This is a genomic window from Saccharopolyspora phatthalungensis (genome assembly GCF_014203395.1).
In the GTDB taxonomy this organism is placed as follows: Bacteria; Actinomycetota; Actinomycetes; order Mycobacteriales; family Pseudonocardiaceae; genus Saccharopolyspora; species Saccharopolyspora phatthalungensis.
In genome coordinates this window covers 1-57201 of sequence record NZ_JACHIW010000002.1, presented here as the reverse complement: position 1 = coordinate 57201, position 57201 = coordinate 1, and the positions used below count along the sequence as shown (strand labels likewise).

55 protein-coding genes (1 of these 55 only partly in view) are annotated in these 57201 nt (G+C 68.0%); 18 read left to right on the top strand and 37 right to left on the bottom strand.

Going from position 1 to position 57201, the window contains the following annotated elements; all coding sequences use genetic code 11:
- Together BJ970_RS27145 and BJ970_RS27140 are read right to left on the bottom strand one after the other, a co-directional pair.
- On the bottom strand, positions 1-314 hold the 5' portion of the coding sequence (locus BJ970_RS27145) for an FAD-binding oxidoreductase (protein WP_184729534.1). 1372 nt of this gene lie to the left of the window's left edge; 314 of the gene's 1686 nt are visible here — the first part of the coding sequence; it begins with the start codon at positions 312-314; the stop codon falls past the left edge of the window.
- 621 nt (positions 315-935) lie between these two features.
- On the bottom strand, positions 936-2309 hold the full coding sequence (locus BJ970_RS27140; RefSeq protein ID WP_221468278.1) for an IS4 family transposase: 1374 nt from the start codon (positions 2307-2309) through the stop codon (positions 936-938).
- Between the two features lie 637 nt (positions 2310-2946).
- Between BJ970_RS27140 and BJ970_RS27135 the strand changes: the two genes are divergently transcribed.
- Positions 2947-5961 carry a CHAT domain-containing protein gene (locus BJ970_RS27135; RefSeq protein ID WP_184729532.1) on the top strand — a complete coding sequence of 1005 codons (3015 nt, stop codon included), beginning with the start codon at positions 2947-2949 and terminating at the stop codon, positions 5959-5961.
- A gap of 29 nt (positions 5962-5990) precedes the next feature.
- Here the strand turns inward: BJ970_RS27135 and BJ970_RS27130 are convergent, their stop codons facing one another.
- The 10 genes from BJ970_RS27130 to BJ970_RS27085 all read right to left on the bottom strand — a co-directional run bounded on the left by BJ970_RS27130 (position 5991) and on the right by BJ970_RS27085 (position 17187).
- Positions 5991-7511, bottom strand: a complete 1521-nt coding sequence (locus BJ970_RS27130) for an ABC transporter ATP-binding protein (protein WP_312864618.1) — start codon at positions 7509-7511, stop codon at positions 5991-5993.
- 25 nt (positions 7512-7536) lie between these two features.
- Positions 7537-8364, bottom strand: a complete 828-nt coding sequence (locus tag BJ970_RS27125; RefSeq protein ID WP_312864484.1) for an ABC transporter permease — start codon at positions 8362-8364, stop codon at positions 7537-7539.
- Positions 8361-9302 (bottom strand): ABC transporter permease, encoded by a 942-nt coding sequence (locus BJ970_RS27120; RefSeq protein WP_312864483.1) that lies wholly within the window; start codon positions 9300-9302, stop codon positions 8361-8363. The genes BJ970_RS27125 and BJ970_RS27120 overlap by 4 nt, the downstream gene beginning before the upstream one ends.
- Entirely contained in the window at positions 9299-10861 is a 1563-nt protein-coding gene (locus BJ970_RS27115; RefSeq protein WP_184729528.1) for an ABC transporter substrate-binding protein, read from the bottom strand. The genes BJ970_RS27120 and BJ970_RS27115 overlap by 4 nt, the downstream gene beginning before the upstream one ends.
- 97 nt (positions 10862-10958) lie before the next feature.
- Positions 10959-11786: a class I SAM-dependent DNA methyltransferase gene (locus tag BJ970_RS27110; protein WP_184729526.1), complete on the bottom strand. Its 828-nt coding sequence runs from the start codon at positions 11784-11786 to the stop codon at positions 10959-10961.
- Positions 11753-13042, bottom strand: coding sequence for an MFS transporter (locus BJ970_RS27105; protein ID WP_184729524.1), 1290 nt, complete (start codon positions 13040-13042; stop codon positions 11753-11755). Before BJ970_RS27105 ends, BJ970_RS27110 begins: the two co-directional genes overlap by 34 nt.
- A complete protein-coding gene (locus BJ970_RS27100; RefSeq protein WP_246471861.1) occupies positions 13039-14058 on the bottom strand; it encodes a dipeptide epimerase in 1020 nt (339 codons plus the stop codon). The genes BJ970_RS27105 and BJ970_RS27100 overlap by 4 nt, the downstream gene beginning before the upstream one ends.
- On the bottom strand, positions 14055-15110 hold the full coding sequence (locus BJ970_RS27095) for a PLP-dependent cysteine synthase family protein (protein WP_184729522.1): 1056 nt from the start codon (positions 15108-15110) through the stop codon (positions 14055-14057). Before BJ970_RS27095 ends, BJ970_RS27100 begins: the two co-directional genes overlap by 4 nt.
- Positions 15110-15925, bottom strand: a complete 816-nt coding sequence (locus BJ970_RS27090; protein WP_184729520.1) for a Rossmann-like domain-containing protein — start codon at positions 15923-15925, stop codon at positions 15110-15112. Before BJ970_RS27090 ends, BJ970_RS27095 begins: the two co-directional genes overlap by 1 nt.
- Positions 15922-17187 carry an ATP-grasp domain-containing protein gene (locus BJ970_RS27085; protein WP_184729518.1) on the bottom strand — a complete coding sequence of 422 codons (1266 nt, stop codon included), beginning with the start codon at positions 17185-17187 and terminating at the stop codon, positions 15922-15924. Before BJ970_RS27085 ends, BJ970_RS27090 begins: the two co-directional genes overlap by 4 nt.
- Positions 17188-17288: 101 nt before the next feature.
- Here BJ970_RS27085 and BJ970_RS27080 point away from each other — a divergent pair, with 101 nt between their 5' ends.
- Complete coding sequence (locus BJ970_RS27080; protein ID WP_312864482.1) at positions 17289-18731, top strand: alpha/beta hydrolase; 1443 nt, start codon at positions 17289-17291, stop codon at positions 18729-18731.
- Between the two features lie 105 nt (positions 18732-18836).
- Here the strand turns inward: BJ970_RS27080 and BJ970_RS27075 are convergent, their stop codons facing one another.
- The 3 genes from BJ970_RS27075 to BJ970_RS27065 form a co-directional block, all read right to left on the bottom strand.
- Complete coding sequence (locus BJ970_RS27075) at positions 18837-21137, bottom strand: heavy metal translocating P-type ATPase (RefSeq protein ID WP_184729516.1); 2301 nt, start codon at positions 21135-21137, stop codon at positions 18837-18839.
- 145 nt (positions 21138-21282) lie between these two features.
- Complete coding sequence (locus BJ970_RS27070; protein WP_184729514.1) at positions 21283-21489, bottom strand: heavy-metal-associated domain-containing protein; 207 nt, start codon at positions 21487-21489, stop codon at positions 21283-21285.
- 349 nt (positions 21490-21838) lie between these two features.
- Positions 21839-22291 (bottom strand): Rieske (2Fe-2S) protein, encoded by a 453-nt coding sequence (locus BJ970_RS27065; RefSeq protein WP_184729512.1) that lies wholly within the window; start codon positions 22289-22291, stop codon positions 21839-21841.
- Positions 22292-22409: 118 nt separating this feature from the next.
- On the opposite strand from BJ970_RS27065, the gene BJ970_RS27060 reads away from it, so the two are divergent.
- From BJ970_RS27060 to BJ970_RS27050, 3 genes are read left to right on the top strand one after another with little or no spacing between them, the layout of a single operon-like run.
- Positions 22410-22784, top strand: coding sequence for a hypothetical protein (locus BJ970_RS27060; RefSeq protein WP_184729510.1), 375 nt, complete (start codon positions 22410-22412; stop codon positions 22782-22784).
- Between the two features lie 23 nt (positions 22785-22807).
- Positions 22808-23293: a sigma-70 family RNA polymerase sigma factor gene (locus BJ970_RS27055; protein ID WP_221468404.1), complete on the top strand. Its 486-nt coding sequence runs from the start codon at positions 22808-22810 to the stop codon at positions 23291-23293.
- Positions 23290-23940, top strand: coding sequence for an anti-sigma factor family protein (locus tag BJ970_RS27050; RefSeq protein ID WP_184729506.1), 651 nt, complete (start codon positions 23290-23292; stop codon positions 23938-23940). The genes BJ970_RS27055 and BJ970_RS27050 overlap by 4 nt, the downstream gene beginning before the upstream one ends.
- 88 nt (positions 23941-24028) lie before the next feature.
- On the opposite strand, the gene BJ970_RS27045 is transcribed toward BJ970_RS27050, so the two are convergent.
- Positions 24029-24799, bottom strand: coding sequence for a lipoate--protein ligase family protein (locus BJ970_RS27045; protein ID WP_184729504.1), 771 nt, complete (start codon positions 24797-24799; stop codon positions 24029-24031).
- Between the two features lie 276 nt (positions 24800-25075).
- Here BJ970_RS27045 and BJ970_RS27040 point away from each other — a divergent pair, with 276 nt between their 5' ends.
- Complete coding sequence (locus tag BJ970_RS27040) at positions 25076-26440, top strand: ammonium transporter (RefSeq protein WP_184729502.1); 1365 nt, start codon at positions 25076-25078, stop codon at positions 26438-26440.
- Between the two features lie 44 nt (positions 26441-26484).
- On the opposite strand, the gene BJ970_RS27035 is transcribed toward BJ970_RS27040, so the two are convergent.
- A complete protein-coding gene (locus BJ970_RS27035) occupies positions 26485-27597 on the bottom strand; it encodes an NAD(P)/FAD-dependent oxidoreductase (protein WP_184729500.1) in 1113 nt (370 codons plus the stop codon).
- Positions 27598-27743: 146 nt separating this feature from the next.
- Here BJ970_RS27035 and ligD point away from each other — a divergent pair, with 146 nt between their 5' ends.
- Positions 27744-29333: a non-homologous end-joining DNA ligase gene (ligD, locus tag BJ970_RS27030; protein ID WP_184729498.1), complete on the top strand. Its 1590-nt coding sequence runs from the start codon at positions 27744-27746 to the stop codon at positions 29331-29333.
- 187 nt (positions 29334-29520) lie between these two features.
- On the opposite strand, the gene BJ970_RS27025 is transcribed toward ligD, so the two are convergent.
- From BJ970_RS27025 to BJ970_RS27015, 3 genes are read right to left on the bottom strand one after another with little or no spacing between them, the layout of a single operon-like run.
- Positions 29521-30249 (bottom strand): iron-sulfur cluster assembly protein, encoded by a 729-nt coding sequence (locus tag BJ970_RS27025; protein ID WP_312864481.1) that lies wholly within the window; start codon positions 30247-30249, stop codon positions 29521-29523.
- Positions 30246-31250, bottom strand: a complete 1005-nt coding sequence (locus BJ970_RS27020) for an amidohydrolase family protein (protein WP_184729495.1) — start codon at positions 31248-31250, stop codon at positions 30246-30248. Before BJ970_RS27020 ends, BJ970_RS27025 begins: the two co-directional genes overlap by 4 nt.
- Positions 31251-31271: 21 nt before the next feature.
- Positions 31272-32300 carry an NAD(P)-dependent alcohol dehydrogenase gene (locus BJ970_RS27015; RefSeq protein ID WP_184729494.1) on the bottom strand — a complete coding sequence of 343 codons (1029 nt, stop codon included), beginning with the start codon at positions 32298-32300 and terminating at the stop codon, positions 31272-31274.
- Between the two features lie 259 nt (positions 32301-32559).
- On the opposite strand from BJ970_RS27015, the gene BJ970_RS27010 reads away from it, so the two are divergent.
- Positions 32560-33033, top strand: a complete 474-nt coding sequence (locus BJ970_RS27010; RefSeq protein ID WP_184729491.1) for a GbsR/MarR family transcriptional regulator — start codon at positions 32560-32562, stop codon at positions 33031-33033.
- Positions 33030-33848, top strand: coding sequence for a class I SAM-dependent methyltransferase (locus BJ970_RS27005; RefSeq protein ID WP_184729489.1), 819 nt, complete (start codon positions 33030-33032; stop codon positions 33846-33848). Before BJ970_RS27010 ends, BJ970_RS27005 begins: the two co-directional genes overlap by 4 nt.
- 33 nt (positions 33849-33881) lie before the next feature.
- Here the strand turns inward: BJ970_RS27005 and BJ970_RS39075 are convergent, their stop codons facing one another.
- Complete coding sequence (locus BJ970_RS39075; RefSeq protein WP_281399632.1) at positions 33882-34004, bottom strand: hypothetical protein; 123 nt, start codon at positions 34002-34004, stop codon at positions 33882-33884.
- A gap of 69 nt (positions 34005-34073) precedes the next feature.
- Here BJ970_RS39075 and BJ970_RS27000 point away from each other — a divergent pair, with 69 nt between their 5' ends.
- Positions 34074-34925: a metallophosphoesterase family protein gene (locus BJ970_RS27000; RefSeq protein WP_184732272.1), complete on the top strand. Its 852-nt coding sequence runs from the start codon at positions 34074-34076 to the stop codon at positions 34923-34925.
- The gene (locus BJ970_RS26995; RefSeq protein ID WP_184729487.1) at positions 34922-35578 is read left to right on the top strand and encodes a 4'-phosphopantetheinyl transferase family protein; all 657 of its coding nucleotides are present in this window, start codon (positions 34922-34924) and stop codon (positions 35576-35578) included. The genes BJ970_RS27000 and BJ970_RS26995 overlap by 4 nt, the downstream gene beginning before the upstream one ends.
- On the opposite strand, the gene BJ970_RS26990 is transcribed toward BJ970_RS26995, so the two are convergent.
- The 5 genes from BJ970_RS26990 to BJ970_RS26970 all read right to left on the bottom strand — a co-directional run bounded on the left by BJ970_RS26990 (position 35579) and on the right by BJ970_RS26970 (position 41818).
- Complete coding sequence (locus tag BJ970_RS26990) at positions 35579-35875, bottom strand: Rv0250c family protein (protein WP_184729485.1); 297 nt, start codon at positions 35873-35875, stop codon at positions 35579-35581.
- A gap of 224 nt (positions 35876-36099) precedes the next feature.
- Positions 36100-37020, bottom strand: coding sequence for an AEC family transporter (locus BJ970_RS26985; protein WP_184729483.1), 921 nt, complete (start codon positions 37018-37020; stop codon positions 36100-36102).
- A gap of 367 nt (positions 37021-37387) precedes the next feature.
- Positions 37388-40564 carry an arabinosyltransferase domain-containing protein gene (locus BJ970_RS26980; RefSeq protein ID WP_184729481.1) on the bottom strand — a complete coding sequence of 1059 codons (3177 nt, stop codon included), beginning with the start codon at positions 40562-40564 and terminating at the stop codon, positions 37388-37390.
- A 247-nt stretch (positions 40565-40811) separates the two neighbouring features.
- Positions 40812-41012 carry a DUF397 domain-containing protein gene (locus BJ970_RS26975; RefSeq protein ID WP_184729479.1) on the bottom strand — a complete coding sequence of 67 codons (201 nt, stop codon included), beginning with the start codon at positions 41010-41012 and terminating at the stop codon, positions 40812-40814.
- Positions 41009-41818 (bottom strand): helix-turn-helix domain-containing protein, encoded by an 810-nt coding sequence (locus BJ970_RS26970; RefSeq protein WP_184729477.1) that lies wholly within the window; start codon positions 41816-41818, stop codon positions 41009-41011. Before BJ970_RS26970 ends, BJ970_RS26975 begins: the two co-directional genes overlap by 4 nt.
- Before the next feature lie 266 nt (positions 41819-42084).
- On the opposite strand from BJ970_RS26970, the gene BJ970_RS26965 reads away from it, so the two are divergent.
- Positions 42085-42369 (top strand): hypothetical protein, encoded by a 285-nt coding sequence (locus BJ970_RS26965; RefSeq protein WP_184729475.1) that lies wholly within the window; start codon positions 42085-42087, stop codon positions 42367-42369.
- A gap of 222 nt (positions 42370-42591) precedes the next feature.
- Here BJ970_RS26965 and BJ970_RS26960 read toward each other — a convergent pair whose 3' ends face one another.
- Positions 42592-43005, bottom strand: a complete 414-nt coding sequence (locus BJ970_RS26960) for an LOG family protein (protein ID WP_221468275.1) — start codon at positions 43003-43005, stop codon at positions 42592-42594.
- Positions 43006-43210: 205 nt separating this feature from the next.
- Here BJ970_RS26960 and BJ970_RS26955 point away from each other — a divergent pair, with 205 nt between their 5' ends.
- Together BJ970_RS26955 and BJ970_RS26950 are read left to right on the top strand one after the other, a co-directional pair.
- Complete coding sequence (locus BJ970_RS26955; RefSeq protein ID WP_184729471.1) at positions 43211-43609, top strand: hypothetical protein; 399 nt, start codon at positions 43211-43213, stop codon at positions 43607-43609.
- A gap of 1 nt (position 43610) precedes the next feature.
- Positions 43611-43868: a hypothetical protein gene (locus tag BJ970_RS26950; RefSeq protein ID WP_184729469.1), complete on the top strand. Its 258-nt coding sequence runs from the start codon at positions 43611-43613 to the stop codon at positions 43866-43868.
- Here BJ970_RS26950 and BJ970_RS26945 read toward each other — a convergent pair.
- Positions 43855-44343: a GtrA family protein gene (locus BJ970_RS26945; RefSeq protein ID WP_184729467.1), complete on the bottom strand. Its 489-nt coding sequence runs from the start codon at positions 44341-44343 to the stop codon at positions 43855-43857. The two genes, BJ970_RS26950 and BJ970_RS26945, sit on opposite strands and share 14 nt — an antisense overlap.
- A gap of 234 nt (positions 44344-44577) precedes the next feature.
- Between BJ970_RS26945 and BJ970_RS26940 the strand changes: the two genes are divergently transcribed.
- From BJ970_RS26940 to BJ970_RS26930, 3 genes are read left to right on the top strand one after another with little or no spacing between them, the layout of a single operon-like run.
- Positions 44578-45792, top strand: coding sequence for an FAD-binding protein (locus BJ970_RS26940; protein ID WP_184729465.1), 1215 nt, complete (start codon positions 44578-44580; stop codon positions 45790-45792).
- A 39-nt stretch (positions 45793-45831) separates the two neighbouring features.
- On the top strand, positions 45832-47313 hold the full coding sequence (locus BJ970_RS26935; RefSeq protein WP_312864480.1) for an RtcB family protein: 1482 nt from the start codon (positions 45832-45834) through the stop codon (positions 47311-47313).
- Entirely contained in the window at positions 47310-47720 is a 411-nt protein-coding gene (locus BJ970_RS26930) for an archease (protein WP_221468274.1), read from the top strand. Before BJ970_RS26935 ends, BJ970_RS26930 begins: the two co-directional genes overlap by 4 nt.
- Positions 47721-47725: 5 nt before the next feature.
- Here BJ970_RS26930 and BJ970_RS26925 read toward each other — a convergent pair whose 3' ends face one another.
- From BJ970_RS26925 to BJ970_RS39070, 4 genes are all read right to left on the bottom strand, one after another.
- The gene (locus tag BJ970_RS26925; RefSeq protein ID WP_184729460.1) at positions 47726-48043 is read right to left on the bottom strand and encodes a hypothetical protein; all 318 of its coding nucleotides are present in this window, start codon (positions 48041-48043) and stop codon (positions 47726-47728) included.
- Positions 48044-48300: 257 nt separating this feature from the next.
- Positions 48301-49110 (bottom strand): MBL fold metallo-hydrolase, encoded by an 810-nt coding sequence (locus BJ970_RS26920; protein WP_184729458.1) that lies wholly within the window; start codon positions 49108-49110, stop codon positions 48301-48303.
- An 81-nt stretch (positions 49111-49191) separates the two neighbouring features.
- Positions 49192-49596, bottom strand: coding sequence for a MaoC/PaaZ C-terminal domain-containing protein (locus BJ970_RS26915; protein ID WP_184729456.1), 405 nt, complete (start codon positions 49594-49596; stop codon positions 49192-49194).
- Between the two features lie 128 nt (positions 49597-49724).
- The gene (locus BJ970_RS39070; RefSeq protein ID WP_281399631.1) at positions 49725-49859 is read right to left on the bottom strand and encodes a hypothetical protein; all 135 of its coding nucleotides are present in this window, start codon (positions 49857-49859) and stop codon (positions 49725-49727) included.
- Between the two features lie 464 nt (positions 49860-50323).
- Between BJ970_RS39070 and BJ970_RS26910 the strand changes: the two genes are divergently transcribed.
- The gene (locus BJ970_RS26910; RefSeq protein WP_184729454.1) at positions 50324-52330 is read left to right on the top strand and encodes a DUF6541 family protein; all 2007 of its coding nucleotides are present in this window, start codon (positions 50324-50326) and stop codon (positions 52328-52330) included.
- On the opposite strand, the gene BJ970_RS26905 is transcribed toward BJ970_RS26910, so the two are convergent.
- The 5 genes from BJ970_RS26905 to ppgS form a co-directional block, all read right to left on the bottom strand.
- Entirely contained in the window at positions 52331-53287 is a 957-nt protein-coding gene (locus BJ970_RS26905) for an NAD-dependent epimerase/dehydratase family protein (RefSeq protein WP_184729452.1), read from the bottom strand.
- A 181-nt stretch (positions 53288-53468) separates the two neighbouring features.
- Positions 53469-54413, bottom strand: a complete 945-nt coding sequence (locus BJ970_RS26900) for a glycosyltransferase family 2 protein (protein WP_184729450.1) — start codon at positions 54411-54413, stop codon at positions 53469-53471.
- A complete protein-coding gene (locus tag BJ970_RS26895) occupies positions 54410-55789 on the bottom strand; it encodes a polysaccharide biosynthesis protein (protein WP_184729448.1) in 1380 nt (459 codons plus the stop codon). Before BJ970_RS26895 ends, BJ970_RS26900 begins: the two co-directional genes overlap by 4 nt.
- Positions 55790-55972: 183 nt before the next feature.
- Positions 55973-56350, bottom strand: a complete 378-nt coding sequence (locus BJ970_RS26890) for a DUF2304 domain-containing protein (RefSeq protein WP_246471860.1) — start codon at positions 56348-56350, stop codon at positions 55973-55975.
- 2 nt (positions 56351-56352) lie between these two features.
- Entirely contained in the window at positions 56353-57039 is a 687-nt protein-coding gene (gene ppgS, locus BJ970_RS26885) for a polyprenyl-phospho-N-acetylgalactosaminyl synthase PpgS (RefSeq protein WP_184729444.1), read from the bottom strand.
- Positions 57040-57201: the final 162 nt, after the last annotated feature.

Here is a 57201-nt window from a genome sequence, read left to right as displayed (position 1 = left end):
CCGCTGCGCACGCTGAGGCGCTTGCCGGCGTGGACCGCGTCCTGCACGGCGCGCACGACCTGCTCGGTCGAGTCGACCAGGCGCACTTCCTCCGGGTGCCCGATGTAGCGCTGGTTCAGCCCCCTGACCAGGTCGGGGTACTGCTGTTGGGCCGGCGTGACCGTGACCGGGCCGAACGCGGGGTTACCGACCCCGGCGAACGTACCGGCGGCCTCGATCCAGCCCGTCAAGGATTCCGCGTCATCCGCGTTGCCGCCATTGGCAGCCCTCGCGTAAGGAATCTGCGGCCCCGACCCTGGTTCGATTTGCGTCATTCGAGAAATCCTCCGGATCAATGTGGAAAACGACAATTTTCGAGCGCCGGTGACCAACCGCGGCCAGCACTCGATGACCTCTCGGTAGCACGGAGCACACCGGAGTTCGTCAACTGGCTTATTCCAATTTGTCGGCGCGTCGGACCACGCGTGTCAGCAGAAGCGAGCCATCCCCCCGGATACCTCGGCGACTTCTTCGTCGCCGCATAAATCGGACAACAATGCCGCGGTCAAAATCCAAGTTACCACAAACGGAGGACACGCCAGGGCGACTCAGCATTACCCGCCGGTCCATTTTCCAGACCATTCCACGGCTGAATCTTCCGCCAATCCGGCACCACGGCGACGCCACACATGGGAGAATGCCGCCCGCCCGTCGGGCGAGTTCGCGCGGGGACTTCGGAGCCGTCCACGGGTGGTCGCCGACAATCCTCGTCAAAGCGGGCCGGAGCAGCACGCCGATGACGTCCGGCATCCGATCCGGACAAATCCCGCCGGTTCGGCCGGGAGCCGCCACCCGAGGGCCGCACGCCCGGGCGGCCATGCAAGACCATGTCCACAGTGGATTCTTAACGCCGCTGAACCCCGGTCGACTTCGGCATAAAGACCAAGGCCGTGAAGTTAGGGGCTGGGTGATGTTGTCAAGTCCTCGGTGAGGAGGTTTATGTCGAGGGTGGCTTTGTAGCTGGTTCTGTCGATGCGCAGGCTTTGGTGTGCGTAGCGGGAGAGTGGGCGTTTGACCGCGCGGGGGCTGACTCGCAGGCGGCGTGGGGGCAGCAGGTTGTCCAGGACGTGGCCTCCGATGGTGCCCACGAGATCGATCACGGTGCCGGTGATGACATTGGCGGCCTGGACGAGTTGGTCGCGGGCGGTGTGCAGAGCGGTGGTGAAGCTGGCCCGGTCGGGATCGACCCCGGCCGCCTCGGCGGCGTCGGTGATCGCGATCCGCAGGACCTGGTAAACGGTGAGCAGGGCATAGATCTCCTGGGCGATGCCGTCGGGAGTCTGGCTGCGCAGCACGCGGCTGCCCAGGATGGTGGATTTCAGTTCCAGGTAGGCGGTTTCGATCTCCCACCGCTGGTGGTAGAGGATGATGATCTCGCCGGCGGGGTAACGGCGGTGATCGCAGAGGGTGGTGGCCAGCCGGTAGATCTCGCTGCGGCGCCCGGCGGTGGTGGCGATGGTGATCTCGCAGGTGATGACGCGGACCTTCAGGCCGCCGAGTACCGAGAGGAACGACCCGTCCGGGTAGCGCTGCAGGACCGGGGTTTTCCGGTTGCGTTTGAGCCGCACCAGCACGTGCGCGCCGGTACCGGTGATCGCCGCCAGCAGCCTCTGGCAGCCGAACATCCGGTCGCCCAGTACCAGCATCCCGGTGCCCATGCTGGGCACCAGTTGCCGGGCCAGGGTGGTCTCGCCCTGGCTGCGGGGCCCGAAGACCGCATCGAGGATCGTGCGTGTCCCGCAGGCCACCAGCGCGGCCACCCGCACGTGCGGATAGCCCGCCTTACGGTGCGTGCCGCCGTGTTTGCCCAGCCAACCGGTGTTGGCGGGGGTGTCGGGCACGTCCATTGTGGTGCCATCGATCGCGGTCACCAGCAGGTTGCGCCACCGGGTGCCGGCGGTGCGGGGCCCTGCCGCGGGGCCCCGCAGCAGGTCGAACAACGCCTTCAACGGCGCCACACCAAGGCGTTGACGGGCAAGCCTGATCGCGGTCGCGCTCGGACGCGGCACCCTCAGCCCGTCGAGCCCGGCGACCAGTCTGGCCCACACACCCCGAAATCCCAGACCTTCGAACAATCCCGCCGCCAGCAGCAGGTACACCACGACCCGCGACGGGAGTTTGCGCACCCGCGCCTGGACCCGCCCGCAGCCGGCCAGCACGTCATCGACCATCTCAAACGGCACGATCCGGGTCAGCTCGCCCAGATGGCCGGGCGCGAACACACCCCCGGCGACCCGGACCTCGCGGGTCATGACAGACTCAGAAACCAACGGAGCTCCCGTTATCAGGTGATCTTGGTCGACACCGTTCTAACAGGAGCTCCGTTCCTCATATCCAGGCCACCCCACACAACATCCCGCGCCCCCTTGACACCAGGCCAAACCCCTTAACTTCACGGCCTTGGCATAAAGACCGCCTCGGCGTCCATATCGGACGGAATGGCGACGTTTCCCGGGCACCCGGGGCGCCGGGCCGATTGGAGCAAAACTTAAGCGAAGTACGCGGTGTTACATCAAAATTTCCGGATTCGCATGCGATAATAAGTGAAAGTGTGCAGCGGGACCGGAAATCGGCGATCTATGACCGAGAGTCGGCCTCCGGCGGGCAGCTCAGCGTGAGCAGCCCGCGCCAGCAGGCGCACCGGCGCATTCGGACCTCTCTCGTCACCGGACGTAAGGTATTACACCCGAATGCGCTGCACGTCGCTGGGCCGGTCAAGATAATTAATACAGGTGGCGGTACAAACCGGACGCCGAGCGCATCCGCTCACCAGTCGATCCGACCATCGGAGGAGTTCGGCCGACCGCTACCCGGTGTCCAGGCACCACCGTTCGGCGGATGCCAAAGCAGTCGAACCGGCCGCACGCTGTCAACTGTCACCGATGCACGCGAGCGAAGCGGAGCTTGATGACCAGTTCTCCAGGACGGCCGCACCCATCGAGTCATGAGGCAGCCATCGCCGCCCTCCAGCACATGGTGCGAAGTCGTGATTTCGCCGCGCTTCCGGAGACCACCGAGGCGCTGTCGCGCATCGTGGAGACGATTCCTCCCAACGACCCGCAACGCTCCGCCGCGGTGAACAACCTGGGCAACGCGATGCACCTGTGGTTCGAAGCCCACGGCAGTGCGGCGGATCTCGACGATGCGATCAAGTACTACCGTGAAGCGCTCGACTCGGCGCGGCGCAACGATCGGCAGCGTCCGCTTTACTGGTCGAATCTCGCCCTCGCGCTGTTCAAGCAGGGGCGGCGCAGCCGACGGGCGGAGCTGGTCGAGGAAGCCATCGTGGCCTTCCGGCAAGCGCTCCAGCTCAGTTCGCGAGGATCTCACCAGCGCGTCGCGACACTCGTCCAGCTCGCCGATGCGCTGTGGTTGCACGCCGAGCTCGGCGGCACCGAAACGGACGAAGCCGTCGGCGTGCTGCACGAAGCAGCTGCCGACGCCCCGGTTGACCTGCCCGACCGGCCGATGCTGCTCTTGCGAGCCGGCACGACGTTGCTCAACTGCTTCAGCCGGGATGACGACCTGGAGAAACTCAACACCGCCGTGCAGCTGCTCTACAGCGCTGCCGAGGCGCTGCCCGCCGGAGCAGACTCGCGGCTGGCGATCTGCCGACTAGGAATTGCGCTGCGGCTGCGGTTCGACGAGAACGGCGATCCCGACGATCTCCGCGACGCCGTCGACGTGCTGTGCCACGCGGCGGGCGAGAGTCCGCACGGCGAGGGCATCCTCGCAACGTTGCTGTTCAACCTGGCTGGCGCGGCCGTTGAGCACTTCGACTGCACGACGGACCGAACTGCGCTGGATCAAGCCATCCAGGTGATCGACCGGTCGGTGGACCGACTGCGCGCCGGTGATCACCGATTCGCGTCCGTGCTGTTGGCCGTCAGCGAACTACAGCGCCGCCGGTTCGCGCTGACCCGGGACGGCCGCACGCTTGATGTCGCGGTGGATTTCGCGGCCAAAGCGGCTTCCTGCACCGACGCACCGAACGAGGTTCGCTGTTGCGCGCTGCGGGTCTTCGTATCTTGCCTGCTCTGCCGCTTCGAGCACGCCGGTTCGGACGACGACCTCGCCCGCGCCGATGCGGCGCTGGCCGAACTCGAACGCCTAGCGCCTGCCGATGGTCCGATGCGGTTGGGCTGCTGGATGCAGCGCGGCCAGCTCGCCATGCGCGAGCACGAACACTTGCACGCCAAGACCGCGCTGAACACCGCGATCACCATGTACCAAAGGGTCTTGGCGGCGATGCCCGCGGAAGATCCGGAACGCGCGGCGGTGTCGCTCGAACTCGGCAACGCCCTGCGACGGCAATCCAAGCAGAACCGGCGGCGCACTTACCGACTCGCGTACACCACGTTGCGGGCTGCCGCGCAGCTGCGGACGGCACCGGCCGCTGCGCGGATGCGAGCAGCGGCGCTGGCCGGGCGCCTCGCCGCCGAGACCGGCCGCTGGGAAGAAGCGGCGACCATGTTCAAGTTGGCGATGGGCCTGTTCCCTATGGTCACGCGGTTCGGACCCGCACCGGACGCCGCGCAGCAGCACGAGCTGTCGGCCCTGCTCGCGGACACGGTTGCTTGCGCGGTGCACGACGGGACCCCCAAACGGGCCGTCGAGTTGCTGGAGCACGGCAGGAACCTGTTGCTCGCTCGCGTTGGCGGTGCAGCCGACGAGCACGCCGCGCTCGCCCAGGAACATCCCAACATCGCGGCGGACCTGCAACGCGTCCGACGACAACTCGACTACCTACCGGACAACCTGCTCGCAGCGGCGGTGCGCCGCAAGGCCGTGCATCGCCAGCGCCGGCTAGCCGACGAATGGGAGCAGCTGGTCGACGAGGTCCGCCGCCGCCCGGGCTTCGGCCAGTACCTGGAGCCGACGGCGTTCGAACAGCTCAGCGGCGCAGCCGCCGAGGGTCCCGTGGTGCTGCTGAACGTCAGCGCGTACGGGTCGCATGCCCTGCTCGTGACCGCCGGTGAGGCGGTCGGTCTGACCCTGCCGAACCTCGACATCCGCAGCACCGCGAAGCACACCCGACTGCTTCTGGAGGCCAATAGTGCCGCCGATGTATGGGCGGTGTTGGACTGGCTCTGGCGATCGGTGGCGGCGCCGGTGTTCAACGTGCTCAGCTACTACCACGTCACCGCCTACGGTCGAGTACCGGCCGAAAACCAGCGCTGGCCCCGCATCTGGTGGTGCCCCACCGGCCCGGCCGCGTTTTTGCCGCTGCACGCCGCCGGCTTGGAGGCGCTGCCCGGCAGGGGCCGGTCGGTCCTGGAGCGCACGGTGCCGTCCTACACCGCGACGTTGCGGTCGTTGCTGCGCGCACGTCAGGCCGACTTCCCGGCCGGGACCGCTCGTGACCCGCGCGTTGTGCTCGGCAACCACGCGACCGCGCACGACGAAGCCCGCCTGGTGGCCCGCCGGTGGCCTGCCACGAAGGTCATCGAACTCACCGAGTCGACGCGCCCGACCGTGCTCACCACCTTGACCGGTCCCGGGCCAGTTCATTTCGCCTGCCAGGGCACGCAGCAGGCACACGACTGCTCATCGAGTCGGCTGGTCGGCGCCGACGACAGCCCGCTCGCGCTCGCCGACCTGGCCCGGCTGCGGGGATCGGCGGAATTCGGTTACCTGTCGGCCAACGAGGTCACGGTGGCCCAAGGCCACCCACCCTGCTCGATCACGCAGCTGCTACCGCTGCTGCACCACGTAGCGGGTTTCAAGCATGTGATCGGTCCATTGTGGCCGATCGAAGACGACACCACGATCGTCGAAGCACTCTATGCCGAACTCGACGACCAAGCCGGCCTGAACCCGGCCAATGCGGCCGAAGCCCTGCACCGAACGGTGCGCGAAATGCGCCGGCTCCACCCCCATGACCCGCGGCTGTGGGCCGCCCACGTCCACGTCGGGCCGTGATCGATGCGATGCCGTGGTGTGCGGCGATTTCAGGGGAAACCGACCAGTCGACTTCCCGTGAGATCGCCGGCTTCGATCAATTCCGCGGTTCGGCCTTGCTCGGCGATCTTGCCGACGTGCATGATCACCAGTCGGTTGGCCAGGTGCGCTGCCACCGCTAGATCGTGGGTGATCACGACGAGGGCGCAGCCGGTGTCCTGGTGCAGTTGGTCCAGCACGCCGAGCAGGTCGGCTTGGGTCAGCGTGTCCAGGCCGGAGGTGATCTCGTCGCAGATCAACAGGTCCGGGCCGCTGAGCAGGGCGCGTACCAGGGCGGCTCGCTGGAGTTCGCCGCCGGACAACGATCGGGGCAGGCGGCGCGCGCTGGACTCCGGTACGCCTAAGCGTGCGAGGGCTTCGATCGCCTGACTGCGTGCCGCTGAACTGGTGGCGCCGCGCAGCCTTTCGGCGGTTCGAGCGATCTGGTCGAGCACCGGGACGAACTCGCTGAACGATGCCCGCGCGTCTTGGAACACGTACTGGATCCGGGCCAGCTGGTCGCGGGAACGCCGATGCAGTCGGGGCGACAGCGTCCGGCCCGCCAGCCGGATCTCGCCCCCGCGGTGCGGATGCAGGCCGGCGATGCAGCGTGCGAGCGTGGTTTTGCCGCTGCCCGAGCGGCCGACGACCGCCACTTTGTCGCCGGGATGGATGTCCATCGTGATCTCGTGCAAGGTGTCCACCCGGCCGTGACCCGCGGTCACTCGCCGGACAGTCAACAGCGGCCGACCCGTCGCAGCCGGACGCGGCTGGGCGCTCGGCGCCGGTTGTGCATCGATCAGGCGCCTGGTGTACGAATGCTGGGGCGAATCGAGGACCTGTTGGCACGGCCCGGATTCGACGACGCTACCGTCGTTCATGACCAGCACCCGGTGTGCCAGGGCACGCACCAGGCCCAGGTCATGGGTCAGCAGCAGGACGGCGATTCCTTGCCCCGCAACGGCTCTCAACTCCTCGATGAGCCGGCCGCGGGTCACCGCGTCCTGCCCGGTGGTCGGCTCGTCCGCGACCATCACCCGCGGTCGGCCGACCAGCTCGTGCGCCAGCACGACGCGCTGCTGTTGCCCACCGGAAAGCTGATGCGGGTATCGGCGAAGCAGCTTCACACCATCTGGCAGCTGCGCCTGGCGCAGCGCTTCCAGCACCCGCTCCCGCACCAACCGTCTGCGGTCGCCACGGGTGTCGGCGCGCACGTGCAAGCGGGCGATCTCGTGCAGCACCGGTCCGATGCGGCGAACCGGGTTCAGTGCCGCGGAGGGGTGTTGCGGGATGTAGCCGACCAGACCGGGTGCGGGCGGATGGTCGGCGTCCACCGCGACACCGGCGACTTCGACCCGGCCCGTGACGCACGCTCCGGTCGGCCGCCGCCCGAGCAGCGCCGAGGCGGTGGTGGTCTTCCCGCTGCCGGACTCGCCGACGAGCGCGGTGACCTCGCCGGCCACCAGTGCGAACGACACCCCCGACACGATCTCACGATCGCCGACGGCGACGGTGAGGTTGCGAACATCCACGACGGTCAACGTGTCTCCAGGGCGATCACTGTGTCTCCGGGTCAATGGGTCTCCAGGGCGAACGTGTCTCCAGGGCGGTCGAACGATCGCGCAACCACCGGTCGAACGCCAGGTTCACGCCCACCGACAGCACCACGATCAGCAATGCGGGCAGCGCCACCGTCCATGGTTGGATGAACAGGCCGGTGCGGTTGCGATCGACCATCGCCGCCCAGTCGCTGGCCTGCGGCGAGATCCCCACGCCGAGGAAGCTCGCCGAGGCGACCAGGTAGATCGCCCCGGTGAAGCGGGTGCCCAGATCCGCGGCCAGGGTTCGGCGCATCGCGCGGACCACGTAGCCCAGTCCGATGCGCAGCCGGCTTTCGCCTTGCAGGCGCATCGCCTCCACCGCGGGGCGGCTGGCCAACGACAGCGTGGACGCCCGGCAGATCCGCGCCACGTCCGGCAGGTTGATCAGCGTGACGATCCCGATCAGCGCCCAGGTGATATCGGATGCGATCGAGGCAAGCAGCAACAGCATCAGCATCGACGGGATCGCCAGCACGAGGTCCAACGGCCGCATCAGCACCTCGTCCAGCACGCGGTTCTTCGTCATGCCCGCCGCCAGGCCCAGCGGAACCGCAAGCAGGTAGGTGCAGACGGTGGCCGTCGCGGCGGTGAGCACTAGGGAGCGGCCGCCCAGCAGCACCTCGTTCCACACGTCCCGGCCGACGTAGTCGGTGCCGAACCAGTGGCCGCCGCCGAGCAGGAATGCCACGTCCTTGGCCGTCTCACCGGAGGCGAACAACGGACCGAACAAAGCCAGCAGGACCGGCACGCCCACCAGCACGGCGGGCAGCGCGTACTTTCTCACCGGCCCACCTCCGAGGCCGGGGCCAGGGTGCGGGCCGCGATGTCGGCCGCCAGGTTGACCAGCACCGTCGTGCTCGCCAGCAGCACCGCCAGGCCTTGGATGACCGGTAGGTCCCGCGCCGAGACCGCTTCGAGCAGGGTGGTTCCCAGGCCTGGCACGACGAAGATCGCCTCGATCACGATCACGCCCCCGACCAGCCAGTCCGTGGTCCTGGCCAACTGCTGAACCGCCGGCGCGATGGCATTGGGCAGCGCGTGCGCGAAGCGGACTCGGGCAGGCGCGAGCCCAAGCCTGCGGACATGGCGCACGTATTCAGCGCGTTGCGCGTCGAGCATGCCTGCTCGCACCAGCCTGCTCAGCGAGCAAATCGGACGGAGCAACAGCACGAAGACCGGCAGAACCAGCACCGCCGGATTGCTCAGCAATGAGGTGGTTCCGACCGCGGTGGGCGGAAACCAGCGCAGTTGCACCGCGAACACGGTCACCACCAGCACCCCCATCGCGAACTCGGGCGCCGAATACAGTCCGAGCGTGCCGCTGGTGATGAGCCGGTCGACCAGCCCGCCCTCGCGGTGCGCGGCGAGCATGCCCAGCGTGACCGACAGCGGCACGAGCAGCACCAGTGTCAGGCCGGCGAGCAGCAGGGTCGGCCCCACCGCCGAGCCGATGATGTCGGCGACGGCGCGGGGGCCCACCAGCGACCGGCCGAAATCTCCTTGCACCGCACCGAGCAACCACGTGCCGAGGCGCTGCCAGGCAGGTTCGTTGAGACCGAGTTGTTCCCGCAGCAAGGCGATGATCGCCGGGTCCGGGTTGTCCCCGGCAATCGTCACCGCCGCATCGCCCGGCAGGGCCTCGGTCAGGAAAAACACCGCCGTCATCACCAGGAGTACCTGGACCGCGCCCAGCAGAACCCGCCGGAGGACGTACCGGGTCACGCCAGCCAGACCCGGTCGTAGCGGGCCCAGTCCAGGGTGTTGGCCGGGGCCCGGTCGTCGATGCCGCCCACGTTCGGCGCCGACGCGATGATCCAGTCCGACACGCCCCACCACAGGAAGCCGCCCTCCCGGTAGAGCTGGTCCTGCATCTGGAAGTACAGCTGCTCGCGCCGGGCATCGTCCGTTGTGGACTGTGCTTCGTGGTAGAGCGCGTCGAACTCCGGGCGCTGCCACTTGCTGTTGTTGGTGGTCGAGGTCGTCAGCAGACGCTGCGAGATGTGCGATTCCAGCGGCATCGCGCCGGACCGGTAGCTGGCGATCACCCCATTCTTGGCGATATCGGACCAGTAGGTGTCCTTGTTGCCCAGCTTGACGTTGAGGTTCAGCCCGGCCTGCCGGGCCTGGTCGCTGATGGCCAGCGCCGCCTCCTTGAGCCCGGTCGAGCCGTCGGAGGTGTCGAGGTCGATCGACAGGCCTTCGGCACCGGCCTGCTTGATCAGGGCGCGCGCTTGGTCGAGGTCCTGGGCGCGCTGGGGCAGCGCGTCGGCGTAGTACCGGTAGCCCTTGCCATAGAGGTCGTTGGCGAGCTGCCCCGAGCCCTGCAACACCGACCTGACCAGCTCGTCCCGGTTGACCAGGTGGAACATCGCCTGGCGCAGCTCGGGCCGGTCGAACGGCGGCCGGTCGGTCTTCATGACCAGCCCGTGGAAGTTGCTCAGCGGCAGCCGATGCACCTGCACCTGACCGGTGTTCTCGTGCGTGCGCGCGCTGGTCGGGGTGAGGTCGTGGGCGTATTCGATCTGCTTGCCGAGCAGCGCGTTGACCCGAGCCGCCTCGTCGTTGGTGACGACGATCTCCAGTTCGTCGAGGTGGGGCGCGCCGTCCCAGTAATCGGGGTTGCGCGCCGCCACGAAGTTGCGGCCGGGCGCGAAGGAAACGAACCGGAACGGGCCGGAACCGACCGGGCGGTCGAAGTTCGCGGTGCCCTCCGGGACGATGTAGGCGCCCAAGGTGGCCAGCGCGTTGGGGAACTCCGCATAGGGCCGCTTGAGGCGGAACTCGAAGGTGCGATCGTCGATTTCGCGGCTGCCGGGCAAGTCGATCACCGACAGGGTGGCCTTGGCGCGGCGGCTGCTGCCCGGCTCCACGATTCGCGCGTAGCTGGCCAGCACGTCGCGGGGGCGCACCGGCCGCCCGTCGTGGAAGGCCGCCTGCCGCAAGGTGATCCGCCAGGTCAGCAGGTCTTGGCTCGGTTCCCAGCGTTGCGCCAGCCGCGGCTGCGGCGACATGTCCGAGCCGTAGTCGGCGAGCTTGTCGAACAGCGCCTTGGCGCGGGCGATCTCGATGTAGAGGTCGGTCTCGTGCGGGTCGAGCACTTCGGCCGCGCCGCCGCCGGTGAACGCCGCTCGCAACCGGCCGCCGGGACGTGGTGGTCCGGCGGCGGTGACGGCCGTTCCACCGGTGCAGCCGGGAAGGACTACGAGCGCACCCGCTGCCGCGGCCAGGCCCAGTAAGCCGCGCCGGTTCAGGCCGCGAGCAGGCCTGGATTCGTGATGCATGCTGGGATTTTCTCCATTCGGTGTCGACCCGGCCCCAGAATTTTGATAACGATATTGGTTTTCAATCAGGTCGCCAAGAGGATAGGGCGAGCCTCACTCAGCGGCGCAGCACCACATGCAGCCGGTCACCGCTGAGCCGGGTGGACAGTGGCGCCTCGGGCCGCCAGGGGGTTTCGGCGCGCGGGCCGGGCTCGTCGAACATCGCGACCACCTCGAACCCGTGCCGAGCCGAGAAGTACCGCAGTTCCTGGGGAAACAGCAGCCGCCAGGCCGAGTGCTGGATCAACGGCTCAGTCCGTCCCGGCCAGGCCCAGTGGCGTTCCCGCCGCAGGAGTTGCTCGGCGTGGTCGATCCACAGCCGCGTGCGCGACCGGTATTCCACCCCGTCCCAGACGACCGCCTGTTCCCGCACCTCGTCGAGCAGTTCGGTGTTGCCCAGGAAGAACGCGCCGTTGCGCAGCTCGGCGATCAGCAGACCGCCTGGCCGCAGGTTGTCGCGGCAGCGCTGGAGAAATGCGTCCAGGTCGTCGTTGGTGTGGCAGTACAGCAGCGCGCTGTCCAGGCAGGTGATGACGTCGAAGCCGGGCCGCGAGTCCGTTGGGGTGCCAGGACTGCCAACAAGACTCAGGGCCTCGAACGACCGCATGTCGGCGACCACGAAGGTCGCTTCCGGGCAATGCGCCTGCGCGTGCTCCACCATCTGCGGCGAGCAATCCAGGCCGGTCACGCGGTAACCGCACGCGGTCCAGTAACGGGCATCGCGACCGGTGCCGCAGCCCACATCCAGCAGATCGCGGCCGGCACCGAACCGGCCCACGAGGTCGTCAACGAACCGGGCCGCGCGGTACTCGGGGTCCGGGAACCGCTGTTCATAGATGGCCGGGTTGTCGGTCAGGAAGTTGGCACTGACGATGTTGGGATGCACTGGGATTCTCCCGTTTTGTTGGCCGGTCCGATGCCGCCGCGTCGATCGAGCACGAGCACCGCGAGCGCCGAGCACAGTCCGATGAGGACACACAACGCCGAGGGCAACCACGGCCACTCGGCACCGGCGAGGTCGGTGAGCCAGCCGATCAGCGCGTTGCCCGCCGCCGCCGTCACACCGGAGAGCAGGTAGAAGACGCCGAAGTAGGTGCCGGACAACTCCGGCCGCCCGAACGACGGGATCAGCTCGTAGACGAACGGCTGGGCGAGCATCACCCCGAACGCCAGCAGAAATGTCGTGATCAGCACCGGACTCAGCCGGGCGGCGATCTGCCAGACATCCACCGCCGGGGTCGCCGGGACCATCGTGGCGGCCACGGCCGTCGCCGCGAAACCCGCTCCCATCGAACCCAGGCCGGTGGCGATGGACCTGCCCCGGCTCCACCGATGCTGGACCAGCTCGGTGATCCGGACCTGCAACAGCAGCGTCGTCACCGTGGAAACCAGGAAGATCATCGCCACCGCGCCGGAGGAGCCGGTGAACAGTTCGGCCTGCATCGGCAGCACCAGGTAGAGCTGGTTCTGCAGGGCGAACATGCCGGTGAGCGCGCCGGTGAAGGCCAGGAACCGGCGATCGGTCAGGACACCCCGCCAGTCGGTGAACACCGATGTCGTCGGCCGTTGGACCCGGCGGATCGGCAACACCACGACCTGCGCGACGGTCAGCAGCGCGAAGACGACCGCGGCCACCACGGCGGAGAGCCGGAAACCGACCGCGATCAACGCGCTGCCCAGCAGCGGCCCCAGCAGGGCGCCGGTGTTGGCGAAGATGTTGAACAGCGAGAACGCCTCGGCACGCCGGTCGCCCGCCTCCTGTGCGAGATAGGCGCGAACGGCCGGGTTGAACAGCGCCCCGGCCAACCCGCTGAGCACGGACGCCAGCACCAACACCGACAACGACGTGCCGATCGCGAACAGTCCGAATCCCACGGCGCGCAATGCGCATCCGGCGACGATGACGCCCCGTGCTCCCAGCCGGTCCGATGCCGAACCGCCCAGCAGGAACAGGCCCTGCTGGCTGAGGTTGCGCACGCCGAGGATCACCCCGACCAGCGCCGCGGACATGCCCAGGTCGTGCCCCAGATACCCCGCCAAATACGGGATCAGCAGGTAGAAGCCGGTGTTGACGCCGAGCTGGTTGACCAGCAGCACCTGCACGGCCAGCGGGAAGCTCCGGATCAGCCGCCACGTCCTCATAACGGCGCCACCGGGTGCACTCCCAGCCCGCGGTCGCCGGCGATGCGCAGCACCCCGTCGGCGCCGCCGATGCCGGCCCACGGGTCGTGTGCCAGCAGCAGGTGCCCGTCCAGGTCGACCCAGCGGGCGCAACCGGTGAGATGCACCGCCGGGGCGATGCCGAGCGAGCTCGACACCAAACACCCCAGCATGACATCCACGCCGTTGCCCCGGGCGATGTCGATGATCTCCCGCGCGGCCCGGATTCCGCCGCATTTTGGGAGTTTCACGTTGACTCCGTGCACCCGTGAGCCGAGGGCGCGAACATCGTCCACGGTGGCGGCGTCCTCGTCCGCGATGACCGGCACCGGCGACTGGGCGGCCACCTCAGCGAGCAGGTCGGGAGTACCCGGCTTGATCGGCTGCTCCACCGCATCGATCTCGAATTCTTCGACGGCCTTGAGCATTCGCACCGCCTGGGCAGGTTCCCACGCGCCGTTCGGGTCCAGCAGCAGGCGAGCGTGCGGCGCGGCCTCGCGAATTGCCTGTAGCCGGAGGAGTTCCTGCGGTTCCGGCCCGGCGCCGAGCTTGACCTTGAGCACGGTGAAACCCCGCCCGGTGAGCGCCCGCGCGGTCTGCACGGCGCGTTCGGTCGGCATGATGCCGATCGTGTAAGCCGTGGGCGTCGGCCGCCAGTGGGCGGCGCCGAGCAACGCGAAGACCGGCACGCCGCGAAGCGTGGCGACGAGATCGTGCAGCGCCGCGTCCAACGCTGCCGATACGCCGGGCACCGCGCTCAGCGAGTGGATCCGAAGCGGGTCGTTGGCGCCCGCCAGCACCTCGCGGGCGGTTGCCAGCTCCGCCTCGATGCGCTCGACCGTCAGCCCGTAGTACACGCTGGTAACGACCTCGCCCCGGCCGACCACGCCGTCGTGCTCGATCTCGACCGTGACCGCGTCACGTTCGGACATCACCGATCGGGAGATGCGGAACGGCTCGCGCAACGCGAGGCTCCGTACCGTCCAGCGCAGCATCATGCGGGAACCTCCATTGCCAACAGCGGATCCGAGACGATCCGGCACCGCGTCCACCCCGTCGCCTCGACCGCCGGATGGGCGATCTCGACCGGACGGGTCGCGGTCGGCCGGTGCAGCAGGCCACGCGCGCGGCAGTAGTCGTCGTCGAAGATGGTGCCCAGGTAGCGGTGCGGTCCGTCGGGGAACACCGTCACCACCTTCGCGCCGGGGTCGATCCGCGCCGCCCACGCCGACACCAACGCCACCGCCCCGGTGCTCCAGCCACCGGTGATGAACGACTGGCGGGCCAGCGTGCGGCACGCCTGCACCGCCTCGCCGGGGCCGACCCAGTGCACTTCGTCGAACTGTCCATATGCGACATTGCGCGGGTGGATGCTGCTGCCCAGGCCGCGCATCACGCGGGGCCTGGCGGGCTGGCCGAAGATCGTCGAGCCGATGGTGTCCACGCCGATCAGCCGCACCTGCGGCCAGCGGCGCCGGATCGTGCGGATCGTGCCAGCGCTGTGCCCGCCCGTCCCGACACTGCACACCAGCACGTCGACCCGATCGATCTGCCGGGCGATCTCCTCGCCCAGCGACTCATAGCCCGCCGGGTTGTCCGGGTTGTTGTACTGATCGGGCCAGAACGCTTCCGGCAGGTCGCGGCGGATCTGGTGCACCCGGTCCAGCCGGGCCTGCTGCCACCCACCGACCGGATGCGGCCGGTCGACCACCTCCAGGCGCGCGCCGTGGGCGCGCAGCAGCGACCGCATTCCGGGTTCGAGTTCGTCGTCCACGACCAAGACCACCGGATGCCCCAACGCCTGGCCGGCGAAGGCGAGTCCGATGCCGAGCGTCCCGCTGGTCGACTCGACCACCGCCGCACCCGGCTTCAGTTCGCCACGGCGGCAGGCGCCACTGAGCATCGACACCGCCGCGCGCGCCTTCATCCCACCCGCGCTCAGGCATTCCAGCTTTGCCCAGAAGCCGGGCTGCGGTTGCGGCAGCGGCGCGCTCACCCGCGCCAGCGGGGTGTCTCGCAGCAGGCCCAGCAGATCCGGATTACCGCACATCAGCGCACCCCCGAACGGTAGCGGTAGAGGACGCTGGGGCCGCCGTCGAGCCAGAAGAACGGATACGGCTCCGCCGAGATCGCGGTGACCCCGGAGCCGAGGAAGCAGGGCAGGATCCCGCTCGCGGACTGGGCGAACATGACCAGCGGCTTGCCCGTGGCCCTGGCGTGGTCGAGCAGCGGCTGGAACGTGGCGTTGCCGACGACCATGCCGGAAGCCAGCACCGCGTCGCAGTCGGCGAGCGCGGCGAGGGCATCGCTGGTGACCGGCTCGCCCCACTCGGTTTCGCCGCCCTTGTAGTCGCAAGCGATGTAGCCGTTTCCGCGCTCGCGGAGATGGTGCAGCAGTGAGTTGACGACCCCGATCACCAGCACCCGTTCGCCCGGCTCGACGGGGAGCAGGTCTACCACCGATTCGGCGCGGTGCAGCGACTTCTGCAACGAGTTGCCCCGCCCGATGACCACCTCCTCCGCGTGGTGGCGATGCGGGCGAAGCCATTGCAGGTAGGCGTCGAGTGCGGCCGTGCGCACCGGCAGCAGCGGGTGTCGCAGCAGCTCCCGGATCGGCGCTCCGACACAGTCGAGGACGGCTTCGTCGGACAGCGCGCCCGATTCCAGCTCCCCCGGCTCCACCGCGCACGATCCGACCGCGTCCTCGACCCGCAGGCTCAGCACGTGGTTGCGGTACGAACGCTCGCGAGCCGCGTGCCGCACTCCCTGCTGGGTGAGGAATCCGACGCTGACTTCCGCTTGGGCGGTGCCGAAATCGCCACGGAGGACCCGTTCGGTGAGGTCCGCCACGGAATGCGGCGTCACGCGTCGACCTCCACGGCGTAACGCACGTCCAGGTCGGCGACAAGCGACTCGGCGTGCGCCCGTGCCGCCCCGTCGCGACGGCTGGTGACCATGACGTGGCCGAGGTAGTGGTTGTTGCTGGTGGCCGAACCGGCCCGATGCCCGGTGTCCTTGACCGCCCAGTCCACCACCGCCGGATCGGCAGCGAGCGCATCGGTCCCGCCGATCTCGCTGATCGTTCCTTCGCGCGGCGGGAGCAGGAACGACACGGCCGCGCTGGCCGCACCGGTGTCGAACCGGTGCAGATCCGGCTTTTCTCCCAGGGCGATCTGGGCGTAGACGGCGGCCAGATCGATGCCGGTCACTCGCCGCACGAGCTCGGTGATCTGATTGCCGGCCGGGCGCGGGTTCACCTCGACAACGCGCGGCCCCTGCGGCGTGAGCTTGATCTCGGTGTGCCCGACGGCGTTGTCCAGCCCGAGCGCTTCGATGGCCGCTACGGCCGTTTCCGACACGGTTTCCGCCGTGCCGGAATCGAGCGCAGCCGGGAACATGTGCCCGGTTTCGACGAACCACGGCGCACCGGCGACACTCTTGTCCGTCACGCCGACGACCGTGGTCTGCCCCTGGAAGGTCACCGTTTCCACGCTCACCTCCGGCCCGGTGAGCAGTTCCTCCAGCAGCACGAGCGGATTTCGCCGCTGTCCGCGTGCGTTCACCGGGAAGCCCTGCAGGGCCGCGTGGGCTTCGCGTAACTGCGCCGGACCGTCCACTCTGCGCACGAACATGCCGGCGCACAGGTCGACCGGCTTGACGACCAGGGGATATCCCAGCGCTTCGGCGGCTTCCTCCAGACCGGAGGCGGTCTCGGCGAGGGCGAATGCGGGCCCCGGCACGCCGGCGTCGCGCAGGGCCCGGCGGGTGAGGTCCTTCGAGCACGCCCGCTCGACGGCTTCCGGAGGCGCCCCCGGCAGCCCCAGTCGTTCGGCGGCCCGCGCGGCCGCCGCCAGGTAGTAGTCGCAGGACGTCAGTACCCCGTCGAACCCGAGAACCGGGTGCAGGCGTTTCAGGTGGTCCAGGAGTCGCGGCACGTCGTTGGTTTCGACGGTGAGCAAATTGTCCGCGCCCAGCAACGGATGTGGCCCGGCGGTGGGCTTGGCACGCAGGTAGTGCTGGAGGTCGCGAGTGACGAAGCTGAACCGGTGGCCGCCCTCCCTGATGCCCCGCGGCAACAACGTGCTCATCGCACCGACCCAGCTTTCCACCAACAACAGGTGGCCCACGCCGACTCCCTTCGGATGGTTGTGCACAACGGTCGGCGATGATAATCGTTTTCAACAAAGCTCGCAATTCGTCCTTAAGTATGAATCGAAAGTGACCGACTGTGATCAAATCGCTCCGCTTGGGGCTCGCGACCGCCCTAGCCGTCCCGCTCCTCAGCGCACCGCCCAGCGACGCGGCCGAGCCATTGCGCTTCGCCCCCTGTCCTACCGACCCCGCGGTCGAGTGCGCGACGATCTCCGTGCCGCTCGACTACACCGCGCCTGGCGGACGGCAGATCCCGATCGCGATCAGTCGCATCAGAGCATCCGGCACGCCCGCGGAGTACCGCGGCGCGCTGCTAGTCAACCCCGGAGGGCCCGGCGGCGCCGGTCTCGACTACGCCGCCGCCAAACGGGCCAAGATGCCGGAAGCGGTTCGGCGTTCGTACGACATCGTCGGTTTCGATCCGCGCGGCGTCGGCGCGAGCAATCCGGTCGACTGTGGACCGTTGGGCGGGCTGTTCCAGCATCCCGCTCCGGACCCGGTGCCGACCACTGCGGCCGAGGAACGCGACCACCTCGGCCGCCTGCAACGCATGGCCGCCGACTGCCAGCGGCACAGCGGCCCGGTACTGCCGTACATCAACACCGCCAACACCGCGCGGGACATGGACCGGATCCGCCAAGCCCTGCGCCAGCCACGGCTGAACTTCCTCGGCGTTTCCTACGGCAGCTACCTGGGTGGCGACTACGCCGCCGAGTTCCCCTCGCGGGTCGGGCGGATGGTGCTTGACAGCGTGGTGAGCCCAGGACGCTGGCACGACTTCGATGCGGAACAGGGCTTCGCCATGCTGGCGCAGCGCGATGTGCTGTTCAGGTGGATCGCCGCGCATCCTTCGCTGGGGCTAGGCACTACTCCGGAGACCGTTCGGGCCTCGTACCTGGCCGCCCGCTCGGCGCTGGCAACCCGCCCCGCGCACGGAACCTTCGGGGCCGCGGAGTTCGACTACCTCGTCTATCGCACCCTGTCGCGCACCGAGCGTTGGGAGCCCTTCGCCCGAGCGCTCGATGCGTATCTGCACCGCGGCGACAGTGGCGGATTCGGCACGGAGATGCCCGATTCCCCCAACTACGAATCCGCGTTGCGGACCGTGAAATGCGCCGATAGCACCCGGCCAAGTACCGATGAGGTATTGGGGAGCATTCGGGCGTTGCGGAGTGCCGATCCCCAGCCCGTGCTGGCCGGGGTCGAGGCCGAGGTCTGCCGGTACTGGGGGCCGCCGCGCGAGGTCGCACGGCTTGGCGATCCGGCGATGCCTCCGGTGCTTTTGGTTCAGGCAGCACATGATCCGACCACGCCTTACGCCGGGGCGCGGCGGATGCAGGCGGCGTTACCCGGTTCTCGGATGGTCGTGTTGGACCGCGGCTACTCCCACGGGGTGTTCGCCAGTCAACGGAACGGATGCGTTGACGGGACGGTAGAGCGGTATCTGCTGTCCGGGATCCTGCCGAGTGGCGACGTGCATTGCGCGGGAACCGGGCTCCCCACCCTCGGGGGTAGCTGAGGGCGAGGTCCCACCCCGGCTGTGGTTCCCGATTTTGCCTAAACTTGGAATCTTCCCTCCAGGATCCGCTGTCCACTGTGGCCAGCGGGCAGGGATTTGGTCGGGTCACTTCACGGAGACCGGTGTCTTCGCCTCGGCCACGCTGGTGTTGGCCATCGCCGTGTCCGCGATCGCGCTGCGGAATCGGCGCAGCCGGAGGCTGTTGGTGACCACGAAGGCGGAGCTCAGGGCCATGGCGGCCCCGGCGATCATGGGGTTGAGCAGGCCCGCCGCCGCCAGGGGCAGGGCGGCCACGTTGTAGGCGAAGGCCCAGAACAGGTTGCCCTTGATGGTGCGCAGGGTGCGCCTGGACAGCCGGATGGCGTCGGCGGCCGCCCGCAGGTCGCCGCGGACCAGGGTGAGGTCACCGGCCTGGATGGCCACGTCGGTGCCGGTGCCCAGGGCTAGTCCCAGGTCCGCCTGGGCCAGGGCCGCCGCGTCGTTGACGCCGTCGCCGACCATCGCCACCACCCTGCCCTCGTTTTGCAGGCGGGTGATGACCTCCACCTTGTCCCGGGGCAGCACCTCGGCGATGACCTCCTGAATGCCGACCTGCTCGGCCACCGAGCGGGCCGCGGCCTGGTTGTCGCCGGTCAAAAGCACGGGGGTCAGGCCCAGCCCGCGCAACCGCGCCACCGCCTCGGCCGAGGTGGGCTTGACCGCATCGGCCACCACCAGCACGGCTCGCGCCTGCCCGTCCCAGGCGACCGCGATCGCGGTCTGGCCCCGCTGCTCGGCGGCGGCCTGGACCGCCGCCAGCGACTCGGGCAGTTCCAGGCCGCGTTCCCGCAGCAACCCCGGCCGCCCGGCCAGCACCTCGTGCCCGTCCACGCTGCCCTGCACGCCCAGGCCCGGGATACCGGTGAAACCGGTCACCGTGGCCGGCTCCCCCAACTCCTGCCGAGCCGCGCCCGCGATGGCCCGCCCGACGGGATGCTCGGAGGCGTTCTCCAGCGCCCCGGCTAGGCTCAGCACCTCGGCCCGGACGGTCCCGGCCCCGGGATGCACCTCCACCAGCTCCATCCGCCCGGTGGTCACGGTGCCGGTCTTATCCAGCACGACCGTGTCGACCCGCCGGGTCGACTCCAGCACCTCCGGGCCCTTGATCACGATCCCCAGCTGCGCCCCCCGACCGGTGCCGACCAGCAACGCCGTCGGCGTGGCCAGACCCAACGCGCACGGACACGCGATGATCAGCACCGCCACCGCGGCCGTGAACGCCGCCGCGGCACCGGCACCGGCCACCAGCCAGAACGCCCCAGTCCCCAACGACAACGCGATCACCACCGGCACGAACACCGCCGAGACCCGGTCGGCCAACCGCTGCACCGCCGCCTTACCCGCCTGCGCCTGCTCCACGAGCCGGGCCAGCTGCGCCAGCTGGGTATCGGCCCCGACCCGACTGGCCCGCACCACCAGCCGGCCCCCCGCGTTGACCGTGCCCCCCACCACATCATCGCCCGGGCCGACCTCCACCGGCACCGACTCCCCGGTCAGCATGCTCGCATCCACCGCCGAGCCGCCCTCCACCACGACACCGTCGGTGGCGATCTTCTCCCCCGGGCGCACCACGAAGCGCTCCCCCACCGCCAACCGCTCCACCGCGACCCGCTGCTCCCGGCCTTCCCGCAGCACCGCCACATCCCGGGCCCCCAGCTCCAGCAACGCCCGCAACGCCGCGCCCGCACGCCGCTTGGACCGTGCCTCGAAATACCGGCCCGCCAAGATGAACGTCGTCACCCCGGCCGCGACCTCTAGATAAATCGAGCCCGCGCCCCCCATCGGCGCACGCCACTCGAAGCCGTGCCGCATCCCGGCGACACCGGCCGTCCCCCACAGCAACGCATATACCGACCACCCCAGCGCCGCCACCGTGCCCACCGACACCAAGGTGTCCATCGTGGCCGCGCCCTGCCGCGCATTCGCCCACGCCGCGTGGTGAAACGGCCACGCCCCCCACACCACCACGGGCACCGCCAGTACCAGCGAAACCCACTGCCAGTAGGTGAATTGCCACGCCGGCACCATCGCCAACACGATCACGGGCGCCGACAACACCGCCGAGGCCACCAACCGCCGCCGCAACGCGCCCGCCGGGTCCTCCCGCCCGGCCGGATTCCCGGCCGCTGGCAGAACCGCGCTGTAACCGGCCGCCTCCACCTCGGCCACCAACCGCCGCGGATCCAGCCCGACCGGAAAATCCACCCTGGCCCGCTCGGTCGCGTAATTGACCGTGGCCACCACCCCGTCCAACTTGTTCAGCTTCCGCTCCACCCGCGCCGCACAAGACGCACACGTCATACCGCCGATCGCGAGCTCGATCTGTTGCCCGGCAACCGGGTTCGCGTCGTGCACATCGGACGTCATCTCGGTAGTTCCTTCCTCGCTTCGTCGGTCAGCCGTGAGCGCCGTTCGGCCGCCGGCGCCTGGGTGGTGGCGTCTGCGGTCGGCGGGTCCGGCGGCACTGACCCATTGCGGTGTTCATGCCGCATCCTTGCGATCGGCAGCACCCTCAGGAGGCGAGCTGGTACCCGGCCTCTTCGACGGCGGCCCGGACCTGGTCCACGCCGATCTCCTTGCTGCTGATCACGGTGACCGCACCGGTCGGCAGGTCGACCTTGACGTCGGTCACCCCGCCGATCGCGCCGACCTCTTCGGTCACTGACAGCACGCAGTGCTCGCAGGTCATGCCGGTGACGTGGTAAATCAACTCGCTCATCTGCCCCTACCTTCCAACGGGTCGTCCGGCCGGTCACGCCGCGCCGATACCCCAAACCTATACCCTAGGGGGGTACCCTAGTCAAACATGACCCACCGCCGAATGGGCGCATCGCGGCCGGGCAGGGAGGTGAACCGGGCATCGGCATCGAGCTCAACCGCGGCTACGGCGGGAGGAAGCCGACATCGGGCGCTCGGGTGACCGACTTCGCGCCAGTCACTCCACAATGGACATCCGCTGCGGCGCCGGACCCGTGAGCATAGCGGTCCGCTGCCGGCGGGAAAGGCCGGGAGACTCCGGCCGAGGCCGTTCGGTTGGGGCACCGGCGAGCCGGTGCCCCAGCCGGGTATCAACCGGAGACGATCTGGTCGTTCTCGACCTTCACCGGGATGGCGGCCAGCGACGTCTCGGCGGGTCCGCGCTTCACCGCTCCGGTGAACGCGTCGAACAGCGAGCCGTGGCAGGGACAGCGCAGCTCAGCGCCCGCAGGCGTCACCGGACAGCCCTTGTGCGTGCAGGCCGCATTGAAACAGACAACCTTGGTGTCGTCGGGGCGGGCGACGATCGCTTGCTTTCCATCCGGCGTATTGACCGCGACCGCCTCTCCGACCGGTACCGCGCTGAGCGCGGCAAGGCGCTGACCGGCGGGCAGGGTTCCGGGGTCGCTCGATGCGGAGCCGGCGGGAGGGGTCGCGGAAGTGCCGCTGCCGCAGGCGGCCAGAGCGCCCGTTCCCACGGTGGCACCGGCAACGGCACCGCCGGTGACGAGGACGGATCGGCGGGTGTGCTTTTCGGCAGTCATGCGCATGGGCACGAAGCCCGGACCGGACCGGTTCAATTCTCGTCCGAATTTGAACCGAATAGCAGACCTCCGCGTGTTTCCCTGGCGTAGCGGTTCTCCGATGAGGTGGAGTGGGCGGATGGCAGGCTGGATACTTCGGTTGCTCGTGGTCTTGTCACTGCTCGGGTCGGCGTGGGTGCATCTGGTGGTGTGGTTCGACTGGGCGCGCTTCACCCCCGTCGTCGGGCCACTGTTCCTGGTCAATGTCGTCGCGGGCGCGGTGATCGCCGTCGCCGTGCTCGTGTGGCGCGGCTGGTTGCCCGCCCTCGCCGCGATCGCATTCGGTGCGGCGACGCTGCTGGCCTACGGATTGTCCGTCACCGTGGGCTTCTTCGGCGTCCAGGAGCAATTCACGACCTCGGAGGAGGTTTGGGGCGTGATCACCGAGGCAGGCTGCATCGTCTTCGGCGCCGCACTGCTCAGGGTCAACGCCCGCCGCCGGGTGGCGGCGTGAGTGACGGACCCGAATCGCGGTTGATGCGCGCACTGCACGATGAGCACGCGTCTGCCCTGTGGTCCTACGCGCTGCAACTGACCAGCGGCGACCGAGCACGTGCCGAGGACGTAGTGCAGGAAACGCTGCTGCGGGCTTGGCGGCATCCGAAGGTGCTAGACCAGTCCCAGCGATCCGCCCGCGCGTGGCTGTTCACGGTCGCACGGCGGATCGCCATCGACGACTGGCGCTCGGCGGCAAGCCGCCCGGAGGTGGTCACCGATGTGCCGCCGGAACTCGCGATCACCGACGAAACGGAACGGGCCGTGCAGGGCTGGCTGGTCGCCGACGCGCTCGCCGAGTTATCCGCGCGGCACCGCGAGGTGCTCGCACTGTGCTTCTACCAGGGCATGTCGGTAACCGATGCGGCACAACGGCTCGGAGTGCCGGAGGGGACGATCAAATCCCGGACCCATTACGCGTTGCGCGCGCTGCGCCTGGCACTGGAGGAAAGGGGCGTGACCCGGTGAGCGAGCGCATCCAGCCGGGAACAGATCCGTTCACGACCTTCGACGCCGCGTACATCCTCGGCGCGCTGTCCCCGGAGGACCGGGCGGCCTTCGAGGCCCACTTGACCACCTGTGATTCCTGCGCCGATTCCGTTCGCCTGCTGGCCGGGCTTCCGGGCTTGCTCACCCAGGTCGGCGAGCACCAAGTCGATCCCGAACCCGCGCCGCCGGACCAGCTGTCGAAGCTGATGACCGTCGTCCGACGCACCCGGCGCCGTCGGCTGCTCGTCACCGCCTCCGCGGCGTTGGCCGGCTTAGCGGCCTGTGCGGCGCTGTTGTTCGCCTTGCAGCCGAGCGACCGCCCGGCGGGCACCGAAATGACCGCTCTTGGCGCCTACCCGGTGCAGGCCAACGTCAACCTCAGCGATGTGCCCGCCGGCACGCGAGTGGACATGTCCTGCCGCTACGGCGGTAGCAAGGGCGGCGACTACGTGCTGATCGCGGTCCGGCGAGACGGTGGCACCGCGGAACTGGCGACGTGGTACGCGATGCCGGAGAACACGGCGCAACTCGCGATGACGACTCCGTTGCGCCGCACCGAGATCCACTCCCTGGAACTCCGCGTACCACGCGGACCGACGCTGATGCGTCTGGTGGTGAACGAATGACGGCACCACGGTTCTTCCGTTGAACACCCGCCGGCAACGACTCCCGGATCGGACGCGCACGTCGGCGTGATACCGGCCTGGACTCGCCTCAGCGACCGGTCGGTGCGCAATCCGCGATCCGATGGTCACCGGCCAGATCGCGGGCCCTGTCGAGAAGATCGTCGGACAGTGGCGTGGGGACCAGGCCGAAGCGTTCGTCGTAGGCGGCGAGGACCTCGGCCTCGAAGTCGTCGAGGGAAACGCCCGGCGACTCCGCGACCACCGAGCCCACCGAATCGTCGTCGAAGGGCAACCCGAGGTGCCGGTAGACGTCGGTCAGCAGCGGCCGCAGCACCTCGGCGTCATCGAAGATCGCCACCGCGCTGAACAGCCAGGCGCCACGCACCATCCGCTGCGCGGTGCCGACCAGCTTCACCCGGCCCCGGGCGTTCACGCTGTGCGCACCCGGGCAGTATTCGCCGGGAACCGCGCCGACCTGCGCGCCGACGCCGTGCCCACGCAGCACTTCGGCCCACAGCTCGGCGTAGCCGACGAAACGCTCATCCATGCCTGCCAGGTAACCGGGATCGGGCCCGACGTGGTCGACCACGAGCGAATGCTCGGTGTAGGCAACCGCCCTGCCGCCCGGGGCACGCAACACCGGAGTGAACCCGGCCTGCCGAACGGCGCGGACCGCGTCGGGGAAACCAGGCAGCAGCGTGTCCCGTCGGCCGAAGGCGACGACCCGGGTTTGCGGCCGGTACACCCGCAGGGCCGGGCCCGACTCACCGCGGCTGATGCGGCGCAACATCGCATGCGCGACCGCGACTTCCAGCGCCTGGTCCGAATCCGCCCCGAGCGCGCCGCGAAAGAGCTCCACGGGGCGATTCTACGGACCGGAAGATCCGCTGCTCAGCCACCGGGCGAGAGGGTCCGGCCGGGACGCGAGCCCGTCGACGGGACAGGCCGGGGGCACGGAATGTCATTCTCGCCCGCCGCGACAAGACCACAGGTCGACCGGTGAGCCGAGTCACTCGACGACTCTACGTGATCACATTGCCGCGCAATGTCGTCGGCGTTACGACAAATGTGCATTCGCTGGATCTTTAACCGCCGCGAAACATCATGCGTCGGTTTGTCGTAACGCGGCGGCGCAATGCTGACCAGCCGAATCCGCCATGTAGTGGAGGAGGCCGCCATCGATACCGGAAGCACCGCCTGGCTGCTGATCAGCGCCGCGCTGGTCATGCTCATGACACCGGGCCTGGCCTTGTTCTACGGGGGAATGGTGCGCTCCCGGAGCGTGCTCAACGTGATGATGTTGACCTTCGCCTGCCTGGCCGTGGTCGGCACGCTATGGGTGCTCTACGGCTACTCCCTGACCTTCGGCGACGACGTGTTCGGCGGGTTGATCGGCGGACTCGAACACGGCGGCCTGCGCGGATTGCACGAGACCACGGTCGGGCCCGCAGGGCAGCGGATCCCGTTGTTCGCGTTCGCTTCCTTCCAGCTGATGTTCGCCGTGATCACGGTGGCACTGCTGGTGGGCGCGGTCGCCGAACGCACCCGGTTCTGGCCGTGGATCGTGTTCGTGGCCGTGTGGGTCACCGTCGTCTACTTCCCGATCGCCCACTGGATCTTCGCCGTCGACGGCTTCACCGCGGCCGAATCCGTCGGCGGCTGGCTGGTCAACGACCTGAAGGCGCTGGACTTCGCCGGTGGGACCGCGGTCGAGATCAACTCGGGTGCCGCGGCGCTAGCGCTCGCCTTGGTCGTCGGGCGGCGTCGCGGCTGGCCGCAGCACCAAGCGCGCCCGCACAACCTGCCGTTCGTGATGTTCGGCGCGGGATTGCTCTGGTTCGGTTGGTTCGGCTTCAACGCCGGGTCCGCGCTCGGCGCGAATTCGCTGGCCGCGACGGCGTTCATGAACACGATGACCGCGGGCGCGACCGCCGTGCTGGGCTGGCTGCTGGTCGAACAGCGTCGCGACGGCGTGCCCACGACTCTCGGCGCGGCCTCCGGCGCGGTGGCGGGCCTGGTCGCGATCACCCCCGCCTGCGGCTACGTCGAACCGCTCGGCGCCGCGGCGATCGGCGTGGCCGCCGGGGTGGTGTGTGCCCTGGCGGTCACGCTCAAGCACCGGTTCGGCTTCGACGACACCCTGGACGTGGTCGCGGTGCACGGTGTTGGCGGCCTGGTCGGAATGCTGCTCATCGGCGTGTTCGCCACCAAGACCGTGAACGCGGCCGGCGCCGACGGGCTGCTCTACGGCGGCGGCCTGGACCAGTTGTGGCGACAGGCGGTGGCGGCAGGCGCCACCCTGCTGTACTCGTTGGTGCTCACGTTCGTGATCGCCTGGGCCATCCACAAGACCCTGGGCTTCCGGGTCGACCACGACGCCGAGTCGACCGGCATCGACGAAGCCGAACACGCCGAACGCGGCTACGACCTCGACTCCCGTCCCGGTGCACACCCGCTCACCGACCGAGTCCAGAACACCTTGTCCACCAAGGGAACCTGACGCCCCGGCACCGGGACGGCCGACACACTGCGCAGACGGGTCGGCTAGAACGAGGTCGGGATGACCGGATGGCGCTCGAAAAGGACCGTGCCCCGCACGATGGCTTCCTTGTACAGCGCCGCCTTCCGGCCGGTGAGCACGGATTCTCGCGGGCTGTCATCGGCGTGCACGAACTGGATAAGCGCGTCGCGCCTGCCGAGGCTGATGCACTGGTTGAGGTAGCGGAACCGCAATGGCCGCGGCGTGCGCCCGGCCAGCCGGTCGGCGATCGCACGCATGGCGTGCTGCGTCGAGGGCAACCCCGTCGCGCACGCCATCCGCAGTTCCTGCCCGCTCCGCATGCGTACCGCCGCGGCGTCGCCGACCCCGGTGACCTCCGGGTGCGACACCGATCGCAACATGTCGTCCACGATCAACCGCCCGTGGTCGTCGGCGGCGAAACCGGCCGCGCGAGCGAGTTCCGGCACCTTGAAACCGGCGGTCCACACCACCGTATCGGCGGCGAGGTGCTCGCCGTCGGCCAGCACCGGCCCATCCGCGCGCACTTCGGAAACCCGGGCCTGCTCCCGGACCTCGACGCCGAGGCGATCGAAGGTGCGCCGCAGGTATTCCCGGCCGCGCTGGGAAAGCCCGGCGCCGAGCGCTCCCGCGTTCACGAACCGAACCTTCAGACCGGGATGCGCCTCGGCCAGCTCGGCGGCGGCCTCGATGCCGGTCAACCCGCCCCCGACCACGGCGACGACGTGGCTGTCGCCGAGGCGCTGACGCAACCGCAATGCCTCATCCGCGGTGGCCACGGTGTAGGCGTGCTCCGCCACGCCGGGCACCGACTCCATGTCTGCCGCACTGCCCAACGCGTAGACCAGCAGGTCGTAGTGCACGACCTTGGGCGAGCTCGCGAGCCGCACCACCCGCTGCTCGGCGTCGATCGCGGTCACCCGGCCGACGACCAACTTCACGCCGGTGCGCTCGACCAGATCCGCCAACCGCAGGTCGCGCAAGGTCTGCCCGGTGGCGAGCTGGTGCAACCGCACCCGCTCGACGAACCGATCACCGGCGTTGACCAACGTCACTGCGGCCTCGGTCCACCGAGCCGCGAGCTTCGCGGCGGCCAACCCGGCGTAACCAGCTCCGACAACCACAATCCGAACCGCCATGATCCCGTCCTCCCAACTCCGCGCTGCGATGCGCGAAGAGGGAACGGGGCAACGAACCAGAATGTGACGCGCGGTGTCCCGCATCACAGATGAGCACCTGGCGGCGTCGATTTTTGCTCCGGCGGGAAATCGGGTATGTGGGAGACGTGAACGACGAGCGCCTGGCGAAGTACCGGGAGATGCGCGACTTCACCCGCACCGCGGAACCGAGCGGCAACGGTGCGGCGCGCTCGACCGGTGACCGGTTCGTCGTGCAGCGGCATCGGGCCCGGCGCCGGCACTACGACCTGCGCCTGGAACTCGACGGCGTGCTGCTGAGCTGGGCCGTGCCCAAGGGGCCGACGCTGGACCCGACGGCGCGGCGGATGGCCGTGCAGGTCGAGGACCACCCCCTGGAGTACGCCGACTTCGAAGGCACCATCCCGACCGGCGAATACGGCGGCGGCGACGTCATCGTGTGGGACCGGGGCACCTGGGATTCCGTGGACGCCGATCCGGCCGCCGCGATCGAGGCCGGGACGCTGCACTTCGACCTGCACGGCGAAAAGCTGGCGGGCCGGTTCGTGCTGGTGCGACGCGGCGAGCGGCAGTGGCTGCTGCTGCACAAGAAGGACGAGCACGCCATACCTGGCTGGGATCCGGAGGATCATCCGCGGTCGGTGAAGAGCGGCCGCACCAACGAGGAGGTCGCCGCCGCACCGGAAGCGATGTGGCGCAGCGACCTCCCTCCGGCGGAGGCCGAAATCCCGTTGCGCGCCAACAAGTCCGGCAACGCGCAGCGACGCTGGGATCCGCCCACCGAGGACGAGCTGGCGGCGCTCGACGAACTCGGCGGCAAGGGCCGCTGGCGGCTGGACGGGCGGAATCTCGCCCTGACCAACCTCGACAAGGTGCTGTTCCCGGCCCGCGACGACGAGGCACCGGTGACCAAACGCGACCTGATCCGCTACCACGCGCTGATCGCACCGGTGATGCTGCCCTACCTCGCCGACCGGCCGCTGAATTCGCACCGCTTCCCCAACGGGGTGGACCAACCCGGCTTCTGGCACAAGGAAGTTCCGAGCCATGCCCCCGACTGGCTGCGGCGCTGGCGTTACGAGGACGCCGACTCGGACGACACCCAGTGGTACCTCATCCCCGACAGCGTCCCCGCGCTTGCCTGGCTGGCCAACTACGCGGCGCTGGAGCTGCACGCATGGACCTCCCGCGCATCCGACGTCGAGCACCCGACCTGGGCGCTGTTCGACATCGATCCCGGCAGCAATACGTCGTTCGAGGAGGTGCTGGTCCTGGCCCGCCTGCACCGGACCGCGATGGAGCACCTCGGCGTGACGGCCCGCCCGAAGGTGACCGGGCAGCGCGGCATTCAGATCTGGGTTCCGGTCGAACCGCGCTACACGTACGCGGAAACCCGGGCCTGGGTGGAGAAGGTGTCCAAGGCGGTCGGCAGCACCGTCCCCGAGCTGGTCAGCTGGGCGTGGACGAGGTCCGACCGTCGAGGCCTGGCCCGCCTGGACTACACCCAGAACGTCATCAACAAGACCCTGGTCGCGCCCTACAGCGCCCGGCCCCGACCGGGCGCGCCGGTATCGGTGCCGCTGGAGTGGGACGAACTCGACAACCCGGACCTGGCCCCGGACCGCTGGACGATCCGCACCGTCCTCGACCGGATCGCAACGGTCGGAGATCCCTTCGCGGCCCTGCTCGACGTCGAGCAACGGCTTCCACCTGTCTGAGCAGTGCCTTGATCCAGGTCGCGCCCACTGGAAGATTAATTTCGATCAACACTGAAGCAATTGCTCGAATCGACATTACAATCCGCGATCACGGTCCGTCCACATTGCACAATCGGTCTAGTGGCCGTGCGCCCACAGTGTTTTCGCGCGAAAACGCCACGAGTCGCGTTCAGGCGGTGGCCAACGATCAGTGTCGCGTTTCGACTGGCCTCAAACTATCCGCGCTCTGCCCGCCCCCGTAGCGGGTCGCCAGCAAGCCTCGGCACCAGCCCGCGTTCACCTCGATGCTGACGCGGGTGGTCCGGGCGAAGCGCAGCCGCACGGGTAGGGCTTCTGCCGCTATCGGGGCGCCGTCCTCGTCGACAAGCAACGGCGCCTCGTCATCCGCGGGCAGGCCGAGCTGCGCGCGTCGCCGCCGAAGCTCGTCTAGTTCACTGCTCGCGTCAAGGTCGCCCAGCCGCAGCAGCACCAGCTCTTCATGCGTGCTGCGCCCCGACGCCAGGAGCCGACTCGCCAGTCGCTCCTGACCGGCGAGATGCGCCTTGTGCAGGAACGTTCGCCTCAGCTCGTCGAGTTCTCCCCCGGCAAGGCCGGGGAACGCCGCGTCGAAACCGTCGCCCGCAGCTACTCCCGCGTTGATCTCCTCCGCCGCGAAGTGGTCGAGCAGGCGCACCGAGACCCGCTTGGCCCCCGCGATCGCGGCCACGACGTCATGGGCGTCGGCCACCATCAGATAGGCGAAGTTGGGCGCGCAGAAGTAGGTCGGCAGCCGGAGCTCCACGCGCACCTCGCTGCCGACGACCTCGCACCCGGCGACGAATCCCAGCTCGGTGATCGGTTCGTCCAGCTCGGGATCCACTACGGTGCCCAGCGCCCGCCACACCGCGGACGCCAGGACGACGGCGGTGGTGGTCACGATGCGATCACCCGCTCGGTCTCGCGCACCTCTTCGGGCACCTTGATGTCGTAGAGGCGGGCCATGTTGAGCCCGAGGATCTTGCGCTTGACCTCGGGGGTGAGTGTGCCGTACTCACCCTGCAGGTCCGCCGGGATCTGGAAGTCGACGAACTTCTCGATCAGCCACTTCGGCGTCCAGATCGCGTAGTCGCTGGCGAAGGTGATCCGGTTCTCGTCCAGCCAGTACAGCAGTTCGCCGATGATCTGCGCGAAGTAGCGCGGGCGGGAGTGGATGAACGGCATCGCCACCGCCAGGCCGCCGTAGACGTTGGGCTCCTGGGTGGCGATCCAGCAGAAGTCCTCCAGCCGCGGCAGCCCCACGTGCTCGACGATGAAGTTCAACTCCGGGAACGCGGTGGCCACCTCGTCGACGTCGGCGACGTCGAAGGCGTCCAGATTCAGCGGATAGATGGTCGGCCCCTTGTGGACGTGGATGTTGCGGATCCCGAGTTCCCCGCACTTGTCCAGGTAGCGGTAGGACCACGGGTCGGTGAGCTTCCAGCCCTTCGAATCCCCCTTCCACTCTGCGGTGTAGAGCTTGACGCCCTGGAGCCCCCAGCGGTCGGCCAGCCGCGCCAGCTCGGCGAGCCCCGCTTCGCCGTCCCGCGGATCCCAACTACCGTTGACGATAAACTTGTCCGGGTGCTTCTCGGCCAGCGCCCCGTCCTGCTCGGTGGTGTTGAACCCGTGGACGAAGAAGTCCGTCAGGTAGGTGGGCTGGAAGATCGCCTTGTCCACATACCCGACCTCGAACAGGTCGTGCAGCACGTCGTCCTCGGTCTGCCGCTGGAAGTGCTCCAGCGACCACCTGGCCTCCTCCGGGCTGAGGTTGCGGTGGTAGTCGTAGAAGCAGTTCAGGAACCCCGTGCCGTAGCGGTTGGCTTGGTTCTCCGGGGTGCCGTCCCAGTAGTGGACGTGACCGTCCACGACGAAGTACTTCTCGCCGTCCTTGGCGTACATGGCTGCTCTGCCCTTCCGGTGTCAGGGGACGAGGATGGCTCGGCCACCAGGGATCCGGCCCGCGTCGAGGTCCTCCAGGGCGTCCAGCGCCTCGTCCAGCGAGTACCTGCGGGTGCGCAGCTTGACCTTGCCCTGCGCGGTCAACGCCATGAGTTCGTCGAGATCGTTGTAGGAGCCGACGAGGTTGCCGATCACGTTGATCTCTCGATAGATGATGTCGATGGTGGGGATGTCGACCCGGCCGCCGTAGCCGATCACGAAATAGGAACCCGCCTGGCGGGTCAGCGAAAGCCCGTCTGCCTCGGCGCCCTTCTCACCCACGAAGTCGAGCACCACATGTGCGCCCTTGCCGTTGGTGATCTCCAGTGCGGCCTCGACCTGGGTACCGTCCGCGAGCACGGCATGGTGCCCACCGAGCTCGGTGGCGAGGTCCAGTGCCGCCTGAGACCGGTCGATCACGGTGATCTCAGCTGCTGTCAACGCGAGCAATGACTGCAGCCCGATGTGGCCGAGCCCGCCCGCACCGATCAGCACCACGTGTGTGCCGGCGTAGAGCAACGGCACCGCCTTGCGCACCGCGTGATAGGCCGTGAGGCCGGCGTCGGCCAGCGCAGCCACGTCCGCGGGCTCCAAACCGGGTGCGAGCTTCACGACCGAGCGCGCATTGGTCAGCAGCAGCTCCGCCATCCCGCCGTCGGTGGTGAGGCCGGGGATCAGGGAGTTCTCGCAGTGCGCGTCGTCACCGGATCGGCACGGCCGGCACAGCCCGCACGTCACCAGCGGGTGCAGGATCACCTTGTCGCCGGGCGAAACGTTGGTCACCGCGCTACCGATCTCCCGCACGGTGCCCGCGTTCTCGTGACCGATGATGTAGGGCAGCTCGACTCCGCTCTTGTCCCGCCACTGCCCCTCGATGATGTGCAGATCGGTTCGGCACACCCCGGCGGCGTTGACCTCCACGAGCACGTCCCACGGACCCTGAAGCACCGGGTCCGGCGCGGATTCGATCTTCGGTTGCCTGTCGTAGGCGTGCACTCGTACCGCTTTCACCGGAAACTCCTCCGTCGACTGCGATGGTTTGCCTTCACGTTGCGCCTAGTTGCGCTTGCGCGCCCGGCGAGGCCGTTGGCGACGAGCACGGCCGAAATCAGCGATGCCACCTGCGCCTCGACGGCAGTGCCAGGTGGCCTTCGAGCATTGACGAACCCTTTACGCCGCGAGGTCGCCAACGCCCTTGCCCGCGCCCCGAGCAGGGTCGTACATTACGTTCAGAATTTTCTTAACGAGGATTGTCGAGGTCGAGATGGCGATGTCCACGGCCGAAGCGGAGTTCGTCGACCGCATCGGTCTGTTCATGGAGACCGTCGGCGGGCCGCGCACCATGGGCCGGATCTACGGCTGGTTGATGATCTGCGATCCGGCGCACCGGTCGCTGACCGAACTGGCCACCGAGCTAGGGGTGAGCAAGGCGTCGGTCAGCACCGTGATCCGGCCGATGCAGGAAGGCGGGCTGGTCGAACGGCTCCCCTCGTCGGCCCGCCAGCACCACTACCGGGTCGCCCCCGGCGGTTTCACCCAGATCATGCAAGTCCAGCTCGCGCGGATGCGCAACGGCATCGAGGCCGCCGAGTTCGGCCTGTCGGTGCTCGGCGCGGACCGTCGGCAGCAGCGCGAACGCCTCGCCGACTTCCGCGATTTCTGCGAGTTCACCGCCTCCGACATCGGTGGCGAATTCATGCGGCGATGGGCGGAGTACCGCGCCGCGAAAAGGAGTGAGCAATGACCGGCAAGGTCGATTTCACCGGCGTGCAGTCCACGATGCTCGTCACGCTCTACCTCCGGGCGCTGGAAAGCCGCTCGAAGGATTCGATCCTGCATGACCGCGCCGCCGCCGAGGCGCTGGACCGGGTCGACTACGACTGGCGCAAGCTTCAGCAACCCGGTTTGGCGAGCAACCGGTTCGGCGTCGCGCTGCGCGCGAAGCAACTCGATGACTGGGCCGCCGACTTTCTCCGCCGCAACCCCGATGCCACCGTGCTGCAACTCGGCTGCGGACTGGACAGCCGCGCCTTCCGGCTCGACCGCCCGTCGGGGGTGTGCTGGTACGACGTGGACCTGCCCGACGTCATCGAGCTGCACCGCAAGCTCTACCCGGAGTCCGACGACTACCGCACGATCGGCGCATCGGCGACCGACCCCGCATGGTTGGCCGAGATCCCCGCCGAGCGGCCGGTGCTGATCATCGCCGAAGGGCTGCTGATGTACCTGCCGCCCATCGAAGTCGAACGGCTGTTGCGCCGGATCACCGATCGTTTCCACACCGGGGAGTTGATCTTCGATGAGGTGGCCCCCTGGGTCGCCGGCTTGACCCAGCGGATCCCGGAGCGCCTGCGCAAGGGCTACCCGCCGTACCTGACGCCGATCCGCGAAGGCCGCGATATCGAGCGCTGGAACCCCCGGCTCCGCTACATCGAAGAGACCGCCGTGACCGAGCAGTACGCGAAGATCCCGAACCCGACCGTCCGCGCGGTGTACCGGACGATGTGCACATTCCCGGCCCTCCGCAACTGGCTGCGGGTGTTCCGCGCCGAGTTCTGACCGTTACTGCGGTGCCGCTGCGGGCAATTCGCCCTACATCGCGGCGAAAGCACGCTTGCCCGCAGCCGCCCGGCGGAATTGGTGCGGCACCGGCTGGAGCGACTTCTCCGCAACGTTCGCCGACCCGGTTTCACCGGTGCGGCGGTAGACGGGCATCACCAGGACGCCGCTTTCGTTCGTCCGCGATCGGCTGATTGCGAAATTGGTAGTGTGCTGACTATGCACATGGGCCCAACCGGCGCCGGTCGGCTGCTCGCCGTGAGCGACTTGCACGTGGCTTACCCGGACAACCGGGCGATCACGGCGGAGCTCCGGCCCGAATCGGAGGAAGACTGGCTGATCGTGGCCGGCGACGTCGGGGAGATCACCGCGGAGATCGAGTGGGCCCTGGACCTGCTCAGCCAGCGCTTCGCCAAGGTGATCTGGGTGCCCGGGAACCACGAACTGTGGACGCACCAGAAGGATCCGGTGCAGCTGCGCGGCGAGCACCGGTACCGGCACCTCGTCGAGATTTGCCGCGGCATGGGCGTCCTGACCCCGGAGGACCCGTATCCGGTGTGGACCGGTGATGGCGGCCCGGTCAGGATCGTTCCGCTGTTCCTGCTCTACGACTACTCGTTCGTTCCGCCAGGTGCTCGCGACAAATCCGATGGGCTCGAACAGGCTTACGCCAAGGGCGTCGTGTGCAGCGACGAGTTCCTGCTGCACCCGGACCCGTATCCGAGCCGGGAGGCCTGGTGCCAGGCCAGGATCGACGAAACCGAGCGCCGGCTGGCGGAACTGGACGACGACCTGCCGACGATCCTGGTCAACCACTACCCGCTGCTTCGGGAGCCGACGGACGTGCTGCGCTACCCCGAATTCGCGCAGTGGTGCGGCACCGAGCGCACCGCAGACTGGCACCGCCGCTACCGCGCCACCTGTGTCGTGTACGGCCACCTGCACATTCCGCGGATCACCCGGCACGATGACGTCCCGTTCTACGAAGTCTCCATCGGCTACCCCAGGGAATGGCGCAGGCACGGCCATCCGCACGGCCTGCTCCGCCAGGTTCTCCCGACCAGGACCCCGGCGTGATCGACGAAATCCTGCCGGACAAGGTCCGGTCCTCCGAAGCCTTCCACGACCCCGCCGGGGTCATGCTGTTCCCCGAAGAAGCCGCCCTCATCAGCAAGGCGGTGGCCAAGCGCCGGCACGAATTCACCACCGTGCGGCACTGCGCGCGGGAAGCGCTTGCGGCGCTGGGGCTTCCGCCGAGCCCGATCCTGCCTGGCGAGCGCGGCGCGCCGGGCTGGCCCGACGGCATCGTGGGCAGCATGACCCACTGCGCCGGATACCGGGCGGCCGTGGTCGCGCACCACACGGACCTGGCATCCATCGGCATCGACGCGGAACCCAATGCGCCACTGCCGGAGGGCGTTCTCGACGCCATCGCGCGCCCCGAAGAGAAGGACCGCCTCCGGCGCCTGCCGGGATCGCCGCACCCGGCGAACTGGGACAGGTTGTTGTTCAGCGCGAAGGAATCGGTTTACAAGACATGGTTCCCGCTGACCCGGGCGTGGCTCGACTTCGAAGACGCCTCCATCGAACTGCATCCGGCTACGGCCACCTTCCACGCGCGGCTGCTCGTCGACACCCCGGCGACGGCAGACCGGCCGCTGCGGGAATTCCACGGCAGGTGGCTGGCCAACCGCGACCTGGTCATCACCGCGATCGCCTACCCGGGCTGATCAGCATGCCTGCGGCCGATGCCCGCCGATGCCCTCGTCGTCGGCATCGCGCCAGAGTTCGGGATCGTATGGGGTGTCCGCCACCAGGACGACCTCATTGCGGTCGATGATCGGCGTCCGGGCGCAGGGGATCAACGGTGTGCCGAAAGACTCGGTCACATCGATCTCCAGCCGATCCACATCGTTGTCCAATCGCCGCATCGCGGCGGAGTCTCCGAAGCGCCGGCGCACCGCGCCGACTGCTTTTCGAACGCGTTGCACGGACTGGCGCAGCTCGGCGATCTCGGAATTCGGCATGGCGAGACCTCACCTCGAAGAGACACATCGATTGGCATCCCCACGCTCGATGCCCTGCGACGCCACTGCCGCGTCGAAACCCCCGCACCGGGCACGAGCTCTCGACAGTGACGCGTACCACAATAGGGCAGTCGAGAATGGCGCGGTACCCACCTAATGGCCGCCTGTGTACTCCGCTTCTCGGAGTCGTTCGGCTGACCAACATGCCGGAGCGGGCAGCGGGTTCAGCCCAGCAGCGCGGTGACGGTGAAAAGCACTGGTACCGAAAGGATCGTCGACAGCAGGATCGACTCGCGCGCGAGTCGCATGCCCACGTTGTAGCGGGACGCGTAGACAAAGAGGTTTTGCGCCGCCGGAAGCGCGGAGATCACCACGACGGCGAACAACGAGGCGCCCGTTAGCCCGAACAGGCCCGCGCCGATCGCCCAGGCGATCGCCGGGTGCACGACCGATTTCAAGCCGACCGACAGCAGCACCGGCCATCGCTCCGTGCCGCCCGCCGGCAAGGCGCTGCCGTGCAACGAGATGCCGAACGCGAGCAACACCGTCGGGACGGAGAGGTGCCCGATCAGCGTGATCGGCTCCAGCACCGGGGCCGGAATCCGCCAGCCGCTCAACGAGATTCCGACGCCGATCAAGGAACAGATGACGATCGGGTTGCGCAACGGCGCGAGAATCCGCTGCCACACCGGAGAGTGTTCGCCGCCCTGCGATAAGTCGATCACGGTGAGCCCGATCGGCGTCATGACCAGCAACTGGAACAGCATCACCGGCGCCACCAGCGTCGCATCGCCCAGCACATAGACCGCGATCGGGATGCCGAGGTTGCCGGCGTTGACATAACTTGAGCACAGCGCGCCGATGGTCGTGCGGTGGATGTTCCACCGGCGCAGCGCGCCGACCAGCACGAACAGCCCGGCGGCGGCGAACGTGCTCAACGCGGTGACCAGTAGTGGGACCGAGAAGATGACCGAGACGTCGGATTGCGACAGCATCTGCAGCAGCAGCGCCGGAGTTCCGACGTAGAACGACAACCGGGTCAGCACCTCGCGCGCGTTCTGGCCGAGCACCTCACCGCGACCGAGCAGGTAGCCGATCAGCACGATGGCGGCGATGACGCCGAAACCCTCGATCACGCCGGACACGACGCCTCCGCTCGCGCGCCGAGTCCCTTATGGACAACGGAAACTGCAACAACTGCGACAGCGGCCGGGCGACCGCGGGCTTTCAGTTGTCGAGCACGAGGCATTCTATTTTCTTCCGTACTAACGGGTTCCGACGTTGGCGCACGGGTGGCACCACGGCACCGTCCCCGGCATGCCCGTCGCCGACGCCGCTGCCCGTTCGTAAAAAGCCTGTCAGACAACGACACCAGGGCGTGTCGCGGCGAACACGGTTGCAGCCACGGCGAGGGGCACGTCGGGCCGGTCGGCAGGCGCTCCCCACTCGGTTAGCCATCCTAAGCGATCTAGGGGGCCCCTCCCCCGCCGGAATGGCGATGCTCACAGGGGTTCACGTTGCGTCACCGGCCGGAATGGCATCGAGCGGCCCGATGTCGGTGCGCCCGTTGGAGCTGGGCGGACCGCCGGGGAGCTTCACGGCCTTCGTCAACGGCCCCGGGCTCCACAGCCCCCAGTGCGTTTCGGTGTGGATCTCCATCGCGGCTTCGGCCGGGAGCGCGTCCGATTCGAAGGGATCCACCACGTAGAGGGTGCCCCAGTCGCGGTGCAACTCGCCCTTGAGGTAGGTCGGCATCGCCCGCACGCTGCCGGCCACGTTGAGCCAGCCGAACGGGCCACCGGCCCCCGGAGCCGACCAGCTCTGGCCCATGTCGCGCATGATCCCGCCGCCGGCGATCCGGAACTTCGGCAACTCAGCGACCCCGTGGTGCAGGCGCGCGAGGTTCAGGCAGGGGTGCACCAGCGCGGCGGTCCATTCGACGAAGGTGGGCGCCGCGCCGATCACCTTCGTCATGGTGGTCAGCTGCGGAACGCGAGGGGCGCTGACGGCCAGCCAGCCCGGGGCGTCGATCTTCTGGTCGACCGCCAGCACGCGGACCTTGGTCGCGCCGTCCACCACGAACCGGCGATCCCACCACATGCCGCTGTCCTGGGCGGCGTCACCGCTGCCGAGGATCTCGAAGCCGTGCGGGGTGTCCCGGCCCCATTCCAGTCTCAGCGAATTCGCGCCGGTCGTGTTCCCGCCGAACGACAGCACGACCGGGGCCGCACCGCTGGTGGCCTGCGGCGGCAGGTCGTACCAGGGGGTGCGCAGCTCACCGGTGGCGGGACTGTCCTCGGTGTAGCTGCCCCACACCGGGGCGTCGTCGCCGCCGAACCCGAACGGCGGGGTCCAATGCTTGTCCTGCGGATACCCGAACCGGTGAAAGCCGGTCGAGGTGGCCGCGAGGTAGCCCGCCGATTTCGCGCCCGCGACCTGACTCGCGGCCACCACGCTCCCGGATTCAGGCTGGTTCGGGGACACCGTGAGCACACCGCGGCGCGGATCGGTCTCGACACCGACGTAGTCGGAGAGCCCGCAACTCGAACCGGCGAGCTGCTTGAGGTTGTCCGCACCCAGGCTGTAACCGCCCCGCTGCTTCTGCATACCCGTGGCGAACAGGGTCACCTCGCCGACCAGCAGGATCGCGCAGGTGATCGTCAACGGCGCGGCGCCGAGCCGCAGCACCCGGCGGCGCGCGTCCGGCGTCGTGACCGGGAGTTCGTCGTGTCGCAGGTGCTCGATCAGGGCGACCACGCCGGCGAACGCGGCGGCGACCAGGAAGTATGTGCTGGCGCTTCGTCCGTCCAAGCTCGGCGCCCGGTCGAACCACGGCACGCCCCAACCGGAGACATACCACCACGAGTTCGTCCCGGTGACCGAGAAGGCGCAGATCACCATGAGACCGGCGAAGAATCCTGCCCTGTTGCGCCGCGATCGCAGCACGGCCGCGCTCGTCGCCAACGCGGTGAGCGCGGCCACCACCGCACCCACCCCGGCGAGGATCCCAAAGTGGTGCGTGTGCTTCGTGGGCGTCACGGCGAGCACCACGAAGCAGAGCGCGGCCACCGCTAGCAAGCGACGGCTCGGGCCGAGGGCGGCTCCCCGGATCCTGCCCCGGCGAAGCAGCACCACCGCGCTCGCCGCCACGCACAGAACCAGCAGCAGCACCGGGAACCGACGTGTCAGCGACCCGTCCGGCCACGGCCCGAACAACCGGTTGTAGCGGCTCAGCTCCTCGTACCACTGCTCGTTCGGCCCGAACTTGGTCTTCAGCGCCACCGAGTCCAGCACGGACTGCAGGGTCTGGTCGAAGAACACCCCGACCAGGATCACCAGTCCGGCCGCCACGACCGGAGCCAGCACCGGAAGCGCCCCGCATTCCCGCATCCGCCGCCACAACGTCTGGAGCAGCGGTTTCGCGGCCACCACGAATGGCAGCACGGCGGCCATGCCGTGCGGGTTCGCCCCCAGGCCCAGCGTCGCCGCGACGAGCCCGAGGGCGGCCGGTGTCAATCGCCGGGTGGCCACTGCCCGCTCGACGGCGCACATCGCCAGCAGGAGGAACACCACGACGACCGGTTCCGGCCGAAGGCCGTTGTTGTACGGCAGCCAGAAGGCCAGGAACACCGCCGCCGCGGCCCAGCCCGCGGACTCGCTGCGCCGGACCTGCTGCCCGAGCCGAGGCAGCACACCACGGCTGATCAGCACCCAGCTGACCACGCCGAGGAACAACGCGGGCAAGCGCACCCACGGCGTCGCGGGCGAGATCTGCACCCACAACGCGTAGAGCTCGTAAAACCAGCCGAAGGGCGATTCCGGGTTCCCGAACCACCGGAAGTAGTTGGTGATGTACCCGGCGCTGTCGGCCGCGCGCAACATGGTCAGGATGTAGCCGTCATCGGCGGTCATCGCGCCGATCAACCACCACACGCCCAGCACGCCGAGGACGACGATGTCGCGGAACTTGGGCCGCCACCACCTCGGGGGGACATATCGAGGTGGCCGTCGCAACTCCAGCCGACGCAACGCGACCATCGAGCCGAGGAACGACAGGACCGCCAGCACCATCACGGTCACCTTCAGCGGCGTCGCGTGACTTGCGAAGCGGTCGTCCACTCGCGCCTGGAAAGCCAGGCCGCGCACGTCGTCGACAGTGGAATCGAGCTGGGAGTAGATGCCGGTCAGCTGGGGCCGCTTATCGCCGGGCACCGCGGCCAGCGGCCGTCCGCCCACGCTGGCCTGCGTACCGGAGGCATCCGAACGCACCGAAATCGCGCAGTCACCCGCAGGAAGTACGGCGGTGCCCACCTGCTGCCCTTTGGACCACAGCGCCACCTGCCCGGAGTCGATTTGCAGGCTCAGCCCGGTCATGCCGCCGTACTCCGACGACGGCGCGTTCGTGGCGACAAGCACTCCCGGACCGTCTATGCGCGCGTCCAGGCTTCGCGCCGCCGCGCATGGCACCTCCGCCGTGAGCCACAGTGGCGCTTGGCTGACCAGGGGCGCCGAGACCGGCTTGGTGCCTTGCGCGGTCGGCCACTGCAACGTCGTGATGTCGTGGTTGACCGGCAGGAACGGCACCGCCAGTGCCAGCAGCGTGGAGAACAGGCCCAGAACGGCTGCCCAGCGGCGGGCGGCTTTCGACGCCGGGTCGCGACGCGTGACCTGCACCGACCGCTGAGTCACGCGACGCCACCTCTACTTTCCAGAAGTCACCAATCCCGAAGAGCTTAATTTGGCGCGCAGCGGGACCGATAACCGGCGCAATGATGCTCGCACCGGGCAACCGAACCCGCACGCCAAGCAAGTTTCCCCGGAACCCCACCCACACGTCTCCCGTGCTCTTGGACCTCCCTCGGCCCTCGCAGCCCACCACGAACGCTCGTGAGTGCATAGCCGGGCTCAACCCCACTACGCACTCACGAAGCCACGTCTACCGGTTGAAGTGCCCGTCCTTGATCCGGGCGGTAAAGGCACTCCACTGCGCTGGACTTACAACGAAAACCGCGCCATCACGATCTTTCGAATCGCGTATACCTACGGCCGCATACGTGACCGCTACCTCGACACAAGCTCCTTGCTGAGCGCTGCGACTGCTCTTGCGCCACCTACCGGCTAAGCCCGCTGTCGTCACAGTGCTTCTCCAATCTCGCTGATCATCGTTCGGGATGATTCCTCGTCGAGCGCGGCGGCGGACAGTTCGTCCACCACCGCGAGGTAATCATCGATCACGTCGGCGTCCTCGATCATCCGGCCACCGGTGAGATCTTCGAGGTAGATGTATCCAGGGTGATTGGGCAGACCGAAACCCATGTGGATGAACGGCCCGTAGAGTGCTGACTGCACAACCACGCTGAAAGGCAGCACGCGCAGAGATACATTTGGCCGCTCGCTGACCTGCACCAGGTGGCGCAGCTGCTCACGTAGTGTGCTGACGCCGCCAACCTCGCGGCGCAGAGCGCCTTCGTCGAACAGAGCTGTCACCAACGGCGGGTCGTCGGAACGCTGCAAGAGTCCTTGACGACGCATTCGTTGTTCGACACGACGAGCGACTTCGCTTTCCCGTACGTGCCGGGCCCCTGACATCACCGCAGTCGCATAGTCGCGAGTTTGCAGCAGGCCCGGCACAGTGAGGACCGACCACTCCGTGAACTCCCGAGCTCCTTGCTCCAAGCCCAGGTAGGTCCTGAAGCCGTCAGGTGTCGCCGCCAACCGCGTGAGGTCCTGCCCGGACGGCGCCTCGCGTATCTGTGTAGCGAGACTGACAAGTTCGTTCGTCTGTTCTGTGGTGCCGTACAGCGCCATCAACTTCGCTATGTCGTCCGGCATGGGCAGATTTCGGCCGGACTCGAAGTGGCGGATCTTGCCTTCGCTGCAACCGAGTTCTTCGGCAGCTTGCTGCAGAGTGATCTTCTCTGGACGCAGCTGCCGCAACGTCATCGCGAGCCACTTGCGATAGACCTCGCGAGAGATGGGTGCCGTCATGGAGTTGATCCTCTCGCACGTTCGCGGCCCTGCCTAAGGGACATGAGACGCCTTTCGCCACCCGATCGAGCCTGGATGTCACCCTGCCAAACACTTGTCAAAGTACTACGTACTAGTACGGTTTACTTATCTGGAGATCGCAACCTTCAGGCACGGCGCTGGTTGACCCCGCATCAATAACCGCTTGTGCTGTGCCTGCCGACAAGACAGGTGATCACACGATGACCGCAGAAGAAGGCCCTCCTGGATCCGTGGCCGCATTGTTGGCGTTGTATCCGCCCGACACTGCAATCTGGTGGTTCAGCAGCGAACAGAACCGACATGCGTACACCGGCAAGCCCGGCGATCCGGGGCCGATCGAAACGTTCTGCAACGCGACCCTCATGCAAGAGGTTAACGCGCCGCAGCACGCCCGATTCAGCACTTGCCGCCAGTGCTGGGAAAAAACTGTCTGGATTCGCTGTCGCCGGGCACCAGTCAAAAGGCTGGGTGAGCACAGCGCTTGAGCCAGGCAATGCCGCCCCTCCTCTAGCATCGGGCGCGCGCCGGGCCCAAGCTCCTGTGTATCGACGCAGCCGAACTCGGGACATGCAATCCCACCACCAAAAGATCGGCCAAAAAATCGAGAAAGGGATTCTCATGTCGACGACGACGCATACGACGTCAACTGCTCCGACGAGTACCTGTTTCCGTGGACCGTCGAGATCGACATCGCCACCCACACCGCATCAAATCGGTACGACAAGCCGAGGTTTCCCTTTTTCGGCCGCATAGTTGATCGTGTACCAGGTACCGCTGGGAACATCGCCGCGCGGAAATCCGATGACGAAGTCGCTTCGATCGACCATCCAACGGTTCCGGGCGTGGTAGGCCACGGTCCCCAGGCTCGGAGCCCCAAGCTCCACAATTCCCTTGACTCGCTTCCGCTCCTGCCAGTGTCTGACCGCATTTACCGCGTCCTCAGGTTGGTCCGCCAGAACGCAGGGAACGGCCACGGTCAGCGCTACACGGGTGTGCTCCGCCAGCCACACGAGGGCTTCGGTGTCGATGCCGATCGCGCCACCGAGGTAAACGTGTGCGTTCGGCGAACTGAACGGAGCCAGATAGCAGCGGAACAGCTCGGCGAACTGCTCAGTTGTCATGTGCTCAGTCGATCGAGTTCCGGTGATCGTCACACTGCGCGGCACTGTCGCTCCTCCTCCGGCGATGTCATCGATTGTCATCTCCCGCTGCGTTGCCCGAACACGATCTCATGGATTCACCGGGGAGTACGGAATCACTAGCAATACTGAAAGGAATTCGCATGTCGACGACGATGCATACCTGTGGGGATTGCCGGGGTGAAGGTTGCGCGAAAGGCGACTGGACCGGGTCGATCACGATTGGGGACTGATCGTGTTGGAGTGGGACGACATTTCCGCCGTCGCCGTGCCGGAGACGGTGACCTTCCAGGGGAACAAGTCGATCACCTTCTACCGGATCCCCGCCGTGCACAAAGGTCCCCTGGTGCGGAGAGACCGGCGCGGCGCGTACCTGGTGTACATGTACTCGTACTTCGTCTTTCGCTGGTACGCGGGCGAAAGCACCGTCCGGATATACCACGGCGATATCGACTGCTCCGACGAATATCCGCTGCCCTGGACCGTCGAGATCGACACCACCTGGGACCCCACCACGCTCACCGACCGCGCGAAGCAATGGGCCCGCGACCACTGCGCCCAGTTCGAGAAGAAGAAACGAGGTTGACATGCTCGGCGACGACCGATGGACCGACGAACACGGCACCTCCCACATCATCCGGCCAAGCACGAGCCCGCAGCTCACGATGTGCCGACAACTCGTCGAAGGTGAGCCCGCCCAGCCCCGCATCGGCTGCCCGGCGTGTTTGCTGACCACTGCGGTGGAACTGGAGAACAAACGCCTGGAGGAATCTCGGGCTCGACTCGTGCGTGAACGGAAAGGCACTCGCGACGAAGAGACGACGCCTCGCGCTACTTCCAGTTAGTCCGGTGAGCCGCAGAGCGGCTGAAGACCCAGATGCGCAGGACGACGAAGCGGGTGATGCCGCCGAAGATGCTCATCGCGGCCACTGCGACCGCTTCCGCGACGCTGGAGGGGTTTTCGACGACCAGCGCCAGCAGGCCCAGCGCGATGTTGTTCGAGACGCAGTAGAAGAGGAACACCGCGAGGGTCTGCAGGTGCATCCGGATCGGGTGTTCGTGGCGGTCGGCGAACGCGAAGTGCCGGTGCGCCATGCTGCTGGCGACCGTCGTGATCAGCAGCGAGATGAGGTTCGACGGACCGGTCGGGAAGACCTCGCGCAGCAAGACGTAAAGCACGGCGTTCGCCGCGGTGGCGAGCACACCGATGACCGTGAAAAGCACGGCCTGGCCGACGACGTTGTCCCGCCCGGCCGTGCGAGCGGGACCGTGCGGAACGGGGACGACTGCCTTCGACTCCTGCACGGCCAGACCGTTCATCTACCCCACTCCAACGGAATTTCCCGGATCTGCCACCAAGCTAGTTCGGCCGTGCGGGAGGCCCGCGTGAACGACCTGGGAACAAGCTGGGAACGAATGTCGTAGGATGCCGTTCACGCCGGTCCACCGGTGCCATTGTGATGACTTCTCACGAATTCGGATTCGACCGATCTGGTGATCTTGGGCATGATCGGGTCACCAGCAGCGCGCTGGGACCGACGAGTGAGGACACCGATGCTTACCGCCGAGCCCGCCCCGCACCTGCACACCGACGAGGCTTCCCGCGAGTCCGCGGCCGACGACTGGGGTCACCTCGTGCACCTGCGCCCGCTCGCGGTGGCACGACCCTCCACAGTCCACGAGCTCGTCGCGGCGGTCGAGCACGCCGAATCCCGGCAGTTGCCGTATGTGGTGCGCGGGCAGGGGCATTCTGCGGCCGGTGGCTCCCAGGTCGCGGATGGGATCGTGATCGACACCAGCGGTGTAAGCGCGGTGCACGACATCGACCGGGAGCGAATCACCGTCGAGGCGGGCGCCTGCTGGAGCGACGTGCTGCGAGCCGCTCTCGCGCTGGGCCGCACCCCGCCGGTGCTGACCGATTACCTCGAACTCTCCGTCGGCGGGACTCTTTCGGTAGGCGGCATCGGCGGCGCGACCCACCGGCACGGCTTGCAGACCGACAACGTGCTCCAACTCGAAGTCCGCACCCCGGACGGCGTGGTGCGAACCTGCTCGGCGGCCGAGGACCAGGCGCTGTTCGACGCGGTTCGCGCCGGACACGGTCGGCACGGCATCATCCTGCGCGCCACGCTGCGGCTGGTCTCGGCTCCCACGCGTGTCAGCCGCCGGTTGCTGCACTACGACAACCTTCCGGACTTCCTCGCCGATCAACGGCGGCTGATCGCCGCGCGCCAGTTCGACCATTTGGAAGGTCTGGCGAAACCACGCGAAGACGGCTCCGGGTGGGAATTCCTGCTCGACGTCGCCGCCTACTACACGTGGACGCCGCCCGTTTTCGCCGAGCACGACCTCCGGTACCGCGCCGAGGAATGCCTGGACCAGGAGTACTTCGAGTTCCTCAACGGGATGGCCCCGCACGAGGCATTGCTCCGCGAGACCGGAGCGTGGGACCAGCCGCACCCGTGGCTGAACGCGATCTTGCCCGGCGCGGCGGCAGACGAGGTGATCGAGGAGACGATGCGCGACCTCGACCCGGCCGACCTCGGCATCGCCGATGGCGGCCTCGTGCTGCTCTACCCCTTCCACAACAACGCGATCCACACGCCGCAACGCAGACTGCCCGACGGGCCGGTCTCCTTCCTCTTCGCGCTCCTGCGCACCGCTCCCGCTGACGACGCCGCAGTGCTCCAGCGGATGCTCGACGGTAACGAGGTCCTGCGGCGGCGCACCCTCGACGCGGGCGGCGGCTTCATCTACCTCGAACCGTGACGTCACCAAGCTCGTCACCGTGAGGTCGGTGGGATCACCGTGGACGACGCGGTGTCGGGCGGGCCGCCGGTGGGTATTGCGGGGGTGAAGGTTCGCGGGGAGGTCCGGGTGGAGCTCGTCGAAGAAACGCCTTACCGGTTCCGGATCGATCAGCACGGCTCGATGCGCGTGCCGGGGGTGGTGTTCGCATCGCGACGACTGCTGCCGCCGAAGGGTGATGGCGCGCTGGAGCAGGTGATCAACGTCGCCGCGCTGCCGGGCATCGTCGGCGCGTCCTATGCGATGCCGGACATGCACTGGGGCTACGGCTTCCCCATCGGGGGCGTCGCGGCGACCGACATCCGGGGCGGCGGAGTGGTCTCGCCCGGAGGCGTCGGGTTCGACATCTCCTGTGGGGTGCGGCTGCTGGCCGCCGAGCTGGATCGGTCGGATTTCCGCCGCGCCGCCGAGCAGATCATGGACGGCCTCAGCCGTGCGACCCCGCGCGGCGCTGGCCGGGGCGGGGTGTGGGAGTTGCACCGGGAAGGGCTCGACCGGGTGCTGGAAGAGGGCTCCCGCTACGCCGTCGCCCGCGGCCGTGGCACGCCGCGTGACCTGGAGCGCTGCGAAGACGGCGGGGCGCTGGCCGATGCGGAGCCGGGCCAGGTCAGCGCCCGGGCCAGGGACCGCGGGCTCGGGCAGGTCGGCAGCCTCGGGTCCGGCAACCACTTCCTGGAGGTGCAGGCCGTCGCCGAGATCTACGACCAAGCCGTCGCGAAGGTCTTCGGGCTCAGCTTCGACCAGCTGTGCGTGATGATCCACTGCGGATCGCGCGGCCTGGGCCACCAGATCTGCACCGACCATGTGCGGGCCATGGACGAGAGCATGGCCGACCACGGCCTGACCGTCCCCGACCGGCAGCTGGCCTGCACGCCGGTCGATTCGCCGGAAGGCCGCGCCTATCTCGGCGCGATGGCCGCGGCGGCGAACTATGCCCGCGCGAATCGCCAGGTCCTCGGTGTTGCCGCCGGCGAGGTGCTGCGGAAGGTGACCGGCCGCGGGCTGGACCTGGTTTACGACATCTCGCACAACCTCGCCAAGATCGAGACCCACGATGTGGCCGGCCGGCGGCTGAGCTTGTGCGTGCACCGCAAGGGCGCCACGCGGGCCCTGCCGCCCGGACATCCGGAACTGCCTCCGGGCCTGCGGGAAGCCGGACAGCCGGTGCTCATCCCGGGTTCGATGGGCACGGCGTCCTACGTGCTCACCGGTGTGCCCAGCGGCGATGCGTTCTTCTCGACGTGCCACGGCGCCGGCCGCACGCAGAGCCGTCACCAGGCGGTCCGCACGATCGACGCCCGCCGGCTGCGCCGGGATCTGGAACACGACGGCATCGTCGTTCGCGGCAGCTCCGCCCGCGGTCTGGCCGAAGAAGCACCGACCGCCTACAAGGATGTCGACGCGGTCGTCGCCGTCGCCGAAGGAGCCGGGCTTTGCCGGCGGATCGCGCGGCTCGTGCCGTTGGGCGTGGTGAAGGGGTGAGCGGGTTCCGCTTCCTGCCGCACACCGCCGACATCCGGTTCGAGGCGTGGGGTTCGACGCGGGCGGAATGCCTGGCGGAAGCGGCCCGCGCGCTGGTCGCCTCGTTCGCCCAAGCCGACGCCGCCGAGCCCGCAAGCATTCGAACCGTCGAGTTCGACGGCACCGATGAACAGCTCCTGCTTGCCGTGCTCGACGAGATCATCTACCGGCTCGACGCGGAGGGCTCGGTACCGCTGGCCATCGGCGTCCGGCCCCGGTCCACCGGCGGCATCGCGCTGGATCTCGCCAGCGTTGCGGTAGCGCACGCCGAACTCACCGGAGCCACGCCCAAAGCCGTTGCGTTGCATGAACTTCAGATCGGCGAGGACGAGCGGGGCTGGCGCTGCGCCGCGACGATCGACGTGTGAGCCGGTCAGTAGAACCACACCTCCGGCACGTCCAGGTCCTGCTGCTGGGCGAGCAACGCGGACATGGTGGCCCGGTCGATGCCCAGGTGCAGGCAGTGCTCGCCGATCCGATCCGCGCCGCGCGGGCCCGACCAGTGCGGACGTTTCCCCGCTCTGCTGCACGTGCCGCAGAGCGTCACGCACAGCACCCCCAGCGGTGTGTGGCAGGCGGACGCCGCGAGTTCGCTGCGGCTCTGGCAGCATTCGCACGCCAGGCGGACGTTGCAGTTCCTGGTGTCCAGCAGGTCGACGTCGAGGTTCGGCCGTCGTCCGGTGGTGGTCATCGTGCCACGCACCAATCCCCCGGCATCCGGCGCAACCGCCGACCGGGCGTAGGGGGCCGGTCGCGGATCGCGCCGCGGTTCCGGCTTCGCACGCGAGTCTCCTCCACAGCGACGAAATAGACAGGTCTGTCTTTATCACGATCTAAACACCGATGTACATACCGCAGTACCAGTAGACTTGCGGGGCGATGCTGGCCGACACTGCCGGTAAGCCCCTGGCCACGACCCGTGAACACACCGCAAGCTGCTTACGCCGCTTATGAAACAGACCCCAGGGTGTAGCGGAGGTACCGGGCGGCGGAGCGCTGCACGATCTCGTGCGCACCGGTCGGGATCACCGCATCCCACCACGCCCCGTAGAGCGCGTCGAAGCGGAACGGTTCGAGCATCTGCGCCGCCCTGCGGACGACGCTGGGGCGCTCCGGGATCAGATTCGGATAGCTGTACATGAAGGCCACGTGCGCGCGGTCCGGGATGACCTGCACGATGTCGCCGGTGAATAGTGCGCCGTCGCCGTGGTCCCAGTGCAGCACCGTGCCGCCGGCGAAGTGCACGCCGAGGTTGATCAGGGTCAGCCCGGGAGCCAGCTCGGTGCTCGTGCCCTCCCACAGCCGGATCGCGGGGTCCGGGCGGCCGATCCACTGCTGGTCGTTGGCATGCAGGTGGACCGGCACGCCGAAGGCGCGGGCCCACTCGACCATCGTCGTGTAGTAATGCGGGTGGCTGATCGCGATGCCGATCAGCCCGCCGAGATCGTTGATGGCCTTGATGATTTCATCGTCCAAATAGGACACGCAGTCCCACAGCACGTTGCCCGCGGCGGTGCGCAGCAGCAGCGCGCGCTGGCCGATGGCGAACTTCGGCTCGGAGCCGATCCCGAGCACATCACCCTGCTCGCGGATCAACGCGGTGCGCTCGCCGGAGCGCACGCCCGCCAAGTCGGTCCACTGCTGGCCGCCGGGCGGCACGTACTGGCGCTCGTCCTCGCAGATCGGGCAGTCCGGCCTCGGTTGGGCGTACTGCATGCCGCAGGTGGCGCAGATGGGCATCGTCGAGGCGCCGGTCATGGTCGTGCGGTCCCTTCGTCCCAGGCGCGGTGCACGCCCCGCACACTACCGCGCAACTCCCCTCCCCACCTGGGAAAACCGTCAAAGCGCGAGGACCGCGTCGCCTCGCAGGGTCACGGTGCCGTCGGCCAGAGTGACCGCCAGGTCCAGGTGGGCGCGGCGTTCGCCGCCGGTCTCCTCGATCGCGGTGACCCGGCCGGTGCATGTCGGCTGCCCGTGCACAGGGGTGATCGCGACGAACCGTACGGCGAAGGATCGCAGCGCGGACTGTGGCGCCCAGCCGGTCAGCAGCCGTCCCAGATAGGCCATGGACAGCATGCCGTGGGCGAAGACGTCGTCAAAGCCCGCGCTGCGCGCGTTGTCCAGGTCGATGTGGATCGGGTTGTGGTCGCCGGAAGCCCCCGCGAACAGCGCCAACGTGGCGCGGCTGATCGGCGGCAGCTCCAGGGGCGGCAGCTCGGTACCGACGGCGATCTGCGCGGTCATGCGGTACTACCCTTCAGGCTCCGGATGGCGATACCGGTGCCAGGTCGCGCAGCGTCCCATGCCAGGTCCCGGCGAGTCCCGGATCATGCCTGGCCTGGACTGCGATCTGCTGCAACTGGCCGACGACGTCATCCAGCGCTGACGCGTTCCACCAGGTCGGCGCAGCACTCCGGGTCGGCCTCGCCGGCGAGTTCCAGCGACAGCAGCGCCGCGGCGTCGGTGACCGTGCCGGGTTCGGGGAGATCGCTCGTTTCCTCAGGCATGTAGCACATCATGGTCCCGCGGATCACCGTCCGCTCCGCCGCCCCCGCCGCTGCGGGCCGCGTTCACCCGTCAGCGTGCGGTCAGTCAGCTGGTACGCGTCAGACACGATCGCGAACTGCGTCGAACGCGTGGGCGGTCGTGGAGAATGCGGCTACCCACCGCAGCATGTCCACCAAACCCGGGTGAGCTTCGGCGAAACCAGGCGATCATCCGAGCATCAGGGCCGGTGAGCACTGTCGGCTACCTTCGCGGGGCAATCGTTCACCGCTGCGCCTAGAAGTATGGATTCAGCTGGTCGGCGAGAACGCGTAACGCGACACTACCGGTTGGCGGCATCGACCCTGCGCGGCGGTGCACGAAGGCCGGGCCCCGGGTTCGCATCGCGAGAGGCGGTCATGGTGGGAGGCGTTTACGTCAGGCGGCGCTGGCTGCACCCAGCTGCCCCGAAGGGGGAGGTTCCGCGGTGACTGGGCTGACGAGCGTCAGCTGGCTGGAAGCGACTCCCACCGCGCTGGCGGCCGCAGTGACGCTCGTCCTCGCCGGCGTACCGGCCTGCTACGCGCTGGGATTGCGCGGGATCGCCGCGTGGGGAACAGCGCCGCTCGTACCGGCCGCCGTTCTCGGCGTGGCGGCTGTGGTGGCCAGCCCGCTGAACATCCGTTGGTCCCCCTTGGTCGCGGCCGCGGCCATCGCCGCTTTCACGATCCTGGTCCTGCTCGGCTCCTGGCTGTGGGCGCGGTTCGGCCGTCGGCGTGATCGCCCGAAGCCCGATCCTCGACGGACACGACTCGCTGCGGGGGCCGGAATGCTCGTCGCGGTATCGATCGGCTCGGTAACGGTCGTGCGCGGATTCGGTGCGCCGGACATATTGTCCTGGACCTGGGACACGACGTTCCACTACAGCGCCTTGGCGCACATCCTGGATTCGCGCGACGGATCCTCGCTGACCCTGGGTGCCCTGGGCGATCCCAACTCCGCGCTCCGGTTCTACCCGGCCGGTTGGTTCGACCTCGCCTCGGTCGTGGCTTTGAGCGCGAATGCGCCGATCCCCGTGGCGGCGAACGTCACAACGGGGGCAATTGCGGTGCTGGTCTGGCCGTTGAGCTGCCTGTTCCTGGCTCGACAGGTGTTCGGCCGCGCTCCCGCACCGCTGGTGCTTATCGGCGGTCTGGCCATGGCCTTCAATGCGTTTCCGTGGGAATTGTTCTACTGGGGTGCTTTGTGGCCGTATTCGCTGGGGCAGGCGATGGTTGCGATCGGGCTCGGCCTGGTGCTGTCGGTGACCGGTCTGGCCCACACGGACCCGGTGGGACGCGGCAGAGCCGCGATCCTGCTGCCCTTGGTCGTTCTGGCGCTGGGGTTCGCGCACCCGGGTGCCTTGTTCGGGCTGGCGGTGCTGGCTGCCTTCCCCGCGGGGTGGGCACTGGCGGACTGGGCGATCCGCGAGCACTTCGAGGGACGCACCGCTCGCGCTGCGATCTCGTTTCTTGGCGTGGTGATCGGAGTTTCGGCGGTCTTCGGCACCGTCAGCTCGACGCCGATGGTCCAGGACATGAAGGCCACCGCCTGGCCGCCAACCGGCACCGCGTCGGCGGCGGTGGGCGAGTTCTTGCTCAACGGCACCAACGGTGATCGAGCCCTGTGGCTGCTCTCGGCCGTCATCGTGGTGGGTGCGGTGTCGGCCTGTCGCGCACGCGGCACGAGGTGGATCGTCGCCGCGCATCTGGGCATTGGGCTGTTGTATGTCATGTCCGCGGGCGTCCAGTCCCCGGCAACCATGTCTTTGACCGCGTTCTGGTTCAACGACTCCCATCGACTGGCGGCCATGTTGCCCACGACGGGTGCCCTGCTCGCTGCCTTCGGAGTCATTTCGCTGGCCGCTTGGCTCCAGAACTGGGCGCAACGCTGGTCCTGGTTCCACGGGCTCCGCCTGCGGCGCTTCGCCGCCGTCGGCTCGGTCGTGCTTGTCGCATTCGCGTTGCTGGGACTGACCAAGGGGCTCTACCAGGGCCGGAACGCACTGACACTGCGCAACTTGCACAGGCCCAGCGCGGTGCTCGCCATGAAAGTGGCCTTTTACAACGGGATCAAGGATCAGATCCCCGACGGCGCGGTGGTGGCGAACAATCCAGAAGACGCCAGTCCGTTGTTGTGGCCGTTGTTCCACAAGCACGTGCTGTTTCCCCACATCAAAGGCTCCGGGAACCCGAACCAGCAGTTCCTGGCCGACCACCTGCACGAGGCCGGGACGAACCCGCAGGTGTGCCAGGTCGCGCGAAAGCTCCACGTGCGCTTCCTGCTCACCGATCCCATCCCGCCCCACCGGCGGATTTATCCGGGCTTGCAGGACCCCGGCGCGACGCCGGGCTTCGAACTGGTCGAGTCCAACGGCGTGCTGAAGCTGTACCGGATCATCGCCTGCGACCCTCCCGGAGGAACGACCATGCAGACCTCCCCCACTGGACGATAGCTACGGGACATCGGCAGGCGCCGTTTTCTGCGACAGGTAAGCGACCGTGCGGCGTACTCCTTCGGCAAGGTCGACCCACGGCGTCCAGCCCAAGCCTTCGCACGCGGCAGTGGCATCGAGCGCGGATGCGCGGAGATCGCCAAGCCGGGCTGGGCTGCACTCGGGATCATCCACCGCACCGGCGGCTTCAGCGACGACCGAGTGGAGCATGCGGTCCGTGGTTTGAACGCCGGTCCCGATGTTGTACCGACAGGCCGGGCGCCCTCGGAAAGCCGCGAGCACGAACGCCTCGATGATGTCGTCGACATAGACGTAGTCGCGGGTGTTGCCGCCGTCGCCGAACACCTGCGTGGGCGCACCCGTCAGGAGGGCGTTGGCAAAGACCGCGACGACTCCGGCTTCACCGCGGTGGTCTTGACGCGGCCCGTAAGCGTTGGCCAGCGCCAGGTGCGAGCAATCCAGACCGTACAGCTCGTAATAGGCGTTCAGGTAGATCTCGCCGGCTAGCTTCGCCGCCCCGTATTGGGAAAGGGGCTTGACCGGTGCGTCTTCGGTCACCGGCAGCGCGTCGGCCACACCGTAGATCGCACCGCCGGAGGAGGCGAAGACGACCTTGCGGACTCCGGCCTTGTGGGCCGCTTCAGCCACGTTGATGGTGCCGAGCACGTTGACCGTCGCATCGTCCAGCGGTTCGTGCACGCTCGCCCGCACATCGATCTGCGCCGCCAGGTGGAAGATGGTGTCCGGGCGGGCATCGGCAACCACGGTGGTCAGTTCGGGGCTGTTGACGTCGAGGTCGTGCACAATGCAACTGCCCGTGCCCTCGGCAGCGGCGAGGTTATCCCGCCGCCCGCGGCTGAAATTGTCGATCACGTGGACCCTGTGCCCGTCGCGGATCAAGCGGTCCACCAACGTTGAACCGATGAATCCAGCGCCGCCTGTGACGACAGTGTCCATAGGCTGAGGATCCGTCGAGCACGATGGCCTTCGCCGTGTCTGCACACCGAAGTAGTGAATGAACTTCGCCGAATTCACCCCACAGAGTTGATTCGGCTACGTTGCGTAGGCGTGATTGTGTCAGAAGGCTGGCAGGTGGTTTACCCTGTAGAGTTTTTGCGGCGCTGGGTGTGGTAGTGGTCTAGCCCGCATCGGGTGGTATGGCAGGCCTCTCGCGCCGCGTGCCGCGGTCAGCACGTGCCGGCATGAACGCATGCCGGATGAGGTTCTGGATGCCGGATCTGTGTCCGTGCCTGATCGCTTGCGGCAGCACGGTCAACGCGTGCAGCCGGGACGAGACGTGGTTGCGGGCAACCCGTGCCGCACAGTGCCAGCCGCGTGCCTCAAGCTCCCGGCTGATCCGCAGGAAGTACCTTCGCTCCTCGATGAACCTGGTTCCGGTCAACGCCCGCAAGGACGAGTCGCTGCCGCGGTGACGCCGGTACTGGAAGCACACTTTCGATTCCACCACCATCGTCTCGCCGGCCAGCAGAAGGTCGATCACCAGGGCGAGGTCCTGGACCACTTTCAGGCCGTCACGGAATCCCTTGTCCCGCAGTGCATCCGATCGCCAGGCCAGGGCCGGGAAGTAGAGCCAGTTGCCTCGGAGCAGACTCGTGGCGAGTTCCTCGCCGCCCATGAGACGAGACTTCTCGACCCGGGGCGCGTAGAGCCTTTGCTTGGCCTGATCGACCACGGTCCGGTACGGCTTGCCGTTCTCGTCGATGAGTTCGACTCCAACCTGAATGATCCCGGCCTCCGGGTGAGCCCGGTGCACCTGCTTGATGGTGCTCACGTAGTGGGGAAGCATGATGTCATCGGCGCCCATGAGCACCGCGACGTCGTGTTCGATCAGGTCGAGGCACCTGCGGTAGTTGCCGTTGGCCCCGAGTTTCTTCGCGTTGCGCCGGTAGTCGATGCGCTCGTCCCGCAGTTCCTCGAACCAGCGGCGCACGCCGTCGTCGGGATAGCCGTCGTCGACGACGGTGAGCCGCCAGTCGGGATCGTCCTGGCTCTGCACGCTGCGCACCGCTATCCGTAGCAAGGAGGGATCGCCGTAGAAAGGCAGCATGATGTCGACTGTCATGATCGGGAAGTCCCTCCGTCTCGCTGGACCGGCAGAGTTGGGTGCACACCACGAGAAGTGGTGGCGGCGATGGTCGGCGAGGTGGCCGTTGCAGCGGTCGGACCGGCAGCGGCGCTGCGAAGGCGGACGATGAGCGTCGCGCTCATCGTGACTACCACGACCGCAGAACTGGTCAGCTGCGCCACGACGGCGGCGTGGACGGGGTGGATCGGCAACATCAGCAGTGCGATCAGCGTGACAATGCTCAGCTGCCACGACGCTGTGACGGCCAGGTGCGCCTGGAGAGCTACCAGCGCGGCCTGAAGGATCTGGGCTGCGATCAGCAAGAGCGTCCCCATGCCGAGCAGTCCGAGCACCTGACCGGGGAGCGGGGCTTCGGCTCCGAACAAGGTGCGCACCGCCCACGGCCCGGCGATGAGCAGCAGGGCTGTCCCGACAACACCGACACCCGCTGCGGCGAGCAGGCTCGTACGCACGATCCGGTGCACCCTGGCGGTTTGGCCTTGAGTGACCGCGCCGGCGATCGCCGGTAGGACGACCGCCTGGAGAGGTGAGAAGACGAAGAGCGGAACCCGAGCGAGGATGAATCCGGCGGCGAACGCGGCCGCTGTGGCGGCATCCGCGGTCAGCCGTGCCGTCACCACGATCGGAGCGAGGTTGGCGACGACTTGAGCCAGCAGCGTCGCGCTCACCAAAGGGGCCAACCCGCGCACCCGGGGTGTGTCAAAGCGTGGGCTGGATGCCGGAGCAATGCCGGGAGCAGCAACGAGATCGGCGGGGATTGTCGCGTTTCCCGAGCGCTGAACGCCGACACCCCGGCAAAGCCACCCAAGTCCAGCGATCGCGCCGATGCCGCTGCCCAGCGCGAAGACGAACCCGTAGAGCCGAGCCGTAGCCAGCCCCGCTGCGGCCACGACCAGCGCTGGTAGCAGCCGCATCAGACCTTCACCCGCGAGAGTCGTCGCATAACCGTCGAACAGCTGCATCCCGCCGAGCACCCCTCGCACGAGGTATACCGCCGCCGCCGTCACCGTGCTCACCACGAGCGCCCAGAACAGTTCCCAGTGACCGAGCAGGGAACGGTCGACGAGGAACGGATACAACACCCCGAGCACCAGGAAGACGACTCCCCACAGGACCGCCCCGTGGGCCACGGCCCGGCGGATCACAGGACGGGGATTGGACCGGGTGGCCAGCACGCTGCTCGTGGCCCGGTTGGTTTCTTGTTCCAGTGCAATGAACAACCCGGGCCCGATGGTGTTGACCAGCATGTAGAACGACGACAGTGCCGCGGCATCGGCCGTCGGCAGCGTATGCCCGCCCAGCGCGACGAAGGCGTAGCCAGCGGCACCGACGAGTACCGTTCCAGCGCTCATCAGCCCGGCCGAACGCAGACGCGGTCGAGACCGTTCCGACCGAGAGCGCCGAGAACCCCCGAGCGCGCTGTCCCGCGTTAACCTGCTTAACAGCGTCGATTTCATGCCGGCGCTCCACATGGAACGCCACGCTCGCCTGCGGTACGCGTCCGGAGATCTGGTGCCTGGCGGGGTCATGACACCTCAGGCTTCGTCCGAGGCGTGTTGACCGAGGTCACCGCTCTCCTCCAGCGGCCCGCTCGTCCCGTCGCGCAACGCCATCGCGCGCGCGAGTTGCGCGTACCGCACCTCAAGTTCCTTGAAGCGCAGGAAGGTGTTGATCGAGGCGCAGGCGAAGCCTGCGGCGATCCCGTAGACGAGCAGGTCCGTGCCCCGGCCGACGCCGAGCCAATGCGCGAGGACGGAGATATCGTCCGGGCGAAGCACCGCGTAAACGCTGAACGCCACAAAGGCGACGAAGCAGAGTTTCGCCCCCGCGGCCGCACGTGTCGTGCCGTGGTGGCGCAAGAAAAAGACCAGGAACCACCCCACGGCGATCAGCAGCAGATATTGAATCAGCATCATTACCGCCTGGACCCGGATCGGAGCACGCTCTCGAAGACGATGTTGACGCCGTTGACGACGGACTGCCCTTTTGCCTTGGAGTACTCAGTGTAGAGAATGGTCACGGGCTCTTCGGCGATGCGCCACGAATGTCTGCGAACCATGTCGATGATTTCGGATGCGTGGCCCATCCCGTTGTGCGTGATGTTCATCTGATCCGCCACGGTCCGGTTGAACGCGCGTAACCCGTTGTGCGCGTCGGTGAGATCGAGCATCCGCAGCCGAGGGCTCAGCATCACCACCGTGCGCAACAAAATCCTCTTGGTCAGCGGGATGTGGCGGGTGCTGTCGTGGAACCGGGTCCCCACGACGATGTCCACTTCCCCGTCCCGCAACCTGACGAGCATCCGCTGCACGTCGACGACCTGGTGCTGACCATCGGCATCGAAGGTGACAAAGTACCGCGCGCCGGGCTGGCGCCGGGCGTATTCGATTCCGGTTTGCAGTGCCGCACCCTGGCCCAGGTTGACCGGATGCCGGACGAGGTGGGCGCCGGCTCGCAGGATGCACTCCGCCGACTCGTCCTGGCTCCCATCGTCGACACAGACGATGTTCGGAAAGGTCTGCAGGGCGTCCCGGACGAGGCCTTCAACAACTGGCCCCTCGTTGTATACGGGCACAATGAGCCATGTGTCGTCGTAAGCCACGGTGTCTCCTAAGGATTCGTTGTACGACGCAGTTCGTTGTACGACGCAGCCGGAGTCCGACCGGAAAGCTGCGATACCCCGGGCGCCTTGGTGATCCGAAATGCGGAGAGCCGCGACAGTCGGGCCATTCACCGACGACTGACTGGCCGCAAGGTCATATAT

Bases quoted from the DNA above. Each gene is read 5' to 3' on its own strand.
- BJ970_RS27135 (WP_184729532.1), top strand. From the start codon at position 2,947: ATGACCAGTTCTCCAGGACGGCCGCACCCATCGAGTCATGAGGCAGCC.
- BJ970_RS27115 (WP_184729528.1), bottom strand. From the start codon at position 10,861: ATGCATCACGAATCCAGGCCTGCTCGCGGCCTGAACCGGCGCGGCTTA.
- BJ970_RS27105 (WP_184729524.1), bottom strand. From the start codon at position 13,042: ATGAGGACGTGGCGGCTGATCCGGAGCTTCCCGCTGGCCGTGCAGGTG.
- BJ970_RS27100 (WP_246471861.1), bottom strand. From the start codon at position 14,058: ATGATGCTGCGCTGGACGGTACGGAGCCTCGCGTTGCGCGAGCCGTTC.
- BJ970_RS27095 (WP_184729522.1), bottom strand. From the start codon at position 15,110: ATGTGCGGTAATCCGGATCTGCTGGGCCTGCTGCGAGACACCCCGCTG.
- BJ970_RS27075 (WP_184729516.1), bottom strand. From the start codon at position 21,137: ATGACGTCCGATGTGCACGACGCGAACCCGGTTGCCGGGCAACAGATC.
- BJ970_RS27070 (WP_184729514.1), bottom strand. From the start codon at position 21,489: ATGAGCGAGTTGATTTACCACGTCACCGGCATGACCTGCGAGCACTGC.
- BJ970_RS27065 (WP_184729512.1), bottom strand. From the start codon at position 22,291: ATGACTGCCGAAAAGCACACCCGCCGATCCGTCCTCGTCACCGGCGGT.
- BJ970_RS27060 (WP_184729510.1), top strand. From the start codon at position 22,410: ATGGCAGGCTGGATACTTCGGTTGCTCGTGGTCTTGTCACTGCTCGGG.
- BJ970_RS27055 (WP_221468404.1), top strand. From the start codon at position 22,808: ATGCGCGCACTGCACGATGAGCACGCGTCTGCCCTGTGGTCCTACGCG.
- BJ970_RS27040 (WP_184729502.1), top strand. From the start codon at position 25,076: ATGCTGACCAGCCGAATCCGCCATGTAGTGGAGGAGGCCGCCATCGAT.
- BJ970_RS27035 (WP_184729500.1), bottom strand. From the start codon at position 27,597: ATGGCGGTTCGGATTGTGGTTGTCGGAGCTGGTTACGCCGGGTTGGCC.
- BJ970_RS27020 (WP_184729495.1), bottom strand. From the start codon at position 31,250: ATGTACGCCAAGGACGGCGAGAAGTACTTCGTCGTGGACGGTCACGTC.
- BJ970_RS27010 (WP_184729491.1), top strand. From the start codon at position 32,560: ATGTCCACGGCCGAAGCGGAGTTCGTCGACCGCATCGGTCTGTTCATG.
- BJ970_RS27005 (WP_184729489.1), top strand. From the start codon at position 33,030: ATGACCGGCAAGGTCGATTTCACCGGCGTGCAGTCCACGATGCTCGTC.
- BJ970_RS39075 (WP_281399632.1), bottom strand. From the start codon at position 34,004: ATGCCCGTCTACCGCCGCACCGGTGAAACCGGGTCGGCGAACGTTGCG.
- BJ970_RS27000 (WP_184732272.1), top strand. From the start codon at position 34,074: ATGGGCCCAACCGGCGCCGGTCGGCTGCTCGCCGTGAGCGACTTGCAC.
- BJ970_RS26990 (WP_184729485.1), bottom strand. From the start codon at position 35,875: ATGCCGAATTCCGAGATCGCCGAGCTGCGCCAGTCCGTGCAACGCGTT.
- BJ970_RS26970 (WP_184729477.1), bottom strand. From the start codon at position 41,818: ATGACGTTGCGGCAGCTGCGTCCAGAGAAGATCACTCTGCAGCAAGCT.
- BJ970_RS26965 (WP_184729475.1), top strand. From the start codon at position 42,085: ATGACCGCAGAAGAAGGCCCTCCTGGATCCGTGGCCGCATTGTTGGCG.
- BJ970_RS26960 (WP_221468275.1), bottom strand. From the start codon at position 43,005: ATGACAACTGAGCAGTTCGCCGAGCTGTTCCGCTGCTATCTGGCTCCG.
- BJ970_RS26950 (WP_184729469.1), top strand. From the start codon at position 43,611: ATGCTCGGCGACGACCGATGGACCGACGAACACGGCACCTCCCACATC.
- BJ970_RS26945 (WP_184729467.1), bottom strand. From the start codon at position 44,343: ATGAACGGTCTGGCCGTGCAGGAGTCGAAGGCAGTCGTCCCCGTTCCG.
- BJ970_RS26940 (WP_184729465.1), top strand. From the start codon at position 44,578: ATGCTTACCGCCGAGCCCGCCCCGCACCTGCACACCGACGAGGCTTCC.
- BJ970_RS26925 (WP_184729460.1), bottom strand. From the start codon at position 48,043: ATGACCACCACCGGACGACGGCCGAACCTCGACGTCGACCTGCTGGAC.
- BJ970_RS26920 (WP_184729458.1), bottom strand. From the start codon at position 49,110: ATGACCGGCGCCTCGACGATGCCCATCTGCGCCACCTGCGGCATGCAG.
- BJ970_RS26915 (WP_184729456.1), bottom strand. From the start codon at position 49,596: ATGACCGCGCAGATCGCCGTCGGTACCGAGCTGCCGCCCCTGGAGCTG.
- BJ970_RS39070 (WP_281399631.1), bottom strand. From the start codon at position 49,859: ATGCCTGAGGAAACGAGCGATCTCCCCGAACCCGGCACGGTCACCGAC.
- BJ970_RS26905 (WP_184729452.1), bottom strand. From the start codon at position 53,287: ATGGACACTGTCGTCACAGGCGGCGCTGGATTCATCGGTTCAACGTTG.
- BJ970_RS26900 (WP_184729450.1), bottom strand. From the start codon at position 54,413: ATGACAGTCGACATCATGCTGCCTTTCTACGGCGATCCCTCCTTGCTA.
- BJ970_RS26895 (WP_184729448.1), bottom strand. From the start codon at position 55,789: ATGAGCGCTGGAACGGTACTCGTCGGTGCCGCTGGCTACGCCTTCGTC.
- BJ970_RS26890 (WP_246471860.1), bottom strand. From the start codon at position 56,350: ATGCTGATTCAATATCTGCTGCTGATCGCCGTGGGGTGGTTCCTGGTC.